The sequence below is a fragment of the Arthrobacter sp. Leaf337 genome, from assembly GCF_001423745.1.
In the GTDB taxonomy this organism is placed as follows: domain Bacteria; phylum Actinomycetota; class Actinomycetes; order Actinomycetales; family Micrococcaceae; genus Arthrobacter.
The window spans coordinates 1-57671 of record NZ_LMPC01000010.1 but is presented as its reverse complement, the minus strand read 5'-3'; the positions used below and the strand labels follow the sequence as shown (position 1 = coordinate 57671).

Annotated in this window: 47 protein-coding genes and 3 pseudogenes (1 of these 50 running past the window's edge); 21 read left to right on the top strand and 29 right to left on the bottom strand. The window is 64.5% G+C overall.

What is annotated here, in order from left to right:
- From ASF98_RS08810 to ASF98_RS08800, 3 genes are all read left to right on the top strand, one after another.
- Positions 1–257 carry the 3' portion of a hypothetical protein gene (locus ASF98_RS08810; protein WP_055800402.1) on the top strand. The gene continues 1825 nt to the left of window position 1, outside the view, so only the last 257 of its 2082 coding nucleotides appear in the window; its start codon lies off the left edge, out of view; it ends in the stop codon at positions 255–257.
- Between the two features lie 419 nt (positions 258–676).
- A complete protein-coding gene (locus tag ASF98_RS08805; RefSeq protein WP_156372352.1) occupies positions 677–1288 on the top strand; it encodes a hypothetical protein in 612 nt (203 codons plus the stop codon).
- 769 nt (positions 1289–2057) lie between these two features.
- Positions 2058–3938 (top strand): alpha-amylase family glycosyl hydrolase, encoded by a 1881-nt coding sequence (locus tag ASF98_RS08800; RefSeq protein WP_055800397.1) that lies wholly within the window; start codon positions 2058–2060, stop codon positions 3936–3938.
- A 231-nt stretch (positions 3939–4169) separates the two neighbouring features.
- Here ASF98_RS08800 and ASF98_RS08795 read toward each other — a convergent pair whose 3' ends face one another.
- The 18 genes and pseudogenes from ASF98_RS08795 to ASF98_RS08715 all read right to left on the bottom strand — a co-directional run bounded on the left by ASF98_RS08795 (position 4170) and on the right by ASF98_RS08715 (position 23813).
- Positions 4170–5216 carry a hypothetical protein gene (locus ASF98_RS08795; RefSeq protein ID WP_156372351.1) on the bottom strand — a complete coding sequence of 349 codons (1047 nt, stop codon included), beginning with the start codon at positions 5214–5216 and terminating at the stop codon, positions 4170–4172.
- Between the two features lie 59 nt (positions 5217–5275).
- Complete coding sequence (locus ASF98_RS08790) at positions 5276–5890, bottom strand: hypothetical protein (RefSeq protein WP_055800390.1); 615 nt, start codon at positions 5888–5890, stop codon at positions 5276–5278.
- Positions 5890–10032: a LamG-like jellyroll fold domain-containing protein gene (locus tag ASF98_RS08785; protein WP_055800387.1), complete on the bottom strand. Its 4143-nt coding sequence runs from the start codon at positions 10030–10032 to the stop codon at positions 5890–5892. Before ASF98_RS08785 ends, ASF98_RS08790 begins: the two co-directional genes overlap by 1 nt.
- Positions 10029–11348, bottom strand: a complete 1320-nt coding sequence (locus ASF98_RS08780; protein ID WP_055800384.1) for a baseplate J/gp47 family protein — start codon at positions 11346–11348, stop codon at positions 10029–10031. Before ASF98_RS08780 ends, ASF98_RS08785 begins: the two co-directional genes overlap by 4 nt.
- Entirely contained in the window at positions 11341–11823 is a 483-nt protein-coding gene (locus ASF98_RS08775) for a helix-hairpin-helix domain-containing protein (RefSeq protein WP_055800380.1), read from the bottom strand. Before ASF98_RS08775 ends, ASF98_RS08780 begins: the two co-directional genes overlap by 8 nt.
- Positions 11820–12176, bottom strand: coding sequence for a hypothetical protein (locus ASF98_RS08770; RefSeq protein WP_156372350.1), 357 nt, complete (start codon positions 12174–12176; stop codon positions 11820–11822). Before ASF98_RS08770 ends, ASF98_RS08775 begins: the two co-directional genes overlap by 4 nt.
- A complete protein-coding gene (locus tag ASF98_RS08765; RefSeq protein ID WP_055800374.1) occupies positions 12173–13939 on the bottom strand; it encodes a hypothetical protein in 1767 nt (588 codons plus the stop codon). The genes ASF98_RS08770 and ASF98_RS08765 overlap by 4 nt, the downstream gene beginning before the upstream one ends.
- Positions 13930–14325 (bottom strand): hypothetical protein, encoded by a 396-nt coding sequence (locus ASF98_RS08760; RefSeq protein WP_055800371.1) that lies wholly within the window; start codon positions 14323–14325, stop codon positions 13930–13932. Before ASF98_RS08760 ends, ASF98_RS08765 begins: the two co-directional genes overlap by 10 nt.
- Positions 14322–14813 carry a hypothetical protein gene (locus ASF98_RS08755; protein WP_200939332.1) on the bottom strand — a complete coding sequence of 164 codons (492 nt, stop codon included), beginning with the start codon at positions 14811–14813 and terminating at the stop codon, positions 14322–14324. Before ASF98_RS08755 ends, ASF98_RS08760 begins: the two co-directional genes overlap by 4 nt.
- A gap of 45 nt (positions 14814–14858) precedes the next feature.
- Entirely contained in the window at positions 14859–17741 is a 2883-nt protein-coding gene (locus ASF98_RS08750; protein WP_055800365.1) for a hypothetical protein, read from the bottom strand.
- The gene (locus ASF98_RS08745) at positions 17738–19045 is read right to left on the bottom strand and encodes a hypothetical protein (protein WP_055800362.1); all 1308 of its coding nucleotides are present in this window, start codon (positions 19043–19045) and stop codon (positions 17738–17740) included. Before ASF98_RS08745 ends, ASF98_RS08750 begins: the two co-directional genes overlap by 4 nt.
- 3 nt (positions 19046–19048) lie before the next feature.
- A complete protein-coding gene (locus ASF98_RS08740) occupies positions 19049–19279 on the bottom strand; it encodes a hypothetical protein (RefSeq protein WP_055800359.1) in 231 nt (76 codons plus the stop codon).
- Positions 19276–19689, bottom strand: coding sequence for a hypothetical protein (locus ASF98_RS08735; RefSeq protein WP_055800356.1), 414 nt, complete (start codon positions 19687–19689; stop codon positions 19276–19278). Before ASF98_RS08735 ends, ASF98_RS08740 begins: the two co-directional genes overlap by 4 nt.
- 52 nt (positions 19690–19741) lie before the next feature.
- A complete protein-coding gene (locus tag ASF98_RS08730; protein ID WP_200939331.1) occupies positions 19742–21049 on the bottom strand; it encodes a hypothetical protein in 1308 nt (435 codons plus the stop codon).
- A gap of 2 nt (positions 21050–21051) precedes the next feature.
- Entirely contained in the window at positions 21052–21327 is a 276-nt protein-coding gene (locus ASF98_RS08725) for a hypothetical protein (protein WP_055800350.1), read from the bottom strand.
- A gap of 28 nt (positions 21328–21355) precedes the next feature.
- Positions 21356–22096: a hypothetical protein gene (locus ASF98_RS08720; RefSeq protein WP_055800348.1), complete on the bottom strand. Its 741-nt coding sequence runs from the start codon at positions 22094–22096 to the stop codon at positions 21356–21358.
- 314 nt (positions 22097–22410) lie between these two features.
- A pseudogene (locus ASF98_RS24740) lies at positions 22411–22521 on the bottom strand (IS5/IS1182 family transposase); the annotation flags it as partial.
- A gap of 557 nt (positions 22522–23078) precedes the next feature.
- Positions 23079–23813 carry an AfsR/SARP family transcriptional regulator gene (locus ASF98_RS08715; protein ID WP_055800345.1) on the bottom strand — a complete coding sequence of 245 codons (735 nt, stop codon included), beginning with the start codon at positions 23811–23813 and terminating at the stop codon, positions 23079–23081.
- 316 nt (positions 23814–24129) lie between these two features.
- On the opposite strand from ASF98_RS08715, the gene ASF98_RS25160 reads away from it, so the two are divergent.
- The gene (locus ASF98_RS25160) at positions 24130–24321 is read left to right on the top strand and encodes a transposase (RefSeq protein WP_200939330.1); all 192 of its coding nucleotides are present in this window, start codon (positions 24130–24132) and stop codon (positions 24319–24321) included.
- A gap of 378 nt (positions 24322–24699) precedes the next feature.
- Here ASF98_RS25160 and ASF98_RS23675 read toward each other — a convergent pair whose 3' ends face one another.
- Together ASF98_RS23675 and ASF98_RS08705 are read right to left on the bottom strand one after the other, a co-directional pair.
- Positions 24700–25458, bottom strand: coding sequence for an AfsR/SARP family transcriptional regulator (locus ASF98_RS23675; protein WP_200939329.1), 759 nt, complete (start codon positions 25456–25458; stop codon positions 24700–24702).
- Positions 25459–25494: 36 nt separating this feature from the next.
- Complete coding sequence (locus tag ASF98_RS08705; RefSeq protein ID WP_156372348.1) at positions 25495–25686, bottom strand: hypothetical protein; 192 nt, start codon at positions 25684–25686, stop codon at positions 25495–25497.
- A gap of 602 nt (positions 25687–26288) precedes the next feature.
- Here ASF98_RS08705 and ASF98_RS24735 point away from each other — a divergent pair.
- The 4 genes from ASF98_RS24735 to ASF98_RS08685 all read left to right on the top strand — a co-directional run bounded on the left by ASF98_RS24735 (position 26289) and on the right by ASF98_RS08685 (position 31042).
- Positions 26289–28148, top strand: coding sequence for a DNA/RNA non-specific endonuclease (locus tag ASF98_RS24735; RefSeq protein ID WP_055800338.1), 1860 nt, complete (start codon positions 26289–26291; stop codon positions 28146–28148).
- Between the two features lie 127 nt (positions 28149–28275).
- Positions 28276–29499 carry a SixA phosphatase family protein gene (locus ASF98_RS08695; RefSeq protein WP_055800335.1) on the top strand — a complete coding sequence of 408 codons (1224 nt, stop codon included), beginning with the start codon at positions 28276–28278 and terminating at the stop codon, positions 29497–29499.
- Between the two features lie 341 nt (positions 29500–29840).
- Positions 29841–30068, top strand: coding sequence for a hypothetical protein (locus ASF98_RS08690; RefSeq protein WP_055800332.1), 228 nt, complete (start codon positions 29841–29843; stop codon positions 30066–30068).
- 65 nt (positions 30069–30133) lie between these two features.
- A complete protein-coding gene (locus ASF98_RS08685; RefSeq protein WP_055800329.1) occupies positions 30134–31042 on the top strand; it encodes a matrixin family metalloprotease in 909 nt (302 codons plus the stop codon).
- A gap of 234 nt (positions 31043–31276) precedes the next feature.
- Here the strand turns inward: ASF98_RS08685 and ASF98_RS08680 are convergent, their stop codons facing one another.
- The 4 genes from ASF98_RS08680 to ASF98_RS08665 all read right to left on the bottom strand — a co-directional run bounded on the left by ASF98_RS08680 (position 31277) and on the right by ASF98_RS08665 (position 37042).
- Positions 31277–32227, bottom strand: a complete 951-nt coding sequence (locus ASF98_RS08680) for a hypothetical protein (RefSeq protein ID WP_156372347.1) — start codon at positions 32225–32227, stop codon at positions 31277–31279.
- Between the two features lie 102 nt (positions 32228–32329).
- A complete protein-coding gene (locus ASF98_RS08675) occupies positions 32330–34237 on the bottom strand; it encodes a LodA/GoxA family CTQ-dependent oxidase (RefSeq protein ID WP_055800323.1) in 1908 nt (635 codons plus the stop codon).
- A gap of 7 nt (positions 34238–34244) precedes the next feature.
- Positions 34245–35543, bottom strand: coding sequence for a radical SAM/SPASM domain-containing protein (locus ASF98_RS08670; protein WP_200939328.1), 1299 nt, complete (start codon positions 35541–35543; stop codon positions 34245–34247).
- Between the two features lie 80 nt (positions 35544–35623).
- On the bottom strand, positions 35624–37042 hold the full coding sequence (locus ASF98_RS08665) for a hypothetical protein (RefSeq protein ID WP_055800317.1): 1419 nt from the start codon (positions 37040–37042) through the stop codon (positions 35624–35626).
- A 350-nt stretch (positions 37043–37392) separates the two neighbouring features.
- On the opposite strand from ASF98_RS08665, the gene ASF98_RS08660 reads away from it, so the two are divergent.
- Together ASF98_RS08660 and ASF98_RS08655 are read left to right on the top strand one after the other, a co-directional pair.
- Positions 37393–39060, top strand: coding sequence for a hypothetical protein (locus tag ASF98_RS08660; RefSeq protein WP_156372346.1), 1668 nt, complete (start codon positions 37393–37395; stop codon positions 39058–39060).
- Between the two features lie 21 nt (positions 39061–39081).
- Positions 39082–40191, top strand: coding sequence for a hypothetical protein (locus tag ASF98_RS08655; RefSeq protein WP_055800311.1), 1110 nt, complete (start codon positions 39082–39084; stop codon positions 40189–40191).
- 217 nt (positions 40192–40408) lie between these two features.
- On the opposite strand, the gene ASF98_RS08650 is transcribed toward ASF98_RS08655, so the two are convergent.
- Entirely contained in the window at positions 40409–40939 is a 531-nt protein-coding gene (locus ASF98_RS08650) for an AfsR/SARP family transcriptional regulator (protein ID WP_235505734.1), read from the bottom strand.
- Between the two features lie 513 nt (positions 40940–41452).
- On the opposite strand from ASF98_RS08650, the gene ASF98_RS08645 reads away from it, so the two are divergent.
- The 7 genes from ASF98_RS08645 (at position 41453) to ASF98_RS08620 (ending at position 50361) form a co-directional block, all read left to right on the top strand.
- A complete protein-coding gene (locus tag ASF98_RS08645; RefSeq protein ID WP_156372345.1) occupies positions 41453–43822 on the top strand; it encodes a hypothetical protein in 2370 nt (789 codons plus the stop codon).
- Positions 43822–45102, top strand: a complete 1281-nt coding sequence (locus ASF98_RS08640; RefSeq protein ID WP_055800305.1) for a hypothetical protein — start codon at positions 43822–43824, stop codon at positions 45100–45102. Before ASF98_RS08645 ends, ASF98_RS08640 begins: the two co-directional genes overlap by 1 nt.
- Complete coding sequence (locus tag ASF98_RS24110) at positions 45102–45506, top strand: hypothetical protein (RefSeq protein ID WP_156372344.1); 405 nt, start codon at positions 45102–45104, stop codon at positions 45504–45506. The genes ASF98_RS08640 and ASF98_RS24110 overlap by 1 nt, the downstream gene beginning before the upstream one ends.
- Positions 45503–46672, top strand: a complete 1170-nt coding sequence (locus ASF98_RS08635; RefSeq protein ID WP_055800302.1) for a hypothetical protein — start codon at positions 45503–45505, stop codon at positions 46670–46672. The genes ASF98_RS24110 and ASF98_RS08635 overlap by 4 nt, the downstream gene beginning before the upstream one ends.
- Before the next feature lie 29 nt (positions 46673–46701).
- Positions 46702–47958, top strand: coding sequence for a YcbK family protein (locus tag ASF98_RS08630; RefSeq protein ID WP_055800299.1), 1257 nt, complete (start codon positions 46702–46704; stop codon positions 47956–47958).
- On the top strand, positions 47847–49004 hold the full coding sequence (locus ASF98_RS25065) for a DUF4056 domain-containing protein (protein WP_082506768.1): 1158 nt from the start codon (positions 47847–47849) through the stop codon (positions 49002–49004). Before ASF98_RS08630 ends, ASF98_RS25065 begins: the two co-directional genes overlap by 112 nt.
- Before the next feature lie 343 nt (positions 49005–49347).
- Complete coding sequence (locus ASF98_RS08620; protein ID WP_055800294.1) at positions 49348–50361, top strand: DUF932 domain-containing protein; 1014 nt, start codon at positions 49348–49350, stop codon at positions 50359–50361.
- A gap of 248 nt (positions 50362–50609) precedes the next feature.
- Here ASF98_RS08620 and ASF98_RS08615 read toward each other — a convergent pair whose 3' ends face one another.
- Positions 50610–52277 carry an SIR2 family protein gene (locus ASF98_RS08615; protein WP_235505730.1) on the bottom strand — a complete coding sequence of 556 codons (1668 nt, stop codon included), beginning with the start codon at positions 52275–52277 and terminating at the stop codon, positions 50610–50612.
- Positions 52278–52639: 362 nt separating this feature from the next.
- Between ASF98_RS08615 and ASF98_RS24105 the strand changes: the two genes are divergently transcribed.
- The 4 genes from ASF98_RS24105 (at position 52640) to ASF98_RS08595 (ending at position 54697) form a co-directional block, all read left to right on the top strand.
- On the top strand, positions 52640–52792 hold the full coding sequence (locus ASF98_RS24105; RefSeq protein ID WP_156372343.1) for a hypothetical protein: 153 nt from the start codon (positions 52640–52642) through the stop codon (positions 52790–52792).
- Between the two features lie 25 nt (positions 52793–52817).
- Entirely contained in the window at positions 52818–53090 is a 273-nt protein-coding gene (locus tag ASF98_RS08610) for a hypothetical protein (protein WP_055800290.1), read from the top strand.
- Positions 53091–53154: 64 nt separating this feature from the next.
- Positions 53155–53589: a hypothetical protein gene (locus tag ASF98_RS08605; RefSeq protein WP_055800287.1), complete on the top strand. Its 435-nt coding sequence runs from the start codon at positions 53155–53157 to the stop codon at positions 53587–53589.
- A gap of 385 nt (positions 53590–53974) precedes the next feature.
- Complete coding sequence (locus ASF98_RS08595) at positions 53975–54697, top strand: hypothetical protein (protein ID WP_055800282.1); 723 nt, start codon at positions 53975–53977, stop codon at positions 54695–54697.
- A 910-nt stretch (positions 54698–55607) separates the two neighbouring features.
- Here ASF98_RS08595 and ASF98_RS08585 read toward each other — a convergent pair.
- The 3 genes and pseudogenes from ASF98_RS08585 to ASF98_RS25150 form a co-directional block, all read right to left on the bottom strand.
- Positions 55608–57296, bottom strand: a complete 1689-nt coding sequence (locus ASF98_RS08585) for a WD40 repeat domain-containing protein (protein ID WP_268760424.1) — start codon at positions 57294–57296, stop codon at positions 55608–55610.
- A 72-nt stretch (positions 57297–57368) separates the two neighbouring features.
- A pseudogene (locus ASF98_RS25155) lies at positions 57369–57536 on the bottom strand (hypothetical protein); the annotation flags it as partial.
- Positions 57537–57562: 26 nt separating this feature from the next.
- Positions 57563–57671: pseudogene (locus ASF98_RS25150) on the bottom strand (biotin/lipoyl-containing protein); the annotation flags it as partial.

Genomic DNA, 57671 nt, shown 5'->3' with positions numbered 1-57671 from the left:
ACGACGCGCTGCGCCTCGGCACGTCCGGCGACCGGGACCACCCTGGCCGCCTCGCCGCGGCGAGCTGGCTCGACCCGGCCCGGCCGGCTGCGCCCGCCGAATCCGTGATCGGGCCGGGCCAAGTTGCGACGTTCGTGTTCGAGATCCGCGCCCCTGCTGCACCGGGGCCATTTCATGAGGTGTACGAGCCGCTGCTCGGCGACAACGGCTGGATCGGAGGCCCACAGCTGGAGCTGCGCGGAAGCGTGACGGCGTAGCGCCGTCCGAGGGGGCAGGGAGGAAGATTATCAAGTTTTCTGTATAAGTAGGACTACTTTTGGGTGTGTCGGTATCAGTTCATATGGCCGTCGAGGCGCTCCGGGTCAGCGATGGCGAAGGCACCGAGAGCGACTTTCAGCCCTGCATGATTTCAGGGGCGCCCGGGTGACCAGGTTTGTGCTGAGGCCAGGCACCCTACTCGTCCTCATCGTCAAGACTTAAATTTCACTTGCTTCTTCCGCTCTGTTCGGGTCTTGAAACGAATGACCTGAGCATTGGACGTGGACAAGTTCAAACAGGAGTGTCAGATATGCAAAGCAGTAAAGAAAGTGAGGCAAGGACCCGAGCTCGTCTGGCCATAGTTATAGTGTCCTTGGGCCTGGTCGGGATGGCGATGGTCTCAGCCACAGCGTTATGGTTGGCCACTGATCAGACCCGACCGGAGATGGCACGTCTGGTCTTCGCCTCCATTCTCCCGCTCCTGGGCACCTGGGTGGGAACCGTCCTGGCGTTCTATTTCGCGCGGGAGAATATGAGCGCGGCAACGGAAAACACTGCACGGCTTCTCGGACTTCAATCCAGCACACCGGTCACAGCGATAATGGTGCCCAAGGCGCGCATGATCACACACAATTTGGCAGCCGGGGCAGACGTACTAACCGTACAACTCGTCGATCTCTATAAAAGGATGCTGGCGGCAGGCATTGCTCGCATCCCCATCCTCGATGCCTCCGGCACCGTACTGTATACAGTGCACAAGGCGATGCTTACCGCGTTCGCCGCTTCCTTTGCACCACCAAAGGACCCAGCAGCGCTAACAGAACAAATGCACCACCTATTGGCTGACCCAGACCGCAAGCGATTGGTAGAGGCCATGGGGTTCGTCGGGCCTAGCGCCCTCATCGAGGACGCCCGGAACAGGATGCGCTCAATACCCGACTGTAACGACGTGTTTGTAACCAGTAGCGGAAAGAAAACAGATCCGGTTATTGGCTGGCTCACCAACACCGACCTGGCAGGGGCGGAGTAGGAAAATTCGGCTAATCCACACGCTCACAGGCACACCGTAGTCAGGGCCGGATCCGGAACACCCCTCCAGTCTCGTCCCTGCCCTCGGGCGGCGGGAAGACTGTCTTGCCGAACACAAAGCGGCGGCAACGCGCCTATTTCGCCTTCCCCTGAGGGACACGGTAGCGGCCATGAAAAGCTAGTCCGAAATGGAGGTGACCTGACCGGGGCGGGGGCGCGCTGGTGCGCCCGTCGTGGTCCAACGGGCTGGGACTGCGGTATGAAGACGTGGGGTTGTCAGGCCGCCGGGGTGAGGTGACTGTGTGGTCGAAGGCTTCGAACTGGCGGATGTGGGCGCGTTTTTGTTGTTCGGTTTGATGTGGCGGTTGAAGTGGGTCGGCGCCGAGGTCACGGACCCCTGCGTCCGTGTCCTGTAAGCGGTGCCAGATGATGGCGAGGACGGGGCTCTTGATGAGGAAATACGAGAGGGCGGCCTGTCCATTTTGCCGGCTCAGCGGAGTGGGCATGGAATTCCCCCATCAATCCTGCATGGATACTTCCCAACACCCACTTCCACCTTTCCGCTGACTTCGCCATACTTGGCTGGTCATGCGTTCGGTGTTGGCTTGGAATCTACAGGTTGCTCGGATGTGCGATAGCGCGCGGTGCTTTGCGCGCCTGGCCGTAATTCCAGTAGGACCCTTCCGAAGTGGCATGGGCAGTCCGTCGGGAAGCAGGGCGAGCCTGCTTCCTCCCTGCAAAATCCCGCAACTCAGATAGCGAGGGCAACGATGCTTTCGATCAAAGACATCCCGTGGGCACAACTCCTGCAACAGAACAACTACCATCCGTCGCCCGCCGACTGGTCGGATCAGGTGATCTACTTCCTCATGATCGACCGGTTCTCGGACGGCCAGGAAGATGGCTACCACGATGTAGCCGGTCAGATCGTTCAAGGCACCACCCAGCTGTTCTCGCCGGCCGACGCCGGCAACGCAGTCCGGTCGCAGGCTGCCATCCAGGACTGGCAGTCCGCCGGTGCCACATGGCTCGGAGGGACACTCAAAGGGATCACCTCCAAAATCGGCTACCTCAAGAGGATGGGCGTAACGGCGCTCTGGATCAGCCCGGTGCTCCGGCAACGAAAGGGCATGGATGATTACCACGGCTATGGCACGCAGAACTTCCTCGAAGTCGACCCCCACTTCGGAACAGACCAAGACTTCAAGGACCTGGTGGCCTCAGCTCACAACGCCGGACTCTACGTCATCCTCGACGTGATCCTGAACCACTCCGCCGACGTCTTCCAGTACAACACCGTGGATACGAACGGCAACTTTTACACCCCCGGTTGGAGCGGCGCTGCCTATCCCGTGCTCGGCTGGCGGGATCCCAACGGCGTCCCCACGCTCCCCTTCCCTGCACCGGTCAATCGGGCCGACACGGACAGTGCCGTCTGGCCGGAGGAGCTCCAAGCCGCGGACGCCTTCACCCGCAAAGGGAACATTGCCAACTGGGATGCCAGACCGGAAACAACGGAAGGCGACTTTGCCGGATTGAAGGACATTCACCAGGGAACCGGCCCGTTGTCTGACTACCAGCCATCGGAAACGCTCCGAACTGTCGCGGAGGCTTACCAGTACTGGATCGCCTACGCAGACGTGGACGGGTTCCGCGTCGACACTGTGAAGCACATGGACCTCGGGGCAACGCGCTTCTTCACCTCCGCCATCCATGAATTCGCTCAGACTGTCGGCAAAGATTCCTTCTTCCTGGTCGGCGAAATCACCGGCCCGCGGGGAGAAGCCATCAGGACTCGCGATGAAACTGGGCTTGATGCGGCACTGGGGCTTCGGGACGTTCAGCAATACATGGTGGACGCAGTTAAGGGCTGGGGGAACCCGGCCGACTACTTCGAAATCTTCCGAAACTCTGCCGAGGTCAATAAGCCTTCTCACACGTGGTTCCGCAGCCATGTGGTCACTGCCTTCGACGACCACGACCTCGTCAGGCTGGACAAGGAATGGAAGGCGCGGTTCGCAGCCGATCAAGATGGGCGTGAACTTGAGCTCGCCATTCTGGCCATGAATGCCACCACCTTGGGAATCCCGTGCATCTACTACGGAAGCGAGCAACGTTTCGACGGCAAGTTTCCGTCCGACCTCAATCCCACTCCTGACAAGGAGGACCGGCCGGATCGTTATATCCGGGAAACGATGTTCGGGGCCGGCTTCGGTTCGTTCAGGAGCCGGGACCGGCACTTCTTCGACGAGAGGGCGGCGACATACATCGAGTTCGCAAAGATTCTAGCCATTCGAAAGAGCGACCTCGCCCTGCGCCGCGGCCGGCAGTATCTGCGGTCCATCTCCGATGACGGATCCTCCTTCTGGTACCCGAACCGGATCGGCGAGGGCCGGATGACATCCATTGTGGCTTGGAGCCGTATCATGTCGAACCGGGAAGTGGTGTGTGCCATCAACACCGACCTGACAGCGACCAGGACAGCATGGGTGACCATTGACGCCCGCCTGCATACGGTTGGTGCCAAATTCAAATGCACCTATTCAACGGACCCGACCCACGTCGGGTCGCCGACGTCGGTCGAGGGGCGGAATGGTTTGGCAATCAGCGTCAGCGTTCCGCCCGCTGGCTTCATCATCATGACGCCTTAAGAAAGCAGGGGATCAGCCAATTGCCCGTTTTCCAGCCAGGTATGCCGGAGCCCCGCGTCGAGTCCATAGGCACAATCCTTCAAACTTTGTCTCACATCAGCAGTACCTCGGCCGGCGCTTGGGGCGTAGCGGCCACCGAGATCTCCGGCGCCCGCCCGCGCGCCGTTGCAGACGGACTATGCGGACCGCGGCCGGCGGTGTGGGCCCGTCGAGCGTCGTCGGGGCCAAGCGTCACCGGACGACGGTCGCGAGCATGCGTGCGCCGGAAAGGACTTCGCCGTTGCTGTCACGCTGGACCACGTCGAAAATGAACACCTCGCCGGGCTGTGTCTTGGGGTCGAATCGGCCCAGAACCCGCATCGGCATGACATCGTCCGGGCGCAGCGCGAACTTCACCTCACTCCCGGAGCCCAGATCGCCATCCAAGCCGAGGTCGAGCATCGGCCTATCCGTGCCGGAAACGATGACCTGCTGGTCCGGGGGCAGGTCGGCGTCACCGCCAAGGACCAGACGAGTGCACTTCGGGTCCTGGTCCGGGTGTGTCCACTCGACGTGGCCGCCCGACAGGAGGTGCTCCCGCTCGGTGGGGCCGAAGCCGCCCTGCTGGACCTGGGTGACTGTGAGGATACCCTCGAGGTCGTTCACCGTCGGGTTCCCTACTAGGAGGGGGAACACGAACTCCCCCTCGCCCTGGGCTATTAGCATCCCGGAGGCGACCTTCGCGTTGATGTTGCGCCACCCGTGGTGGGAGTCGCAGCAGATGAAGATGACGTCTTTCGTGAACGGTGGCGTCACCGAGATCTCCAGTCCGTTGTCATCCGGGGCTGTCCCGTAGGCGTTGGCGATGATGCAGTGGTGCCCGTCGGGGTTACGGATCGCGTCGTCGTGGGTCACCCGCCACCGCAGCTTCGCCGATGCTGAGGCCCCGGAAGCGATGTCGCCCAGTAGCCGCGGTCCCAGGCCCGCCGGGCCTCCGGCCGACGGGATGCCACCCTTGGGACCGATGCCGACTCCGTAGTCGCATACCCACACCTGAACTTCGACGTTCTCGATGGTCTTCGTGCCCGCATTCCGCACCGTCACCTGTATGTAGTTGTCGATTGTCGTCCCGGCCGTGGACGGCGCTTTGGCTGTGCCGGCGTCGATCCCGCCCTGTATCTCGATGTCCGGGCACCTCCAGAAGTCTGTACATGGCTCGATCGGCCTTTTCTCGTTCTCGCCCACCAGGCGGCGCAGGTAGATCGGACCGGACTTCACTGTTCCTTCGTTGCAGGTCATTGGGGGTTCCCTTCGGTTGGAGCTGATCAGGGATCAGGCGGGTGGGTGGATGATGCGGATCAGGCAGGGACGTACTCGATTTGGAAGCCGGAGAAGAGCGCGGTCTGGTCAACGTCGTTGCGCCAGTTCCATCGCAGGAGCACCTGGTACTTGAACTGCGTGACGTCGACAGTGGCCAGCGCCCCGGGAGCGATGTCGTCCTGTTTGGTGAAGGTGCCGGCGGTGCCGTCGACGCTGGCGATGCGTTCCCCGTTCGGGGTCCCGGCCAGCAGTTGGCGTTGCAGTTGCGCGTTGGCGAGGCTGTCTCCGGTGGCCTCGCCGTAGGCCGTGAAGCGCACCAGCCGGGCCCCGTCCGGCAGGTCCACCGGCATGAACCCTGACGCCTTGTCAGCGTTCACGGGACTCTTGACCACCCCGTTGCCCTGCTCCCATGGGAAGGCCGTGAAGCTGATCGCCAGGGGCGTTAGCGTGAGCGTCACCGGCTGCACCGGCGGCCCGATGCTGAGGCTGTCGAGGGTGTTTCCGATCACCTTCACCATTCTCGAGAGCGTCAGGAACTCGGCCGAGATCGCTTGGAAGCGGGCGTTGAAACCGTTCTCCCCGCCCGCGCTGACGCGGTCGAGTTGGTCGATCCAGTCCTTGGGCGCGAACTGCGGCGTGTAGTTGAGCGGCATTAGCGATCTCCTTCTCGAGGGGCGCGGGCGGGGCCGCGGCGGCGGAAAACCGGGAATGTATAGCCCGGCATCAGGTCGTCCGGGGTAACGAGTTCGACGACGCGGGCGCGGAGCAAATCGGTGCGCACTTCGACGCCGATCGGGCAGAACCGGGTCAGCGCGTTCATCACGAGGTCGTATTGGTCCTTGCGCAGCCGCACGTCGGGTTTGGCCTCCAGCGCGGGGTTGAGCCGCACCGCGAACTGGTAGGGTCGGGCGCCGTCGGCAGGCAGGTATTGTGCTCGGACCAGTACCCTCCCGGGCCGTACCCCACGGACCGAGGAGGAGGGTGCGGCCACCGTCTCGGGCTCGGCCGCGGCGGGCCCGAGCGACACCACGGACCACGCGGCCTCCTCGCCGTTCCCGCGGCCAAGAGTGGCCACGCCGGCCTGCTCGGGGTCGTGCGGAGGCGTTGCCGCCAACGGCCCGAGGTCTGCGGTCAGCAGCGTACCTGTACCGGGCGAGAGCACGGCCAGTCCAAGTCGGTAGGGCGCGGCGGACGGTGTTGCTGCCAGTGCCGCGGCCGCTCCCCCCACACGCAGGGCGGCGTCCAGCAGGGATGACGTCGCGACGTCCAGCACCCGGACCTCGCCCCGGCCCTCGTCCGGGCCCCCCGGGACCCCTGCGGTGGAGACGAACACCCGTGTGCCGTCGTCCGCGGCCGCGAGGCGGTGCGGAGGGATCCCGGGTGCGAATCCGGACACCACTGCGACCTGGCTGTGGTCGCTGACACGGTGCACCCAGATCGTTCCGGTGGCGGCCGCGGCGTCGTCCGCCTCGCAGGCGACGTAGAGTTTGCCGGCGGTCACGACTGCGTCGACCGCGCCGGCGCCGGTGGCCACCGGCGGCCCAGCGAGCGTAAGCGTCGCCGCGTCGACCCGAAGGAACCGGTCGTCGGCCAGAACGACGTACACGCCGGTGCCGTCCGGAGTGGCGGCTAGCGCCCTGGGTACGGCAGGCAGAACCAACTGGCCCGCGACGGGGGCGCCTGTGGTTGCATCGTAGGCGCGCATCGTCGGTGTTCCGCCGCCGGCGGAGGCGACGAACACCCTGGTGCCCGCGTGTGCGAGTGCCACCGGCTGCGGCGCCGTCCCGGTATCAGCGACGGGCGTGAGGTCGGCCGTGGTCAATACCGAGATGCGGTTCAGCAGCGGGTGGACGGCGAACAGGCGGTCGGTGGTGATGACGAGCCCGTCGGGGGCCGGCAACACGGCGACCGAACGCTCGAAGACTGGTCGTGGCGGGCCTCCGGGGGTCAACGGGGCTAGGGTGTAGACGGCGATGCGGGAGTCCGCGCGGTCGGTGACGTAGGCCCTTCGGCCGTCGGGCGAGATCTGGACCGCGCGGGCATCAGCCCGGGGCTCGACCTTTACCGGTGCCGGGTCGCCGGGTGCGCCGAGTTCTCCGGTGACGATCCGGGCGGGTGCCAGAACGGTGAGCGGTTCCCCGTCCCCGGTGGTCACCCGGAGCGGGCCCGGCGGTGTGGCCGTGAGGTCTAGATGGGCGAACCCTGCCGTGAAGGCCCGCGCGGCCAGTGCAGGGCCGTCGAAGGCGGTGTGGGTCAACTCGAGGACGCGTCCCTGCGCGACTAGGGGGTCCGTGCTGGCCTCGAAGGCCCGCTTGACTTGTAGCTTACCGCCGTCGGCGGCGAGGATCTCGAGCAGGCGATCCAGACGCCGCCCGGCTTCGGGGTGCACACGCCGGGCGTCGAGGCTGGTGTACTGGATGGCGGCGCCGGTCAGGTCATCTGTCCTGGTCACCAGGGATGTTTCGGGAAGGTCGATCTCCGGCAGCCCCACGATGGCCCGTCCGATGCCGCGGCGCCCGTCCGCCGCGATCGTCTGCCCCGCGCCGAGGGAGGTGTCGTTCAGCCCGATGCGGATCCGCCGGGCCCCGTGGGCGGTGAGGTGCCGCCGCGTGATCTCGATCTGGACGACGACGTCCCCCGCGGCATCGGCATGCAGCACCACGTCGGGGGAGAGGCCCGTCACCTCCAGCCGCGCCGCCCCGGCCCCCGCCCGCAGCACGGACCAGCGGACCTCTCCCCCGGCGATCGCGGCGGGCGAAGGGTCTACCCGCAGGGCCAGGGTGCCGCCCTCGGCGACCTCCGGGGCGCCAGGCACCGCGGGGGCGAACCCGGGCAGCAGGACCCGCAGCACATTCCCCTGCGGCACGCTCGCAACTACCGTGCCGTCGGGCCGGTGCCACACCCAGGCAAACCCGGCCGCGTGCGCCGCGACCGCGAGCTTCCCGGCATCCATGCCGTCATGCCGCAGGAGCAGCCGCCGCCCGGCCGCGGCTACAGGATCGGCCCCTACCTCCGGACCATCACCCCCTGACCCAGCACTAGTACCGGAACCAGCCCCAGAACCGGCACCGCCAGCAGTCCCTTGGCGCGCCGCCGTGAGGGTCCCCCCGACACCGACCAGTTCGGCCAGCAGCGCTTCCAGGCTCTCGCGCGCGGCCCAGTGCATCCACCGGTCCGCCTCCGCGACGAAGACTAGGCCTGGGGCGTCGGGGCAGCGAGTTAGCCATGCAGGGTCGGAGCCGACATCGTCCGCGCCCGCGACCTGTGCCTCGGCGACCCCGCCGTCGCCGGCGACGGTGATCGAGCGCCCCACCGGCAGGGGAGGCGGCAGAACGCGGACGCTCGCCGACCCTGCCGGGGTCCACGGGAGGCTCTCCTCGACGACGAACGGATCATCCTCCCCCGCCACCCGTCCGACCAGCTCGTTCAGGGCAAGGGCCACGCCCTCCGGTGTGGGCAGCCGCCAGCGCTGGAATACCTCGAGCCGCGACCGATAGTCCGTATCGCCCTCGCCCAGAACAGGGGTGAAGTCGGTACGAGCGACGGAGGAAAGCCGCAACTCGTCCAGCAGCCCGTCGTAGGGAAGTGTGGTCGTCACGGCCCCGTCAACACGCCGCCCGTCGCCGAGGACCACAGGTTCGGGGGTTGCGACCGCGCCGAGTTGCGGGACCGGCGTGTAGTCGACCTCGACGCCGTCCAGCAGCAGCCGCAACAACGGTGGGGTGAGCGATCCATCGAGGGTCGCGGCCACGTGGTGGAACCGACCGTCGCGCAGGTCCTTGTCGCCGTGCACGGCACCGGTGTGCACGCCGTCCGAGATTGTGAACCGGCAGTTGCCGTCTACGCCCAGAAAGCTGCCGACCGCCAACGACCACCCGGCGCCCACGTTCACCGCAGTCCCCTTCCCGAGAGCGACACCACCGGCACCGCCCACCGTCGGGGCGAGCAGCGCCTCGGCAGTGAACGACGCCCCTGCGGGGAGATCGAATGCCCCGTGGTGCGCCACGGTGATCCGGCTCCCGCCGGAGAATCCGAAAGCCCCGCCGAACCGCCCTAACCGCCCGGAGACCCCCGCGGGCGAGCCGTTCTGCCCAGGGTGGCCCACGGCCGCATACCTGGCGCTCTCCTCGGCGACATTCGTCACCTCGGGCTGCCCTGCGGGCGGGCGGTCGTCCAGGTGCCACAACGCGATGGTATCCAGATCCCAGGAGTGGGGGCGGGGCGGGAACCGGAGTACACCGAGGTCCTGGCCGAACAGGTCCAAAGCCGCGCCCCGGGCGGTCTTGACGTCAGTCTGCGCGGCGATGTCCAAGGCCTGTGCCCGCAGTTCCTCTCGGTCGGCGGCGACCACCCACAGCAGCTTGGCCAGGTTTCCCAGCAGGGCGATGAGGGTCCACTCCGCAGCCGCCGTCGGCAGCCTCACCCCGGTCACCCGCAGGGCTGGAGTGGTCGCGGCCGCAGCCCCAGGGAGTGGGACGGCCAGCGGCCGGCCAGCCGCCCACCCGGGCGGGACCTCGAGGCTCAGGCTCTGTTCAAGCCCCCCCGTTTGGGACACGTACCGGACCTCAACCGTGGCGCCCGCCGCTTGCGCTAGGTGTGGGATCAGCAGGTAGGCCGGGCGGTCCGGGATTCGACCGCCGTGCCGGCCCGAATACCCGGCGAAGTCATAGGAGTGCACGGTCGTGACGCCCCCGGCGGTGGTCCCCCACTCCAGCGCCAGCCGTTCCATCCCCCGCGCGTACCGCGGGGTCAGGGCGTCGGCCATGATCTTCAACGACGCGACGTCAAGGTTCACCGGCCCACCACCTCGATGTCGTTCAGCGGCGAGTCGTACCCGAACAGCGCGATCTCGTCCGGCGCCAGCTCAATGTTCTCCCCGCCCGCCAACTCAGCAGCCTCGCCAAAGCGGCCGCCGTCGAAATTGATCCCGCCGAGGGCCGCGGGGCCCCGACGCAAGTGCAGGCGCTGCACGTCGACGACGCCCGGGACCTCTCGGGCCAGCACCAGCACGTCTGAGAACAGGACCCCGCGGCCCAGCCGCAGGTTCTCGACTTGGGCAGCCAAGAGGTCCAGGAAGGCCCCGCGCACGGCGTCCCGGTCATGCCCGGCCTCGGCGACCAGCCGCGCCCGCACACCGACGTCCACCGAGTTGGCGTGCACGAGGTTGGGGAACACCGAGACCGGCCGCTGGTCGCGCACGACCTCGAGCACCGCCTCGCGTACGCCACGCAGGCCGCTGCCGGGGGCGGCCACCCAGTCATAGCCTGCGCGTGTCGCGACCACCACGTCGAAGTAGTAGGGCGATCCCGACTGCCGCTGTCGGGAGAACGCGCGCTGGCCGAAGGCGAAGACGCCGAAGTAACTCTGCGAGACATCGACGCCGCCGAGAGGGTCGAAGACATCGGCGTCGCGTACACCGTCCACATCCAGGACGGCGCTGAGCACTGCATCCCGAGTCCAGAGCGTCCGCGGGATGCCGAGCAGCCGGGAGCGATAGACGTCATCCGCCTCCACCAGGTCCCCGCCACGCACCGCGGCCGGGTTCGTGACGGTAAGCGTGGCACCGTCCAGGCGCAGGTTAGCGGCCAGCCACGCGGGGACGACCCGCAGGTTACTGCCGACCGGCACCTCGCCTTCGGGCCCGCGGACGACCGCCTCGACGTCCACCTCGGCCGTGACCGACCCCGCGTCGAGAACCGCGTGCCGCACCGTCCGCAGGGCGACCACGGTTGCGTCCATGTCGATGGGGGTCCCCTCCGGGAGCACGTAGCGGCGGCCGGCCGCGATCGTGCCGCCGAGCGTCACAGTCACCGTGCCCCGGGCGAACAACTGCCGCCGCTCCAGCCCGAGGTTCGTGCCGAGAAGGTTAAGCGAAGCGCCCTGGGCGGTGGTGACGAAACAGGCGTAATGCTGGCTCTCCAGCGCCCGCCAGAGGTCATGGACGTCCCACACGTTCGCGTCCAGCACCTTGCGCAGTGCACTGCCGGAGCTCAGGTCGACGTCGTCGCCGAACATCGTGCGCGCGCGGGATTGCGCCCCGGCCAGGATCTCATCGATCCCTTTGATCACGAAGCCGTCCGGGGTCACACCGAACGCGGGCCCCTCAGACACCAGTACCTCCCAGCGGCAGGTCCAGCACGTCGCCCGCGACCGTCTCAAGCACAACGTGGACCGTGTGCTCCCGGCTGCGGCGGGCGGCCTCAGCGATCCGTTCCGCGGTCTCCGCGTCCACCCCGGCTAGCGCCGCGAAGCGGGCCTCATCCTCAAAGACGACGTCGCGCACGTCCCGCACCCTGCTGTCGGCGCTCATCGTGCGCACCAACTGCATCTTCACGTAGACCCGGCGGGAGTCGACACCGTGCGCGAAGGCCCCGATGGCCAGCCGGTCGAATCCGAAGCCCACGTTAAGCCGGTCGCTGCCGAGCTGAGTCTCGATGGCACCCTCCAGCGCCTGGGCTAGGGTGTCGACCCCCCTGACGGTCGCCAAGTCGCGAGCCCCGGCGTCCAGCACGAGGTCGCCGTCCTCGAGGCGGAGGCCGACCCCCAAGCTCGGGCGCCCCGGGTCCTCGGGGCTCGGGACGCTCACGACGCCTCCAGTGTGGTCTGCCCGGCGTCCGCGACCTTCCATGTGCCCGGCTGGCCGCCCTTGCTCGTCGTCAGGCCATTGGCCGTGGCCAGCAGCACCGGCCTACCACCGACTGCGAGATTCTTGGCCGCCCCGCCCGGCAAAGCTGCGCCCGTGGTGCAGGGCGCCGGCTTGGGCCCGGGGGCCGTGTTCGTGCAGGGGGGGGAGGCGCTCGCGAAGCTCAGTCCCGCCTCCGCCCCCGCCGGCACGGCGCCGCGGCCGTCGACGGTCAGCCGCGCATCCCCCGAGCCCACAGTGATCCGCCCGCCGTGCGAGCACTCCAGGACCGCGCCTGCGACCACGACCATGCTCATGAGATCGACACCTTCCCGTCGGCGAGGGTGACGGTGACGCCGCCGCCCTTGAGCACCAGTTGCTGAGACCCGGCGTCCACGGTGACAGCGCCATGGTCATCGATCTGCACCTCCGTGCCGCTGCTGTGGGTGATGAGGAAGCTGTTTGCCTTCCCCTCCGATGGCCGCACCCCTACCGTCGTGCATGCACTCTTACCAACCCTGATCGCGAGGCCCACAGCCTCGATGACCCGGCGACCATCGGCAGCCGTGAGATCGTTGGCCCCCACGCCGCTGGGCAGCGCCGGACTGCCGGAGAGTTCGGTCGGCAGGCACAGCCACCAGTCGCCCGCCTTCGACTCCGGCGGCGTCACCATCGGATCCTGAGACCACAGGAAGCCCGTGACGACGCTGTCGTCACGGGAGTCGCGAACCTGGTTGAGCAGCGCGCGCATGCCGTCGTAGACCGGCACCGAGAGCCCCACCTTGTGCCACGCGAAGGGAGACGCCATCGGCTTGTCGGGGAGTTTCGGGCCGTCCTGCGGTATGTCCCGCTGGACGCTCGGAGAGATTACCTGCGTGGTGCGGTCCGCGCGGTAGACGAGCGAGGCCGTCCGGGCCGTCGGGGTCGACGCCATGATCCGCCCGGCCTCGACGGACGGCGTCGCGCTGCCGGCGTCCTTCACGATGCCCTTAATGCGGTCGGCTACCGCCGCGGCTGAAGCCTTGCGACCTTTCTCGCTGCCGTTTCGGTTGTCATGGGCCTTCCCGTTGGGGTCGAAGAACGCGGCCCGGCCGGTGCACACGTACCCGTCCTTCGGGGAGAAGGAGTGGGTCAGGTCCAGGATCCGGAAGGCCCTGTCGGGGTCGCTGTAGCCCTCGACCCCGGCGACCACGAGCTGCCCGGCGCGTAGCTGGGGCTCCCCGAGGACCGTGAAGTCGAACGCCTCGACGTTCTCCTTATTCGGGCGGTCGTCCACGACCCGGCGGCCCTTGCCGCCAAAACTCATCGGCGTGAACTGCGCCAGCCGGGCCGACAATTTCCCCTCGGCGGTGACCAACGTGTCCTCAGTGAGGATGTAGGCAAGGACCCGCGGCAGGGAAGTGAAATTGGGCTTCGGGCTGCCTGCGGGCAGCCGCACCGCGGTGCCGAACTGGACGCCCTCGGGCTGCAGCAGCAACTCCGCGCCGAAGTACTCAGCCATGCTCTGGAGCAGGGCGAAGGCGTGGCCGCCGTCCCGGGCGAAGGCCTTCCGCTTGCCCTCGGCCTCGGGCCCGACTGTGCCGACCACATGCGTCCCTGCGGACCCGGTGACAGCCCTCACCATATCGGCCAGCGACGTCTCCTCGGCCTCTGCGATCGTCGCCCGCGTCGCGTCCTTTCCGCCGTTGCCGTCGATCAGCTTCTTCGCGATCAGCAGGCGGGCACTGGTCGTATCGTGGCCGCTGACCTTCACCCCCACTGGCGGGAAGCCGCGGGCGGCGGTGATCTCGTCCACGTAGCCGTCCAGCAAGACGTCACGGTTGCCGGGCTCGTCGAGGTAGCCGAGCGTGATCCGGATCCGGACGCCGAGCCCCTCACCCGCCTTCTGGTGCGCGGCCAACACCGTGCTCAGCACGTCCGAGGGGAGGTCGGCGAAGGTGACGTCGAATGTCGTGAGTTTGTCGACGCCCGAAACCACCTTGACGGTGGCGTCGGCCAGCCGCTTGCCGCTGTAGACGTCGCTGGAGAGGGTGACCTGCTGGTCCGGGAACTCGACCTGGTACCAGAGCACTACGCCCATCGCTCGGCCACCCCCAGCCGGATCACGCTGCCGAACCGGCCGGCGCCGTTGAGGTTGCCGTGCGCGATCCGCGCCTCGTGGAGGGTCAGCGCGAGCGGGCCGGCCAGGTGGACCAGCGCGGGCTCCGGCACCAGCTTGCGCAGCAGGAGGATCCGCGGCCCTGCGCTCACTCGGACCACCAAGTGACCGCGCGGAATCCCGATCCGCCCGGCGACTGGTCCGGGCCAGGCCAGGTCGTAGACCGTGTCCAGCGGGTCCTCGGCGGGGACGTTGAGACTGGCGTAGACAGCGAAGTCGTAGGTCCCGGCGCCGACCGGACAGGAGACCGCCTGGGGTAAGCCATCGTCCGGGGTGAACGGCACCCGGAAGAACTGCAGCCCGGTCACATCCGCTCCCCGAGCTGCTTGCCCAGCGGCTTGATGCCGCCCACCGAGGGCAAGGCGGCCGTGGTGATCGCGAGTGCCAGGTCCAGCGCCTCCCCGATCAGCGCGACCACGCTGGAACGAGGTACGTGCTCGAGGGTGATGCTCACGTCGACCGCGTCGCGCTTGGCGTTGGACTGCGTGAACTTCAGGCTGGTGATCTGCATCTCCAACGAGATCGTCATACCCGAGACCACCGGCAGCCCGGTCTTGCTCAGCCCCGGCGCGACCCCCGCTGCCGAAGCCCGCGAGACCAGCGCCATCGACTCCAGTGCCTTCTTCATCAGCAGCCGCGAGGAGCCCAGCAGCATCGCCTCGACCTGGATGGTCCGCTTGGTTGGGCTGACCAGCTGGGCCAGCCGGCTGCCGCTGATCCGGGCCACTTCGTAGCCCTCGTTGAGGGTGAGACTGGTGACGGTGAACAGCGGCACCGCCCCGACCAGCACTGGCACGTTCCGTCCTGCGACCATCCCCGGACCTCCCCTTTCCCTCGTGCGTCACGGCGTCATCCACCGCCTCAGGTCGCCGACCGTCCGGAAGGCCTGCCGGAGGCGCTTGGCGTCGTAGTAAACGACTTTGGGCATCCACTTTCGGCCGTTACCTAGCGGCCGCTCAACATTGAGCCAGTCCGCGTAAAGCTGGGCCTGCCGCTGCCCGGCCCCGCGCCCGTAAGGCGTGTCAGGCTTGATCTCATAAACCCAGCCACCCTCGGGGTCCAGGCGGTCGAGCCGGCGGATGCTACCGTCCTTGAGTCGGATCTCGTACTCTTTGATCAGGCCGCGGGGCAGCTCGGACTCCGGGATCAGCAGTTCGGCGTTGTCGTGCGCGAAATTGCCGAGCTCGAACTTCTCGACCGGTTTACCGACGATCCGGTCGCGCGGGCCGAACCCGAGTTCGGTTAGCACCTGCTGATCGGCGCTTACCCCGGTGATCCTCTGTTGGACAGCCGCCAGATCGGCCTCGATCTGGGTGCGCAGGCCGCCGGAGGCTACCTCCTGGGCGTCGTCGACGACCCGCCAGGCACCTTCTTCGCCGCGCCGCAGCCGCTGGGCCAGGCGCTCGAAGTCGGCCTGACGGCGTTCGGCGGCGAACCGGGCCTGGAGTCTCCGGAGCGTCTCCAGGGTCCGGTCGATCTGCCCCACCTCTCCCCCTGCGTCGCGGACGACGGCGCGGAACAGGTCGGTGCCGAATTCGCCGAGGGCGTTCATACGGGTGGGGCTGGCGGCCACGAACTCCAGCAACTCGGTCCGGGCCAGCGCGTTGGTGCCGCGCATCGGCGTCCGCTCCAGCATTGCCAGGAAGCGCGCGCCCTCGCCCTCCGGCAGGGCCTTGACGATGCGGGCCGCGGCCGGGATCTCGACGCCTTGGCGGCCGACAAGGCTCGCGAACCCGCGGGCGACGTCGTCCCCCAGTCCGCCGGCCTTCCGTGCCAGCTCTTTGAGCACCTCCGCGCGAGCCATGACGTCCTGGACGGCGCCGTGCAGTTCGGTGCTGCGGGCGCCGATCTCGGCGAGGGTTTCCCCCTCGCGGACGTCGACCCGGCCGACCAGCCGGACCAGGTCCTGGACGTCGCCCTTGGGCAGGTGGGCGATGAGCTGGGTGATCTCTTCGGCCGAGCCGAATACCGCCCGCTCGGCGCGCATGATCTCCGCGAGGCGGGTCATCCGCAGGATGGTCCGCTCGGCCGCGGCGCCCTCTACCGCGCGTCCCAGCAGTCTGAGGATCTGCAGCACCCCGGCCAGCTTCCCGCCGACCGCACCAACCGCCCCCGCAACCGCCTTGACCTCCCCCGCGCCGAGGACCATGCTCGCAACCTCGAGCCCGATCCTCCAGCGCAACTGGCGGACCACCTGCTCCCCCGCGCCCAGGCGCTCGGCGCCCCGCACACCGTCCAGCACGGAGCTTGCGATGGCGGCGAGGAGGTCGCGGACCTGGCGGACCGCCGGCGGGTACCCGTACTGCGCGAGGGTCACGGTCACCGCGAGCTGGGCCAGACCGGCCAGGCCCTTGAGGGTATTGAGCGGCTCGGTGACGATGGTCTCCAAGGTCTCGAGCAGGCCGACGACGAAGGACTCCACCGCCTCGACCGCCGCTTCGGCCTCGGCCAGCAGCGCATCAGGCGTGAACTGCAGCTCCCCGCCCGGGCCGATCCGTACCAACGCGGCGAGCGAGGGCCGCATCACACCGAGATCCGTGAGCAACACTACCAATTCCGAGAAAGTCAGGCCGCCCAACCGGCGTCCGAAGCGGCGCCCGACCAAGGTGAGCAACTCATACCGGCGGTGTGTTAGCTCGCCGAGCATCCGCTCCAGGAAGCCCCCCTCCCGCAGCAGCCCGGCCACAGCGTCCAACTCGGTGGGGGTGGTCAGCGAGGCAAGAATCTCCACAACGGCGTGCTCCTGGGCGTCCCACGTGGCGGCCAGAAGCAGCACCCGCACGTAGCGGATCTTGGTCTCCCAGTCGACGAGGGCAAATGCCTCCCGCCCGAGCAACGCGAGCAGCACGGCTGCCCGCTCGGCGGCCTCGTCGTTCCCGGTCTCGGCGACTTCCACCAGCGCGTCTATCTCATCGAAGATGGCGACCCGGGCCTCCTCGGGGTCGATGTCGGTGATCCCGCGTTCCGCTTCGGCCGAGAGCTGGGAGAACCACAGCGCGGCGATGGCGGCGTTGCGCCAGTGCTGCACGCCGTCCTTGGTGACCAGCGCCCGGATCAGGTACTCGCCACCGTCCTGGCCGGGGAGGGTGCCCAGGATCTGTTCGCCCCTGACCCCTTTGACCTTCCCTTGGAGGTCGGGGTCCAGGGGTTCGGCGGGTTCGGCCGGGTCGCCGAGGTCGGAGTCGGAGACAACAGGGTCCGTGGCGAGCGCCAGGTAACGCTGGTGCTTCGTGCCGACCGGGCCCTGGACCACGCCGAAGGAGGCGTTGGGGAACAGGGTGCGCCCCAGTATCAGCGCCTCGGTGAGGGTGCCGGCCGAGACATACCGCTGGGCGCGGAGGTTAATGTAGCGCGTGGCGTGCCCGGCCTCGAGCAGGGCGATCAGCCCGCCCTCGACCGGGGACCTTTCGGTGTACACCGCGATCCCGCGCGGGGTCGCGGGCACCAGCCGACGCAGCAGCTCGGCCCCGGAGAGCCGGCCCTCGTCATCGTAGCTGGGCAGCAGGTAGACGCCCTCGTCCTCGTCCGCCCGCGCGGGGTCGAACCGCTCGACCGCAGGGGGCCGGGACGTGGGCGGCGGCACCTTGGCCGGACCGTCGATCCCGACGCGCTCCAGCGCCCGGGCCACCCCCGCGGCGATCGCGGCCTGGAGACGCTCGCGCATTTCCCCGGGAAGGTCCCCGGTGATCCGCGCAGGTCCGACGTCGTGCACGAGCGGGCTCACTGTGTTTGTCCTCCTGTCCGGAGCACGGGACGTAGCAGGTACTCGGGGACGCGCTCGGACGCCGCACCCCCAAACAGTTCGACCGCGGCCCTGTTTGCAGGGACCACTTCGACTTGCCGGTAGTGGCCGCGGCCGCCGAAAAGGGCACCGCTGCGCTCCCCCGTGGTCAGCACGTAGACCTTGTCCGTCTCGGTGACCTCGCGTTCGGCGACGGAGGTGATCAACAGGTCGACCTCGTGCCACGGGCCGACCACTTGATAAAGCCGCCCTGCAAGTTCGGGTAGCTGTGAAGGATTAATGTCCAATTCTCGCAACAACGCGGTCGTGGCACTGCCCTCCACCTTGCCGAGGTACAGGTGCCCCGCTGCCGCCTGCGGCCAACGCTCGGTCGGCACTTGGCGGTACCAGATGTTGAAGCCGAGGTCGAGCAGCACCTGGTCGGGCTCACGCCACGTCGACTCGTCGTCCACGTCAACGTCGTAGATGATGTCGAATGGGATGGACGGGCCCTCGCCGCCGCCGCTCATCAGCACGTCCTTGAGCGACCATATCAGCAGCGCCCTGTTGAGGTCACGGGCCAGGAAGTTGACCGCGCGGTTGGACTTCGCCGCACTCTGGAACCACCGCCCGAACTCGCCCGGCGCCCGGGCCATTAAGGCTTGGGCGGCCGGATCCCGCGCGTATAGCAAACGGTTGAACAGCCACGCCGTGAGAGTGGAGCCGCCCACCTTCGCCGCTGCGACGTCCCACTCGCCCTCCGCGATGTTATCCTGCGCCCATACCACCCCCAGCACGAGTGCGGAGATCACGCTCGCCGTCCGGAATGTGGCCTTGACGGCGTTGCGCCGTACGTAGGTTTCCAGGAACATCACGCGGATCTGGGGCTCGGCGTAGGTGCGGGTGAGGAACGCCGTCAACTCGGCCTGCGACATCGCCCGCCAGCCCGGTCCGATCACGCCCGCGACCTGTTTGATGTACCCGTCGCGGATCAGCGCTGTCGAGAGCATCGAGAGCTCACTGAGCCCGGGGCTGTCATCCTCGGCCTCGGACCACGGGGGCGCCTCCAGGGCGGGGCCGGCAGGCGGGACGGGCGGGCCCGGCGTCCCGGGTGGCGCCGAGACAGGTGCAGACGGGGAAGCAATGACCTGCACCAACGTGGACCGGGTGGCCAGCTCGGCCTCCGCCTCACGCAGGCGGACCACCAGGGCCTCCTCGACCGCGCGCCCGACGGCCTCCGGGTCGATCGTCGCCGGATCGCCCGAAATCTCGACGGTCACGGGAAATTCGCAGGTCAGTTCGGCCACGAGTCAGCCCAGCGCTCGGTAAAGCTTGTCCAGGAGGTCCTCTTGGATCGCGGTGCTGGCCTGATCATCGAGGCCGCCGACGACCACTACGTGCACCGGGAAGGAGTAGTGGATGTCGGACGCGGGCGGTGGGCCAAAACGGGCGCTCGCCCCTTCGGCGGGCACGATTTGCTCGCCCTCGTGGACGACCGCGATGCCACTGCTGAGGACACGCACGCCCGGTCCGTCGCTCACTTCCCGCCTCCTGCCGCGGTGGTGAGCACCTCGAGGCAGATGCAGGTGAAAGTCGTCGTCGGCACGCCGTCGATGACCACGGTGTTGGCTATCGAGGTGATGTAGCAGTCGTTGAAGGCGACCTTGGCGTAGGTCCAGTCGTTACCACGCTCAGGTGAGAGCGAAAGGGCGAATGCCTCGCTGCGGCGGGCGATGTCGGTCAACTGCGCGACTGCCGGCCCCACCGCCTTCACAGCCATCGTGAAGGTAAAGGTTTGTGGCTGGACGACATAACCGACGTTGTCCGCCTCCAGGGAGTGGAACGGCTGGGTCGGGGTCGAGAAAGTCGGGTTAAAGGAGTCGACCGGTGAGATCGGCTCGGTCCCGCGCATAATCGTCAGGCGGGTGTCCCACTTCAGGGGGTCGGGCATCGGTGCTCCTGCGGGATGAGGGCCGGGACGGTGAGGACCGGCCGAAGGGCGGCTACGTGAAGACCAAGTCGATGTGGAGGCGGTGGATCGCACCCGCGTAGTCAACGGTCACAGTCATGTCGACGTTGCGGTTGGCCTGGGCGGCTTGGATCTGGGCGAGCTCGGCCGCCGAAAGCGAGGCCGGGTCCTTCTCGAGCAGCACAAGCAGCGGGATGGTGATGCCGTAGTCCTCGATCACGTGCTGGGAGACCAGCGGGGAGAGCACGGACTCGACGATCGTCTCGACGGCGCGAAGACCTGACCGGCTGATCCGCAGGTTGCCGATCGAACGGATCAGCCCAGCCTTGATGCGGAAGTTTGTATCGTCGAGCGTACGTACTACATCCACGTACTTCTTGTTCCCCTGCGACGGGTTGGCGGTGTACGCCTCGCCGAGGTACGTGCCCCGCCCTGGCAGCAGTACCGGGCTGGTCACCCAGTTGACGAATCCCTGGTCGAATGCGTCAATTTCGGTGTCGGTGAAGGCCGTGGTTTGGTTCAGCCGGATCGGTTTGAGCAGCAGCGATATGTGCGGCTCGTAGCCGGCCACCACGCCTGCCAGCGCCGCCGCGGCGTCCTCGTCGGACTTGTGCGCGATAAGGACCATGCGCTCGTCGCTGAGCGGCCCGGTGTTCAGAGCCGCAGCCGCGACGGCTGAGAGCTTCGTGTCGAGCATGGCGACGCCGATCCGCTCCTTCCCATCGCTCCCGGTGTTCGAGACTGTGTTCACGTGCGCTGCGAGCTTGCGCAGCGTGTCCTTGTTGGCGTCGTTCAGCGGTGTGTTCGCCAGTAGCACGATCTGCGCGTCTAGGGTGGATACCGCGGTTAGGGCGTCGTCCCATCCCGGGGTGGCGGCGTCGACTTGGACGCCCCAGATCGTCGTCGGTGGCGGTGACTGTCGGAACGCGATCGCGATCGCCGCCTCAAGGTCCGAGGGGGGTGTGCGGCCCAGGGTGATACTCACCTCGTTCGCGGTGGCCGTGGCCGCCTTGCTCAGAACCACGGTGGTGCCGTCGGTGATACTCACGATTTCCGTTTTATCCGCGACGCCCCGGCCGCTGACCGTCCGCCCGACATCGGCCGCGACGAAGGCGGCTTTAGCCGAGGTGAGCGTCGTGGTGGAGTTCAGCACGCCGTCGTCCACTGTGCGGCCTGGCAGGGAATATTCCTTGACGGCGTCCGCTGGGTCGGTGAAGGCGCGCGGCTCGGAGACCGGACTGCCTGTGCGGCCCCTCCCCACGATCGCGATCGTCCCGAAGGCCCGCGTCGCAGCGACGAACATGTCGCTGCGCGCGTTGACGTCGATGTACTTGACCGGCACCGTCATCGCCTCCCACGGGACTTCATGACCAGCCGGGCCCGGAGCCGCTCCAGCTCGGCCAGCTCCGCCGACGTGCGCGTCGGCTCGCCGCCCTCTGCCGTCCTGGCCTCCGTCGTACCGGCCGTCGCGGGACTCGGACGCCGACGCTTCGGGGCGGGGGTCGGTTGTGCCTCCGGTTCGGCCCCGTCGGTCTTCGTGCTCCGCCGCGTCGCGCGGCTGGGTTGCGCTGCGGGTTCGACCCCGGCGGCCTTGCCGCCGGGCTTGTCTGTGTCGGGCATGGAGGCTCCTTCTTCGGTCATGGACGTCTCAAGTGGTCTCGAAGGCAGCGACGATCCCCTCCGCGGCCAGCAGCCGCGTGACGTCGTCGTGGGTTGGCGCAGGCGCCGGGCCCTGGAAGGCGGCGTCGTCGAAGACCGCGATCCAGGCAGCGGCCGAACGAACGGCACCGCCCTCGTAGCTGTCCCGGAAGTTCTGGGCCGCGTCCACCTCCCGGCGGGCGGCGGCCACCCGGCGCAGGGCCGACAGAAGATCGGAGCCGTCTAGGAATAGGGCGCACACCCGCAGCGGGTAGGTGCGCCGCACGGCCGGGTCGGTGGGCACATAGACCGCGGGCTCGGCATAATGCAGTCGGTAGCCGAGGGCGGGGTCGGCTCCCGCCGGCGTCGCCACCTTCTGAGATGCCACCGATTCCAGCAGCGGCCCGCGGTCGCTGACCCGCACCGCGACTGCGACTTCCAGGCTGAGGTCGATCCAGTCGCTGGGCGCGGCGGCGGGTGCGTCGAGGGTGAGCAGCGTGTGTTCGGGCGAGGGCGTGATCCGCTCCCAAGTCCCCCGGCTGGTCCGCCCAGCCGCGATCGGCACCTGGTGTGAAAGACCCTGCACAGTGACCTGATCGACTGCCTCAAAGCCCAGCGACTCCGCCTCGTACACGCTGGTAAGCAGCGCCCGGGCACGCGCGAGGGCCGTGTCCCCCACCGGCACCAGCAGGTGCTGCACCGCAACGGGGTCGAGGTAGCGCACCATGAGGCGGTCGACGAGTCCGGACATAGCTCGACCCTAAGCTCGTGCCGTCACCCAATCGTCAAAGCTCCGTCACTGACCCGTCACACGCCCCCGTCGCGCCAACGCCCGGCCTGCCTAGGGTTCCGGTGGCGCGGACGAGCGCCCGGTCTGCTACCAGTCGGGGTCGAGCGCGAGCACTGCGCAGCACCCCGACATCCAAATTTTCCCCGATCAACTTACAAGCCGCTGAGCGACTAAAAACCCCATACGGGAGCCCCTAGCACACTGCTCGAACGCGTCTTCGAAGCATCCATTGACCCGGGAGACGTGGTTCCAGACTCAGCTAGGGTGTGTCTCCCTTATTGGCGTGGCCAGATAACGACGGCATGGAGGACAACGCCGGACAGTGTGAGTTTGTCGTAGCGGGTGGCGATGCCACGCCACTGTTTGAAGAGACTGAAGGATTTCTGACGGCATTGATGCCTACCATGCCGGACTACTTCGGCATATCCTTTCCGTCGGCAAAATGCGGCCTAGCGCCGGTCCTGGTCATTTTGCTTTCGGCGATCTTGAGCGAACTTTTGGCAAACACAGGTTGATTCCTGATTCTTGTGCAGCAGGATCAAGGCATCCGGGGTCCCCGTTCCCCGGGTAGTTGCCAGGGAGAACGTTCACCAAGCTCTCGGCTGACAACCTAGACGGACTCGCTGAGCGCCAAGATTGCGATCGATCAGGATGTGGGTCGTCGATGATTGAGAGTAAAAGGTGAAATGCCATGACCAACGATGATCGTCCGTCAGGAATCTCCGATGAAGACGAGTCGGACTCGTCAATGCCGTCCATGGGCACGCTAGTTATCCGCACATGGCACGAATCAAACCAGGAGCCAAGTTTTCGCGCCAGGGTTACTTATAGCCAAGTCCCGGGCGATGAGCCGGGCACCGCCTACAGTGCCAATCCGAACGAGGTCCTTAGCGTTGTGCGCCAGTGGCTCTTTGCCCAGTCTGCCCCTCCTAGCGAGGTCTAGCTATCTCTCCTTAGTTTGCAGTGTGGCTCCGACGATGATGTCCGCCACAAGGCGCCGAATGGCCTCCGAAGGCACCAGTCCCATATCCTCCTTCAGTTTCGCTTGATACTTGTCGAAAGCCCGAAGTGCGGCCGCATTGTTGCCCTGCTTCCGCTCAGTCTGGATGAGAAGTCCAACTGCACTTTCATAGAGCGGTTCAAGTTCCAATGCTGCCTCCGAGGCCTCCAAGGCAGACTCATAGTCACAGCGCGTCAGCGACTCCCGAGCAATGATCTGAAGTGCGTGGAGCCGGGCCTGCCGCAACCTGCTCTGTTCAAACAGCACCCAGTCGTCATACCAGCCCGGGAGCAAGTCGGCGTCCCGCAACTGGTGCAGACATGAGGCCACGTTTCCATTAAGTCCAGTTCGGCGCAGTTCCCGGATCTGCGCGCGGACCCGGTGCAGGTCGACATCGACCATTTCGCTGAGTGACAGCACCGTCCCACCGTTGATGAGCAGGCCGGGGACCTGCCGCGAGACGAGGTGGATGCTGACTCGCAAGCTTTCGAGTGCCCTAGACTCGCGACACTCGGGCCACAACAAACCAACCAGATAACCTCGTGGGCGGGGACCATTGATCGCCAACGCAGTAATGAGCCGCTGTTGCCGAGCTGCAACGTGCACGACCTTGGTGCCGCGGCAAAGTTGCCACGTTTGAAGCAGACTCAATTGAAAGCCACAGCCATCATTGCCCATGGGCACCCCCAAAAATCCAGCGCGGATCTGAAAAGCTGGAACAGTTAGCAACGACTTTCCGCAGCCAGGGCCGGGCTGTCAATGATCTGCGTCATCTGGCAGTTTTCCGAAGAACAATATGGGTGATCTCCAGCATCTTTGGGTTTCAGGAGCAACACCTGTCACGCGCGTGTCGGAAACAGAGAGTCCACTCCGGTCTCTGGCAGGCGTCTCACCTTCCCGCCCAGGAGCCATCTTCGCGCGTCTCCTGAAATCGGGGGTTTGCTGTCGGGAATGCTTGAGGATGTCGCCGAACTTCTGCTTTGAGTGATGATCAGTGGTCGAGCGGTTGCTGCCCGAGTTCGGACGGTCGACACGGGCAGCCGTTCCGGGTCACCGCCAGGTCGTTGAAGGGATCATTTGCCGGTACCGATGCGGCATTGCCTGGCGGGACATTCCCCGGAGTTTGGACCGTGGCAGACTGTTTGGAAGCGGCGGCACTGCCGTTACGCGCCCGACGAGATGTTGAAACCGGATCCGCGGGAGGCTTCTGGCCGCCGGCCTGATCGACTGGACGGTTTCGGTGGACTCGACCATCAACAGGGCCCACCGACACGGGGCGAACCTTCCCCGCACCACAGGGGAACTCCCGAATTACAAGGAACTGTTTGCTGAACCCTCCGACCACGCATTCGGCCGCTCCATGGGCGGACTGGGCACCAAGATCCATCCCGCCTGCGACGGCAAGGTCCGGCCATTGGCGATGATTCTTGGCCCCGGACGGCGACTCGCCCGTTCCAGTCGGCGTGGAACAAGTACGATCCTTCAGCCTCTTCAAAGGGTGGCGTGGCATCGCCACCCGCTACGAGAAACTCGCACTCATCTGGCTGCGCTTAGGCGAGACACCCTAGGCCGGTGTGATCGCGGCCTCGACTCCCGTGAGCAGTCTCCTCGCCGCCTGTGTTATCGCAGCCGAACCGTGGGCACGCGCGGCGGAAGCCGCCAGTGCCTCCCCTGGCTGGAGGCCGAGCTCTGCGGCGAGGAGCGCCCTGCACTGGTCGAACTGCCGCAGCGCGGCGACACGGTTGCCCATGCTGAAGTGGGCATCGATCAGTACGCGGTGGGCGGACTCCCGCAACGGCTCGGCCGCCACGACCGCCAGCGCCGCCTCGACGGCCAGGTGGGCTTGGCCATCTTCCAGCAGCGTTTGGGCCATCTGCTCCATTCCCTCCAGGCACAGCTGCCTCAGGCGCTCACGTTCTACTAGAACCCAGTCTTCATACCACCCCGGCAGTAGTTCACCTGTAAGCATGGCGGGGTCGACTGGAGGACCGCCTGCGAGTTGGGCGCGCGCGGCAGTTGCGGCGTCGCGTGCGTCTACTGAAACGTTCCCGTGCAATACGATTCGCGATCGGCTGGCATCGATCACCGGCGCCGCGTGGCCGGAATTGGTCCGCCAGATCGTGGATCGCAGGCAACCGGCGGCACGGCCGTCATCACGATCACCCCACAGCAAGCCTGCGACGTGTGATCGTAGGGCTGGCCGCAGCTGTAGTGCCAGGAACGCAACGAGCCGCTCGGCCGACGGCGGCAGTTCCAGTGGCTGCCCGTCAATGGTCAGTTCGAAACCTTCAAGCAGTCGCAACCGCACTTCAGGGGATGGCATACCACACAGAGTGCCCACCCTCGCGTTACACCAGCGTTATTGTGGCGTATCGGCCACCTCACGCAGCCACTCGTGCATCCTCTCCTCGATCTGAGAGAAACCAACGGTGATCTGGGCGCTATGATCGGCCTCGCCGGACAGGGATGACTGTAACCGGGCGACCACCTGCCCGTCATGCACCCACGCCCGCACGAGCATCACCCCCGACCGGTTGCTCTCAGTGCTCACATTCAAGACACTAGGGCATCCTCGTCAACACTGCGTGACGCCTGCGTCACGGTGTATTCCGTGGTGTCGGCTTTCCGCGCGGTCCAAACCAGCCAGCTGCTGAGCTACACATCGCGCCTGCTCACCGTTGCTGCTGGTTGGGGCTGACCATTGAGCGGTCGCGGTTCGTTGGCAGCGGAGACCGGCATCTGCGTTCCAATCCGGTGCCCGCCGCCTGAATCTGCCTGTCGTTCGCCAGCTGGCGCCCGATCTCAGCTCGCAGCCGGTGACGACCACTGGCGGGTCCGAGGGGCCCGCCTCTTCGCCTAGCCTGTCGGGGGCCGCGCCAACCGGACCGGTCGGTCGGGTCGGTGAGGTCGTCCGAGCCACTCTTGATGCAGTTGACTTTCCCAACTGCCGATGCAGGCTTCCACCGAGATACTCAAGCAGGTTCGCGGGCAGCATGCTTGGGTCTTGTCGGGTTGTTGACTGGCGTCTTACGACGGGTGCACACTCTTGAGTTGAGACCATCGGTGGAAATTACTACCCGGATCTGGGGCATCTCAAGACCTCCCGCCAGGGAGCCTAAAGGATTTCACCGACACAGCAAAAGGGGGACTTCAATGACCACCAGAAAGCGTTCATCGGGGGAATCAACGGCAGGTGACGAGGAGTTGCTGGCATCCTTACGGCAGTTCATCAGGACGAAGGGCGCCGACTATCTAGACGATCCGAACATTTCCTCGGTCGGTGTCGGCTACAAAGTCACCGAAGGCAAAGCGACGCGAGAGATCTCGCTGCAATTCACCGTCGACGAGAAGGTGGGACTGGAGGATCTGGAATCCCTGGACACGGTGGCGATACCAGAAACGATCGTGGTGGATGGCGTCGCGGTGCCCACTGATGTGATCGAACGCAGCTATGAGCCCGCGTTCCGGGTAGTGGCCGAAGCCGTCCCCCCGCAGTCCAAGCTCCGGGTCGACCCGATCGTGCCCGGCGTCAGCGTCGGGCACGTCAGGGTCAGCGCTGGCACTATCGGGTGCATCGTATATGACAAGAACGACGGCACACCGCTGATACTCAGTAACTGGCATGTACTGCACGGCCCCGCCGGCATTCTCGGCGACGTCGTCGTCCAGCCCGGCCCACATGACGACAACCGCATCGACGGCAACCGGCTCGGCCGGCTGAAACGCTCTCACCTGGGCGTGGCCGGCGACTGCGCGGTCTCCACAATCGAGGACCGTCGCTTCGAAGCGGCGATCCTTGACCTTGGTGTCGCGCCCGAACAGCTGGGCGAGCCCGAACTCGGCGACAAGGTGGTCAAAAGCGGCCGTACCACGGGCGTGACCCACGGGGTCGTGCGCCGTGTCGACACCATCGCCAAGATCAGCTACGGGTCCGCCGGGCAGCACGCCATCGGCTGCTTCGAGATCGGCCCCGACCCGGATAACTTGCCAGCGGACGGCGAGATCAGCAAAGGCGGCGATTCGGGTGCGGCGTGGATGTTCAAGGCTGCCAACGGCAAGCCTTCCAAGGTGCTCGCTGGCCTTCACTTCGGCGGGGAAACGGGCAGCAGTACGGACGAGCACGCCCTCGCGTGCCTGCCCCAGTCTGTGTTCGAAAAACTGGAAATCACCCTGCTGCCGCCCGCACCCGGGGAGGCGACCGAGGCGGCGCCCGGCGGGTACGCGCCCGGATTCCTCGGCGCCCGGATCGCACCGCCGGCGCTCATCGAGTCCCTGCAGGAGGACGCTGTCCAGTTCGAGGGGTCCGAGATCATCCCGTACACGCATTTCTCGCTCGCGCTGAGCAAATCGAGGCGGTTCGCCCGATGGGTCGCATGGAACATCGACGGCGGCACCCTGAAAAAAATCAACCGGAACGGCATCCCCTTCGTCAAGGACCCCCGGATCCCCGCCGAGTTCCAGAGCGGAAATGAGCTTTACAGCGGCAACCGAATCGACCGCGGGCACCTCGCGCGCAGGGCCGACCTGCTGTGGGGGGGCATGCCCGAAGCCCAACGCGCCAACAAGGACTCGTTCTTCTTCACCAACATCACCCCGCAGATGGACGATTTTAACCAAAGCAGCAAAAACGGGGTGTGGGGACGGATCGAGGACGCGGTGTTCGCCGATGTCGATGTCACCGATCTCAAGGTCAGCGTGTTCGGCGGGCCGGTCTTCCAGGACGATGACCGTGTGTACCGGGGAACACCGCTCCCACGCGAGTACTGGAAAATCCTCGCCTTCATCGAACAAGGGCAGCTGAAGAGCCGAGCGTTCCTGCTGACCCAGAACCTGAATCAGCTCGAGGCGCTTGAACTCGACGAATTCCGAGTGTTCCAGGTCTCCGTCACCGAAATCGAGGCACGCACACGCCTGCGATTCGCCGACGAACTGCGAACCGCGGACACTTTCGTGGCCCCCGAAGCGATCGGGGACCGGCAACCGCTCGACGATCTCTCCGACATCCAATGGTGACCGGCGCCGTCTCGCTTTCATCCGGGCGAACGGGAACAATTTCGTCCCAGGCAGCGTCCACGAACAGCGGAACAGTGGACCAGGGCTGGCCCTCACCGGCAGCCCGATCCAGGATCAGGGACGGATCATGAACGGCCAGGAGCGGGCGCGGCGCCTTGACGCCGTGGAGATCAAGGTCACTGTCAGGGGCGACGGCATCCCGGCGGCCGCGGAGGCCTTTGAACTTGAGCACGCCGAAAAGCAGCGCCGGACGATCTACTTCTGCGAAGATCTTGCCGGTCCGGACGGGCCCGCGGGACTCCCCCTGCTCAATCACGGGATTATTCTCCGGCTGCGCAGGAACAAGGGCCGCCGGGACGATGTCACTGCCAAGCTGCGGCCTTGCAAGGATTCCCAGCTCACACACCGGTGGATCAATGCCCGCAAGGATGAGGACTGGGACTTCCGTGTCGAGGGAGACTGGGCCGGTCAGCGCCACGTCGTCGCCGCGTCACTGGAAGCCAAGATTGAGGACGGCGTCTTCGACGCCGTAGTGGCAGAAGGCCGCGGGGTTCCTCTGGTGTCGGCCCAGCGCACCTTTCTGGAGGACTGTGCCCGGGTACCTGCAGATCTGTCCCAGCTGACCCCCCTGGGCCCCATTGACGGCACGAAATGGGAATTTGCCCGGAACGGGCAGAAAATATTCGCAGAGCAGTGGGTGGTTGGCGACGGGCTGCGTTTCCTTGAGTTATCCACCCGGGTCGGACCCGAGGAAGCTCCTGCCGCCCAGCAGGCCTTCGAAAACCTGTTCCGGGAACACGGCATCGATCTGGACCCGGCCCAGGAAACCAAGACACGCACGGTCCTGGAATACCTGGCAGCAAGGGCTGGGGCACCGAGGAGACTGCCCCCGAGGCTCTGGCCAACCGTAGTCCTGATCCGGCACGCGGACGTGACGTCCGGTGCCGGCACCGATCCTCCGCTTAACGCCACCGGCACCGCACGTGCCCAGGAACTCAGACACGTGCTCGGCGGTTCCGGGATCACGGCGATCTTCGTGACCTCGCTGCAGCGGACACAAGCGACCGCAAAACCGCTTGCCGAGGATCTCGGCCTGCAGCCGACCGTTCTGGACGACCCGGCACAGGTGGTCGAAGCGATCCGCAGCCTGACGGGATCCACGACGGTGCTCATCGTCGGGCACAGCAATACCGTTCCTGACTTGGTCGTACGGCTCGGCGGCCCAACGATCACGCCTATCGCAGCTAATGAATTCGAGCGGCTCCTTATCGTCACAAACGGCAGAATCTGCAACCTTCGGTACGGACAGGAGGCCGCCATGACGGGCTGGCAGCCGAAGCAACCTCCCTAGACACCAGGAACGCCGACGCCAGAGAAGCACCTCCGAGCTATGCGGCCCAACGATCACCCATATGAGAAGCTGTCCCGGGTTACCAGGGATTGGCGGCGGGGTTCATGGGGCCTCTTCCCCGATGTGCAGCTGCTGGTTGTACGCGCTGAGACACGTCATCTGAAGGAGTCTCCTTTCTGGCCATGAGGCCGTTGCAGACTTCCAGGCCAATATGGGTCAGCAGTTTCTACCCGGCCCCTTTGATGAACTCCCATCATTCCGTTTTTCACCGACCTGCCAACGGTACTGATGGTGTTTGTCGCCGTGAGGTTTGGTTCCTTGACACGCAATGGACGGACTCAATGGATGAAGGCGACCAGAGTATGGAAAACCAGTTGCTGGACCGGCATCCCGGAGTCCGGGAGCTTGTCTCCGCGTTGCCGGAGTTCATCCGGTGGCGGGGGCGGCTCGCGCCTGTTGTCGTTGATAACGAAACGTTCTATGTGGTCGGCGGGGACATGCTGAAGGACGACGATCAGGTGATTGTCGAATGGACGAGGCGTTTCAGGCCAGACCTATTGAGTGATTAGGCAAGCTTCCCGGAAATAAACGCGTGAAAATCCGGGAACAAACTCTGAATAAAGGAGAAGAACCCATGGCCAAGATCCAGCGTAACGAGCCGGCCGCATCGGGCGGGAAAGGGACCCTTTCAGTCGACAAATCCTTATCACGGACCCAACGCAGTGGAGTGTCAGGGACCGCGCCGGAGGACCGGCTGCCCAAAGTCACCATTGATGGCGAGGAGTTTTGGCGCGTGGAGGGCGACTACCTGCTCGACGTTGACCAACTGTTTATCTACACTCAACAACAAGCGGCCCTCCGCGAAGCCGTCCGGCTAGGGGAAAACGCCGCAGGCACTGCGGAGGTTGCACTATCCGATTCCTTTGTAGGCGTGAGCAGCGAACTGGTGGGGATTCTGCAAGGTTCTAAAATAGTCCGCTGGTCCCCGGGCACGACCCTGACATACTGCGTTCTCAGAAAAACATTCAATGACCAAGCACAGTATGAAGAGATAGCCGCGAACATGCAGACAGCGACAAGAGCATGGGAAGAAACATGCGGCATTAAGTTCGAGTACCGGAACGACCTGGACGGTAGCGATTCGCTGCGGCCACCGGTGGTGTTCCCCGTTCGCCTGGTAGATGCCTCTGGAGCATTCATCGCTGCGGCCTTCTTTCCGAACGACATCGTTAACCGGCGGCGGCTGCTGATCGACCCTTCATACTTCACCACCGGCTTCGATCATGTCGGAGTCCTCCGGCACGAGTTGGGGCACACCCTGGGCTTCAGGCATGAGCATATTCGTTCGCTCGCCCCGAGGGTTTGCCCGGATGAAGATTCCACGGACACTATCGACTTGAGCGCCTATGATCCGAAGTCGGTTATGCACTACTTCTGCGGCGGCGTTGGGTCCCGCGATCTGGCGATCACGGACGTTGACCGGGCCGGCTCACAGAAAGTCTACGGGCCCCCGTTTACGAGTTTCGAGCTAATCGACGCATAAGCGACTAAGACAGGCGTCAAGAGCGGCCCGGCCGTCCGGGAGCATCCGCACCCAGTTGCGCACTGGGCCCTCGTTGACGCCCCCGGCTGGGCGACTGGACGGCCCAGTCTAATCGCCCACTCAACGGACGTCGTCCTTGACGGCGCAACCAGACACACGGTGGATCACCGGCCCGCGGGGACCGGCTGCTCCACAATGCCTAGAAGCCGGAAAACCCATTGTCCTTCCTGGCAATCAGGCGGGGGTGGTGGCCACAAGTGGTACCAGGGAGCGGCCAGCCAGACCGTATGCAGCTGGTCGCCTCTGCGGTATGCGGGCGAGACTCGCGCGCATGGCGCCCAGCTCTGCGCGCCAGGCGGCACTGTTGAAGGCCTGCTGGTACAGCGCGATGCAGGTGCGCAGATGCGCTGCATACGCCGTGTGCAGCCGGTTCTCATAATGGGCAAGCACCGCGTCCTCCGGTGCACCCTCTTCGACAGCCGCAGCGCAGGCACAGGCCAGCAAAGCCGCACGAACAGCGTTTCCGGTCCCGTCTCCGCACAACGGGTCCACTGCCACGCCCCGGTCGCCGACCCGCAGCCGACCCGGCTCCGCTAACCGTGGTGCTAGTCCTGGGGCAGCCGGGAAGACCACGGGCCCAGAGGGGAACAGCCCGGGTACGGCGAGAAGCGGGCGCAGCGGAAGCGCCGTCGCCGCGAGGATATGGGTGAGTGTCGCTGCCGGGTCGGCGGGTGCTTCGGCGACCATGGCCTGTACCAGCATCCGGCCATTGGAGGCCGGCAGGGCGAACACCCATCCCTCCCGGACGGACGCAATCACTGCCGTATCACCCCCTGCCTCGGGGGCAGCATCGATCTCGGCTGCGATGATGCAGCGATGGCCCGCCGGACGGTTCCCTTCGTGCTCGCCGCGGGGACGACCACGGGCGTCCAGCACCCAACTGTGTTCCAGTGCGATCATGGGGCGGCCCGCAACGCGAGCCGTGAACTCGTGCTCGAGCCGGTCCAGCAGGGCTGCACCACCGACGCTCATCCCCGGGTCCGGCACGTCGACGGCCGCGGCGTCCCCCCACGCGACCCGACGTCGCCGAAGGGGTATGGCGTCGGAGAGCAGGTCGGACTGGCCCCACACTTGAGTCAGCAACGTGCAGGTGATCGGGTTGAGCAGCACGGCGGGCGGCATCACCGGCCGATCCCCACACAGCTCAACCGCCCAGCCTCGCTCCAAGAGCAGCGCAGCACAGGTGAGCCCAGCGATGCCGCGACCCAGGATGACCGCAGCCGGCACCTAGGCCTCCTGAATGATCCGCTGCGTTGCGGCGAACAGCTCTTCGAGCACCGGCCGCTGCCGCTCGACTAAGGCAATCTCGTCAGGCGCCTCCGTCCCCTGCAGCGCCTCCTCCAGCGAGGCGAAGCTCTCCTCGCTGAGCTGCAGGAGCCGATCCGACGCCGCCTTCCGCGCCCCTGCGTCCGGTTGCCCACCCGTCCACGGTTCGACCGGTGGCCGGTCCGGCGGCAAGGTGAACGGTGGCGCGATGCCCCGCGCCGCCAGGAAATGGTTGGTCTCGTGGAGGTTGTGCATAGCCCGGCGCGCCTGCTCGATCATCAGTCCGGCGGCAAGGTCACCTAGCGCGAACGTCTCCTGCAGCAACCCGATCAGGATCGCGTAGTTCTGGTCGCTCAGCTGCGCCAGCCTCGCCTCGGAAGTCCCGGGGCTGGCGGCAGCCAGCGGATGCAAGTATTCGTCAACCTGCATCGGCGCCAGATGGCGCTTCACCGCCTTGAACCGTTCGTAGTGCTCTTCGCCTTCGTCGATGATCAGCTTGATCAGCGGCACCAGTCGTTCCTGTTCGGGGAACAGCTCGGGCTGACGCACGATGCTTACGTGCAGTTGCACGTACATCCCGTCGAGGCCTTCATTGATGGACTGGCTGGGCGCCTCCACATCGATGTACCAGTCGAGCTGCGCAGGCGTCAGCCGCTCCAGCTTGAACGGCTGGTCCAACTGCCGCCCAAGCTTGGACGCACGGCCGACTGACGGGGGAGCCTGCAACAGCGCGAGTGCCTCATTGGCCCACCGCATGTGGTGCATCTCGTCGATCGCGACCCTGAACACCTCGTATGCGGCGGCGAAGCGGGCCCGTTCCCCTGCGTCGGCGGCCGAGTCCAGCGTCATCGGCGCCTTGACCGAATAGTGCGAATATAAGTACTCGACACAGAGAGCGTGCTCAACAGTCGCCAGATAGGTCAGCTCACGCACGACGCGGTCACGGTCCCACAGCTCATCGACTTTGGGCGCGGGCGGAGGGACGAAGGTCTCGCTCTCACGGTCGTTAAGCACAATCGGCAACTCGTTCCACGCCCCTGCGATGAGCTCGGAGTATCCGAGCTCCTGCTGCCGTCGAACCTGAGCCCAGCTCTCGAAGTCAGCTGGGGGCACGTCGGCCGGCGGGCTGGTGGTGCGGTCGCTTCGTTGGAAGTTGAGGTACTTATGCTTGCCATCGACGCTTGTCACCACGTCAGGTTTGCTTGCTGCCCAGTAGAAGCAGCCGCAGTCATTGAAGTCGTACTGCCAGGGCGCACAGAGCGTGCTCGTCAGCTCTCCGGGTTCGAACACCTCCTCGAGGACACCACCTTCGTCAAGGTAGGCGGCGCGCTCGCCGACCAGAGCCACGGAGAGGACTAAACCGTCTGATCCTCGTCGAACACGGGGCTGCCCATCATCGAACGTTGCCACGAGGTCATCGAACGCAGCTCGGGACGCTTCGGCGGAGAACCCAGGCTCAGGGCCGAGAATGACCGCGATCCGCCCGGGCAGCAGATCGTGAACGCGCCGCCACACATCGAGGCCTCCGAGGCCGTTGCATCCGATCACCGGAGGCGACTGCTGCTCGGCCGTGGTGAACCCAACCACCGTCCACAACCACAGCGGCAGGTCCTTGTCACTGAGATCGCCGAAACCGGCTTCGCAAGCCTCGAGCAGCGCCCCGTCGCCGCGGTGGAAGGCAAAGCGCAACCCCGGGAAGAAACGTCGGTCCAGGTTCCGCTGGTCGATTTCCAGGCCTGGATAGCAGTTGTCCACCCCGCTCTCCGGCCGTGTCGAGGCGGAGTTGCCGCGCACGATCTGGTCGGCGCGCGCCGTCAGGTTCCGCGGGTAGACCTTGTTGGCGAAAGGGTCCGGTACGGAGTCGGCCATGATTCTCCTAGTCGAAGGTCGTAGCAGTGCTGAGGGGTGTGAGCTGCTCCGGTCGGCCGTTCACGAAGTACTCCGGCCGGCTGTCGAGCAGCTCGACGTAGGCGCGCAGGCAGAACTGCAACCAGCCTCGAATGTAGTCGCAGCCCGGCCGGCCACGGCTGACGACCTCGTGATGGCAACCTCCACCGCAGAGGTAGCGGGCCCAGCACTGCCGGCACGGGTCCATCCGGTCGACATGGCGTTCCGCCAGCATCAACGCCCGCGCACCGTGGTCCGGGCCCGTGCGTACGTCGCCCATGGCGAACTTCGGGTCGTCGACGAAGCGATGGCAGGCGAAGAGGCCGCCGTCGGAGCTTGCGCTGAGGTATCCGGCTGCTGCGCCGCAGGGATACGGCCTGTGACTTCCGCGATGCAGCTCTCCGAGTGCGGTCTCGAAGTTGCCGAACGGGTAGCTACGTCCCGCCTTCAACTCTGCCAGGGCGGTTTCACCACAGTTGACCATTGCGTTCAACAGCCGGGGAAAGTCCTCACCCCCAAGGGCGAGCCGCGGGTCGGGAGAGCTCAGCACGGCGGCGAACCCGACCTCGTCGAAGCCGAGGCCAATGCCGTGCTCGAGCACGTCGCCCAGCTTGTCGATCAGGGGTGGAGTGACCGTGACGCGCGCGGCAAGGTGTTGGGGCCGGCCGTGGCGCTCGAACAACCGCATGCCGGCAATCAGCCGGTCGTAGGAGCTGCCGCCGCCGAGCAACGGCCGCGTCGCATCATGCATCGCGCGGTCGCCATCGAGACTGACTGCCACCGTGAAGGGTAGCTCCGAGAACAGCTTCACGTCCTCTTCCTTGAGTACTGTGCCGTTCGTCGTGATCGTGAACCGAACGGCATGACCGGACGCCGCGGCGGCCTGCACTGCATACCGCGCGGTGGCGTGGACCACGCGGCGGTTGAGCAGGGGCTCGCCACCCATAAAACCGACGACGACCGTAGCGCCCGGCGCTGCTTCAGCCAGCAGCCTGTCAACGGTGGCTCGGGCCGTTTCCTCGCACATCATGCGACGAGCCCCACCGAAGCGTCCCTCGTCGGCATAGCAGTAGCCGCATCCCATGTTGCAGCTCTGGGCGACGGTCAGCGAGATCGCATGCAAGGGGGGCGGGGCCAACGGCGTGCCGTCAATGCGCCGCTTCGTCGAGTCCAGAGCGAAGATCCGGTTGAGTTCGGTTGCGTCGCCCTGCCCGTCAAGTGCGCGGGTGAGCGCCGCGGCGGTGGTCTCGTCCAAGTCGTAGATGCGGCTGCCATCCACAACCAGCACGTGCTCTCCTGCGGAGCTACTGAACGGCCTCAGCTCGGTCCTCAGATTCACGTTTATGCCTTCTTCCTCGGTCCTCGGATTCACGTGAAGGTTCCTTCCTCTGAGTCACGCCGCAACCGGGCAGCCCAGGCGCGCAACAGATCGTACTGGCGTCGGGTCAGGTGCATGGGGTGGCGGTCGGACCCCCGAAAGAGCGCGGGCATCCGGCGGTCGTAGTAGTTGTCGGACGTACCGGGGGGACGGATCACGCGATCGATGAGATCCGGTCGCTCGCGGAGCATGTCTTCGAAGACTTCGAGGGATAGCAAGCGATGGTGCTGCAGCCGACCGATTTCCGTGAGCGGAAGAGGGCGTTCAGCGATCGCATCCGGGCGCTTGAACGCTTTGTCGGCCGCTGCTTCCGGGGGTAGGCCCATGGACGCAGCCACGCCCCTGTTCTCGGCCCGGGCACGTTCGTTCTGAAAGTCCACATTCACCAGAGCCATGGTCTCCCAGACCCGTTCCATCAGGTCCCGGACCTCGTGCGTTGTCGACTCGAAGTCCTCTACAAAAGCAGGGTCGGAGACGTCCAGCCTTTTCACTCGATCCGTGAAGCCGTCGGCGAGCGAGACAATGGGTCGGCGATCCGGAGCATACCTCGGAGGACCGACGGCCACACGCGCGCGCGCTGGCGGAAGCCCGGGCACTGCACAGCGCACCAGCCCGTCGCAGACGTCGTCGATGAAACCCAGGCTTCGGCCTTGGTCGTCGGTGGCGAAAAGCCCGCCCGGGTTCGTTCTCGGGTCCTCGACCAGGCTGAACCCTGCCCACTGCGCTGCCGGGTTGAGTATCCGGTGCTCCCCGGGGATCGGATACTCCATGCTCCGTTCGTCAAGGTCGGTCGGAGCGTACACATGTCCGGCTGCGGGGGTAAATAGGAGTCGCAGCTCGGGGAAATCGGCAGTTGTCTTGGTCACCTGCACGCTGCCGAGCGGCAGTGGGACATCATCATGGACCAACGGTTGCGGGGCATCTGGTGGTGAATGACCCATGAGCGGGCGGCGAGTGGTCTCGTCACCACGGAGCTCCAGATGAGCTGCGATCTTGTCACCGTCGACGAGGGTCATGTGGTATGCCTTCATGTTGGCTACATCGACGGTCCACGTGACGTCGCCGATCGAGATACCCGCCTGGTTAAGCAGCGAAACGGTGATCGGACCGGTCGCCTCCTGGCCACCCTCGGTCCAGCGGCCATGCAACTCGAAGAATGTGCAAACGGGGCGGATACCCACTTCATCGCGAAAAGAGACCGCCTCCGGCACCCCTGCGGTGATAGTTCCGTCTTGTGCGACGTGCAGCGTCTCTGCCGGGAGAATTGTCGTCTTGCCGGTTCCCCGAGGGCCCACATCATTGGGCCCCCACTGGAAGTTCGGGCAGGGAATCGGCGACGGGCCGAGCCGCGCAATGCCAAGCGGTGGTAGCAGCCAAACCTCCGCCAACATGACCTGGTCTCCGGCCACTGCGCCCTCCTAGGATCTGGTGCAGTAGAGGCTCTCACGGTTGCCGCGGAGGGTCAAGGCTTCCGCCCAGGGGTCAACTTTCCCCGGGGTTTCCCCGATGCTCCTACTGACGGTGTAGCCGCGCGGGTCACGGGTGCAAAGAGGAATTTGGTCGTCACTGAAGCTTCCCTTCCGGTATCGGTGGAATCTGCAAACGACTTTGCGGCAGCCCGTTGTCCTCGGAAGTCTTGAGGCACGCCCGATCCGGGCAATAACTCCACCGAATTGAGCTTGCGGCGCAGCTCACGGCCCTGCCCCGTTGCGGTGCACGGTCAATATGCTTCCCGGATCGGCTGTTGGAGCCTACACTGTTGGCTGAGCGCGCGATTTATTTGAGCCTTAAGCATCAGTCGATTGCGGGGAATCGGGCTATGAACGCTGCACACGGATACGTCCAGCGGAGGAAGGCAACGGCTTGGGCGCCGCCAGAGAAACCGCCTGGACCGGCCGACCTGGCAGCGGCGCGGGAGATCCTTGCTCCTGCGACCCTTTACCGGTTTGTGCAGGGAGTTGACGCCGGGCCTGAGGTGATGAAACCTGAGCAGCGCAGCGGGCTGAATGATCCCATGGCTGCCACGTTCTTCAACAAGGGCCTCTTCCCGCTAACACTCGGCGACGTCATGGCCGGTTTGGATGACGCCGGCGCCGTTCCGGGCGTGAAGTCGTATCTGGTAGGCGAGACGGGACAGATCCCGCCGGATGAGGCGCCGCAGCTGGAACGTGATTTTCGCTTCGCGATTGTTCGCGGAGGCGATTCGAAGGCTGATCTCATGATCAGCACGAGTGCCGCAGACGCGTCGGAAGCGGCCTTTCTGCAGATAGCGTCATGGGATGATTCCGCCGGCGTGTTCAACTACTACATGCGGCTCGACGCGACCTGGGTGTGGTCCGGTAATTCCTATACCGCGCTGGCCCCGGAATCCCGCGGACAGGCCTGCTTCGACAGCCATGCCAACGGCAGCGTCGTCATGAAGGAACTGACGGCGCCGTGGATGCACTGGCAGTCGCAGAATTCGACCATCCTGCTCGCCTCGGACAGCCCTGTCCGGTCCAGCCCGTATTACCAGTCGCCGCCGCTCACCGGAGCCGAGGATCTGGAGACGACGGTGCGGGCTGCCGTCGACCGCTGGACCGTCGCCCGACTGAGATCGGCGACCGCGAGCGAAACGATAGAACACCCCGACTGGCTGTTACGTCAACTGTGCACCAGCACGACCGTCAATCTGGCCACCAGCCCTGTCGAGTTCAAAACGCTAAGCGCGGACGCAGCCTTCTCGCCGCCGCTGGGCTTGTGGTTCAACAGCGAGGCGCTGTTGAACACCTTGGCCATCCCTGCGGACATATCCCTTCCCGCTATGAACGGAGGGGACTATCTGCACGGCGTCTCGAAATACGAATTTGCCCTCGAAGCCGAGGGATTCACCCGGAAAGGGGACAGCTTCTTCGCTTTCGCCGTTCCCGTTCCGGCTTTCGAGGACTTGAACGTGATAGACCACCTGGTCGCCTCCGGGACTATCAGTGCCAAGTTTGCCGCATGCGTGCTGATGGTTGACTTCTGCAACCCCCTTTTCAGCGCCCGCAGAACCGCACTCATGAGGTACTGTCCCACAGGATCCACCGCCCCGGACGTCCTGACATCCACGATTGCGGACGCCATTGTCACCGCGGCCGGCCACCTGACCAAGACGTCGCCGGAGTTCGAATTCGCCGCCTACTGGATGCTGACTGACGAAGCATGGCCTAAGGAATTTGCCCAAAAAATCGAACACTACATGACCTCCGTGAACCGTCGAATCGCCACCCCAGCGGGCGTTGATGACTATATCCGTCTGTCCGAATCCCGTCGCCGCGAATTCAAGGCCATGAAAATCAATGAGTTCACCCTGACTCTCCCCGTCACCAATATTCCCGCCAACGCCCCTCTGCTGGACACACGACCCGACGGCACCGTTGGCCCCAGAACCCCTGACCTGAAGTGACACACTGAAAGGAAAACTCATATGCCTCACCTTGCCAGCTTCGACCCTCCCGGAAACCTGACAGATCTGGACGCCGCAGGGCGTCAGGCGTGGAACGACTACATCTCCCAAACCACGGACCGTTCCATCCAGGGCCGCCCGGATCACACAAACGACAGCCCCCGGGCCCAGTACTACAACCTGACCAAGGCCGATACGGACGCAGACGCCGTGGACCACGACGTCAGCTGGATCGCCTTCCCCCGCCAGGTCAAGATCCGGGCCACGTCCGACAGACAAAGGTGGGAGAGCGCGGACGCCTCCAGGGACGTCCAGGACGAATACTGCGAATGGAGCGTCACACGCAATGCCGACGGAAAGATCACCAGAGTCGACTTCACCTGTGAAGGCCCGGAGTACTGGGAGGTTTTGTCCCGGACCAGTCCGGACACCGTCGTCGCCCTGTACCGGGAATTCGTCAAAGACAGCGTCACGAAGGAGGACCTGTTCGATGGATCCGGCCAATACATCCACCGCAACCGATGGAACACGGACACGGTCAACGGGGCAATGCACCTCGTCCAGGCAGCCAATACCCTTGGCGCGGAGATCGAACTGGTCGCGGGAGCCACTATTGTCAGGGAACAAAACGGGCGCCTCCTTACGGGTGAGCAGGAACTCATCGCCTGCGGCCAGTACGGCGCTCGCCAGCGCAACAGCGATCCCCATATCGGCGGTGTGGTGAATTCCGTCGCTCGCATGAAAGCGGACCTGTCGCTGGCCAATCCGGTAGGCCTGTACTTCAACGACCTCTCCGTTGCCGGGTGGCAAACGCCGGACGGATCCGACCCCAAGGCCAACTGGAAGTATGTGCGCGGAGACAAAACCCACCCCGTGCGGGCGGTCTACGAGGTATCCGAGAGCAGTGGCTTCACCGTCTCGGACATCAAGATCCTCGGAAAACCCATCGCCTACGCTGCACAAATTGCGGACTTCATCTCGATCAAGGCGACCGTCTTGGCCTGCCGTTTCGGTCGGAGCATCGTTCAGCCTATGACGGCATGCGTCGACCAGGCCGACGCCGCTTTCGCCGGCTTCAGCATGGAGTCCGTGGGCAAGCTGGACGTCCCCGTAGCGCTCCGCATGCTTTGATCCGGAGAAAGCTGTTGAAGCACTATTGGTCCTGGCGGCCCGGGCGGTGTTCCGCCGCAGGGACGGACCCCCGGACACGCCTCACTATCAGATCCATCTGCACATACGCGCTTTCGGAGCACAAAAGACACGAGTTCTAACCAGGTCCACGTGGGGATCGAATCCGTCATTCTCACCGAGGACACAAGCGCATTGCAAGATCCAATATTGGCTCCCCCTATCGGCCCGGCAGCCTGGAATCCCTTACTGTCTCGCCACGGAGGTGCTCGATCTCGGCTGTCTGGGACATCGGGATTTCTCCCCCGTTTTGCTCGGCTTTGGAACTAGCTATGGCATCAAATCGCTCAGAAAGGGCGGGATCCGGGCGGACGCCGAGTTCATCTTTTAGGTGCCGGGCAAACTCCTGGTAGCAGCGAAGAGCCTCGTATCTGTTGCCCTGCAGTAAATGGGCGCAAATCAGGGCGTCGGCGGCGGATTCCCGCAAGGGCTCGGCTGCGAGTGCGGCGAGTCCGGCTTGGGCGGCAAGGTCATGGTGCCCAGCGGCTGCCATCGACCGACAGGCAGCCTCTAGAGCTTGCACCCGGAGTAGCCTAAAGGCGTCCTGAGCACGGGTTGCCCACTCCTCGTGCCAGCCCGGCAGGACGTCTTCGGACAGCGTTCCGATCTCCTCGAGGGTTAGCTCATGTCCTTCAAGTGATTTTGCGGCCGTGAGTCGCACTCCGGGGAGGTCTACTTCCGCTTGGAGCATCAGTTCCTCCCCCAGGGAGTCGATCCACCCTTCCGGCACCTGCCACAGTGCTCTGCGGACATTGGCGCGTGCGTGCTGCTCGGGCTGGTCCGGCCACAGTTGGCCCGCTGCCCTTCCACGTGTCACTGCATCCGGGTGCAGAGCGAGATAGGCCAGAATCCGTCGTCCAGGCAAGGACAATCGGATCATTGGATGCAATCCAAGTCTGCCTATGACCGAAACCCGTCGGCCATTTGTGGAGATCCCCATGGCACGGGCGCCCCTTCAGAACGCTAGTGGAATTCATCCCAATATGGCCACCTCTAAATTCCCCTGTCAAGACGTCGTTGACCGGACACAATACAGACGAAGCACGGACTTCATACGGGCGATCCCGCAGTCCCATAGGAACGGTCGGTGCGCGACCAGCCGACGCGTGGGGCATATTGCTGGACGTTGAGACGATACGGAAAATAACGGGTCGGGGCGTGCACTTAAGGCAGGCATATTTTCCGCTCGTGTAGGGAGTATCTGATGTCGATTGCCCAGGAATCTGCCTCCGTCCCGGTATCGGTGGGAACCGATGATGCAAATCCTTTTGCTGACGTTCCACCGGCTGTCAGGCCCACGACGATGGAACAGGGCTTCACCTCGTGGACGGACAATGAATCACCGTTCAGGGAGGAGGATTACGCGGTTGGGGAGTCTGAGTTCAGTACCGCTTTGTCCACCGCATTCTACGAGTTGCGTGATGAGGGCTTTGATGCCGCCGTCGCGCACCTGGTTGCCGAAACTGAACAGCTGGTGGAAGACAGGTTCCAAGCGGAGGGCGCCATCTACGGCACGGAAAAGCAGCGGCTGGCGGAAGCACATTTGTCTCCTGTGGGTCTTGCAGCCGAACAGTATGTGGACGCGCTAAGCGAGGGCCTCGCCGACCTGGATATTTCCTCGCTTGGCGGTTCAGGCCTCTCCGAGGTACTGGACGGCTTCGATCCTGTCCTGAGCGGTCAGTCCCCTGCCGGCGAAGATTTTCTAGGCAGTTTAGTCAAGAAGGCCAAGAGTGCTGTCAGCACCGCGGTCAGCGCAGCCAAGAAAGTAGGCAGGAAGCTGGCGAGCGCGGTCGTTACAGCAGCGTTGCGGAAGCTTCGGGCGTTGGTACGTCCTCTGCTCAGGCGGGTCCTCGCTTTCGCCATCGACAAGCTGCCGGTGCCTTTGCGGGGACCGGCGAGGTCTTTAGCGCAGCGCATCAAGCTCGAATCTGAGGAGGGTGCCGTGGACGGCGACCTTTACGCGCCAGCGATGGGCCTGGATCTGCTGTCATTGGCTGAGTCCTTTGACGCTGCCCTGGCCGGTGCTCTTTTCGAGGTTCAGTCCTCGGTGGGCGAACCGTCTTCGTTCGCCGAGCAGGAAACCGGCGCCGAGGAAGGCTTAGGCGGATCCGAATTGGAAGCTCTGGCAGCGGCACGCCAGGAACTTGTCGAGCACATAACGCAGGCGGAGGACGGCGAGGACCTAACGCCGGCGATCGAACAGTTCGTCCCGGTTCTATTGAGTGCCCTTCGAGTCGGCATCAAACTTGCCGGCAGGAAGAGGGTGGTGAACTTTCTTGCCCACTACGTAGCCCGGATTATCGGCCGATGGGTCGGTCCTCAGCTATCCCGCCCACTCTCCACCGCCATTGTGGACACCGGATTGCGGCTGGCGACACTTGAGCAACCTAATTTCGGCAGGCCGCCGACAGATCTGGGACCTGCGCTGCTCGGTGCCACGATCGAAGATACTGTCCGACAGTTGGCGATGACCGAAGATTACATGCTTGAGGACGAGGACTTGATGCAACTGGCCGTCTCTGAGGCCTTTGACTCCGCCGTTGCCACCAACTTTCCTGCCGGCCTTATCCGGCCGGGCCTGCAACAGGCGCCGACGCTCGGGGGATCTTTCCTGCCGATGCTCATCAGCTCGGCGCATCCGTATCGCCGTTACACCAGATCCCCACAGATTGAGCTGACACCGCAGTTGGCCAACGCCGTCATGACCTTCGGAGCCGTTCCCCTGGGCACACTGCTGCGCGCGGCAGGCACCGCGCTCCCGCAACGGTTCCGGATCCACATCTTCGAGGCCATGCCCGGAACGTCGCTCTCCCGGCTCGCGCGCAACGAAGGACACTCCCCATGGCTGGGGTTCAATATGGCTGTCGACGAAATCCACCCACTGACCAGCATGGTCTCGGGGCTGCTACTTCAAGAACCCGGCTTGGGTACTGACGTCCCGGATGGCTATTTAGGCTCGCGTCACCGGATCGCAGTCGGACAGCGATTCTTCTTCCTCGAACCCCTGGAGGGCATGGCACGATTCGAAGCAGAGGCCGGACGGATGGCCGCTCCTACCCCCTCACGCCGCCGCATCAGCGTGAACCTTGCCCACGCAAGAGTCATGGGGAAGTTCTACCTCTCGGAATCAGAATCCCAGCAGATCGCCGCTGCGATCAAGAAGGGGCATGGCGTCCCAGCCTTGCTGAAGGCACTCGTTGCCGGTACCACGCTGGCCCCACGCGGGGAAACCGAGGAAATCGAAGAAGAAGAGAGCGGATTCACGGCCGGTTTGCTCCGCAGCCTCGCACCCAACATCCTCCGAGTCCTTCGACGTCGCATCCGCGCATGGTGCGCCACCGCCATCGCTGACTGGGCGCGACAGCGCAGCGGGGAATTTGTACGGGCAGCCTCCGATCCCGCCGAAGGAGTCACCGTCCGCGTCGAACTTACGGCCGTACCAGGGCTGAATCTGGTACGCGACGCCCGGGCCGGACGGCTGGGACCGGATGCGCTACGCGGGGTATTTAGCGGGACTGCCTTCAGGGGCACCCCGAACCCCGTCGTCACCGTGACAGCGGGGCGTATCCGCTGATGGAGACTCTCACACCACCTCGGGAATTGCTCGTGGCCGAGGATCTGCAGCGCCAGACCGCCCATTGGCTTGCCGCGGCCACAACATTCCTTGACGCAGAGGAATTCGCCGCCGAACCAGCTTGGCGATCCTTGGAGCAGCACATCGGGCTGCCACTCCGCAGCCAACTGGCTACTATCGTGCGAGAACTGATTACCTTCGGACAGCACAGCCAAAGACTGGCTGGCCGAGCCGCTCACGACCCTGAGCTGCTCTCAGAGGCTCAGCGTAGCGTCCAGCAGTTCCGCCAGCGCTACACCCAGGTGGAGCTGACCCTGGACTTCTTCGGAGACGCAGTCAATTCCCGCACCAGCGGACCGCTAAGGGCCGCACTAAGGACTTTGGACATGCTGGCCACCGCCAGCATGGACGAAGTCCTAGCCGCCGCTCGGCTTCCGGTGCCGCCCGCACTCTGCTATTTGGACCACGGCACAGGCGCTTCCATCCTCCGTGCGGGCATCAGACTGTGGACGCCAGGGATGCTCAACCCCGTCGCAGCCATCAAAATAGTCCGCCACAACCTCTATCGGCCCACCTCGTTGTTCCATGAATCCGGGCACCAAGTCAGCCACTTAACAGGCTGGGCTCCCTCCCTGGGCACCGCAATACAGAACGCCCTGTCCGATGACCCGCGACTGCAGCGGATGTGGCAGCCGTGGAGCTCGGAGATCGCCGCCGACGTCTACGCCTTCCTGCACACCGGCTTCGCCTCCGTCGCTGCCCTCTACGACGTGGTCGGAGATACTCGAACGCTGACCCGATGGCCGATCGGTGATCCCCACCCCATTGGCTGGCTAAGGACGCTCCTGGGCTGCGCCCTGTGCCGCGCCGTCTTCGGAAACGGGCCGTGGGACCGACTGGAAGAGGCCATGCTGGCGAACTATCCGTCCCACCGGGCCGACCTGGCAGTCGCACCGTTACTCACGTCCTCCGCCGCCCTAATTCCCAGAATTGCGAACGCATGCCTTACCGCGCCGGTCCCCGCTCTGCGTGGGGAGCCGATGGCTCGAATTCTGGATCCCGAACGAGTCTCGCCGTCTGCCCTGGCAGAACTGGAACGCAGCTCGGGCGCCGCGTTGTGGCGATCCCCGCACTATAGGCGCACAGAAGGAATCCGCATTGTCGCGCTCGCCGGGCTGCGGGAGGCAGAGAACCCGGCCGCTGCCGCCTTCTGGATTGACCGAGCCAGAAACTGGATGACCGATTGGCACGCCGTCAAAGATGGATCCTGGAGGAAGTAATGGCCACTGCAAACAAAAACCAACCCAGCTCGGCTTCGGATAATAAGCAACAGCCTGGTCCGGACCTGGCAGGGGAAATTCACGAACTAAAGGCACAGCTGGCCGATCTGCGGGCACAGTACGGCACGGCAATGGGCCTGAATTCCATCTCTGGAGGCTTGGCCGAAATCGCCGAGCTCATAGCTCCTTTGCGGCGCCTCGTACCGCCAGTCCCCGGCCAAGAGTTAGATCGCTGTACAGGCTTGGCCTTGGCCTCGCTCCAAATGGCGCTAGCCCGTCCAAGTTGGATCGGCATCGATTCGCTGGGCAGGTGCGAACCGCCCTTGGGATTTATCGGCGAACCGAAGTGCGCCGACAGTATAGAAACACCGGGAAACGTCACTGAATTAGGTGAAACAGCATGATCCAGCAACTTGTGCAAAGACTAGTAGGCCTAGGAGCCGGAACCATTACGACCGAAGAGGCCGCAGCCCAGGTGCTTCTGGCTGACCCCATGGACCTAGTGCTCCATATGGAACAGATCTGGCAAGCCGCTGCACCTTGGGGCCCGAGCACCGCCGCACCACCTGTCACCACCGGTCCCGGCACCGTCAAAACGACGGGCATCCGCGAAAGCCTCTGGAAACTGGGCGCCTTCTCCGACTCGGCACCGCGGGTAGTGCCGGCGCCCCCGTGGGACCACCTCATCTATGCGTTCGCCTTGGAGAACACCCGCGCTTACCAGATCCTGCGCAAGGTGGTGAAGGAATTCCGCACCGGGGAATCCTTGGGCATCCCCTCGGTCTCCACCCAGCGCTGGCTGGATGCCACCGAAGGCCTCCTCCTCAACGCATCCAACATGTTCCCGGCCTGGCTGTCCACCTCAGAGGTACGCCGGACCAGCGAACAAGTTCGGCGCAATCTGTACTGGAGGGTGCTGGGCATGGATCTGGCCTTCGGCGACGAAGACAACAAACCGTTCACCTATGACAAAGCCAGCGTCGCAAACAGCACCTTCGTAAAGCTCTTCGAAGAGCTACTCTTCGAGATCTGGCAGGCCATGACAAACACCCGAAACACCTCCGGAGCGAACGTGGCCGACAACGACCGGATCTACAGGCTGGCCGAACAGCTTACGTTCATACTCCGGGCCCGAAGGCAGAACCAGTTGCTGGCCCGCGAGGAACTAGCCGCCACCACCGTTCTGGGCTGGGCAGAGCTCACCCTGAGCACAAACACGCCGTTAGTGCTCGATCTGCGCGCCCAAGCCACCAGCGCCGCGGACCGACTGCGGATCATCGGCGAGCGCGTAGGCATATCCCCGCATTCCCGTTCGGCGTCGTTCTTTGCCATGGCCTCGGATCTCTCGCTCTTCCTACGTACGTTGGAGGCCGGTTTCGTGACCGGGCCCCAGTTTGCGTGGCTCTTCTACGCCGAAACCGCGCCGGCGCCCCTGCCCGCCGGGGCCACGCTATTGACCGGCAGCGCTCGCCGGATCATTACAGAATGGTCGGCCGCTACGGGCCGGGACCTTAAGCAGCGCGTCCTCGATGTACGTGTCGCGCCGCAACTTCCCGTGCTGACACGCTGACAGTCGATCGGCACCGAAGGGAGAATCTGATGGCATCCAACAATGTGGGGCCGTTTCCGACTTCCGGTCTCGATGAATGGGGCTTCGAGTCCCCTTTCGCCCAGGCTCAAGACTTTGTGCGCGCGTCCAGCGGCCAGGAACGTGGCAACGCCCCCTGGGATGATCTGGAACAGGACGCGTTGGCGTGGGACTGTCCGGCTTGGGAGAACCAGCCCTCGCTCGATTTGGACGGAACCGCGGCAGGCATCTCCGATGAGACTGTGATGACCGAGGAATCGGAGGCGGAGGTCACGGAGTCGGAGGAATTAGCAGGCGCGGACGGCGACGAAGCATTCTCTGAAGGGGAAAGCTTCGTCGCCGAAGCCTTCCCCTCCGGCGCTGTACTGCAAGCCGTTTCCGGTCCCACCGGAAAGGGCCAGGAGCACTGGGATCCGAACGGCTCGGAGGAGCCGCTGTACAGTACTGGACCATCCACCCACGGTATTAGGCTCTCAGCTAATTTCACAGTCAAAGAGCTCGTCACCAGCGGGGGCCAGAGCGCCGTACTGGCTCGTATTTCCCCTGCACTCGTTCGTTTGCTGCAGGCCATCCGCGATCGTGCCGGTAAATCGGTGAAGATCACCTCCGGTTACCGCTCATGGGCGCGCAACAAAGCGGTGTACGCAAGACGCAGCGCCAAGCCCACCCTTAGCCGACACTGTTCGGGGCAGGCTGCCGACATCAAGGTTGCAGGGCTCACGGGGCTGCAACTAGCGCAGCTTGCCATCGACGCAGGGGGACCCGACCTTGCCATCGGCATTGGTGCCGGCTATATCCACATCGATGTTCGCGGCAGCTGGACTGCCTGGACGTACTTCGGAAAGGGCAGCGCCAAAGACCGGGCCACACTCACCCAGATCCGCGCCTACCGGGAAGCACGCGGGCGCATCCCGATGGATCAGAAAGCCTACGCCACCGGCGAAACCTGCCCGAAGCCGCTAGAGGGTGGGGAATCAGAAGATGGAGGCGGGCTGGGCGAAGACGATCCCCAGGCGGGCGGTGCGCCCCAGGACTATGGCTCCGAAGACGGCCCCAGGACTATGGCTCCGAAGACGGAGGCGGGCTGGGCGAAGGCGATCCCCAGGCGGGCGGTGCGCCCCAGGACTATGGCTCCGAAGACGGAGGCGGATACGAGGTGCATTTCGCGCCTGCCCTACAACTGTTCGAGCTTCAGGCCGCGGAGGATTCGTCCGGCGTGCTTGGTCGGCTGCGCGGAAGCCTGGCTTTCGTTTTCGGACCGCCGCTGAAGCGTGGAAGCCGGGGGGACGCCGTCGTCGCGCTGCAGACCGCACTGACCCGGCTCTCGTTCCGGGTGGGCGTCAACGCCGATTTCGGGGCGGACACGGACAAAGCGCTCAAGGCGTTCCAAGCCAGTGCGGGTCTGCAGCCGACGGGAATCACTGACGGCTTCACCCGTCAGGCTATCCTCTCAGCACTGGCCGCCATACCGGCGTCCCGCCCGTTCGTGCCTCCTGCGCCCCCGACCCCAGCGCTAACCCAACCCAGGTCACTATTCAGGCCTTGTTGCCTACTCAGAACGAAGTCGCTTAAAGGAGTGGCTACACGGGGCGGCCATGCCTCCGACGATCCTGGGATCGTGTACACGGGCAAGGCAGGATTCGTCGACCTTGGTCATCTCTGGGACCTCGCAGACATCACCGCCTTCGCTTACCAGCAGATTCACGCAGCCAACGGCGCAACCGGCACAAAAGTCCAAACCGCGGAAGGTACGGCAACGCTGACCAGCACCGCACCCGCGAAGGAATGGCTGCGTCTTGCCCAAAGCATTGCTTTTGATGACGCCCTAGGACATGAGATCGCTTCGTACGACTTGGTATGGATGGTGGGCATGCACAACTCCGCCTTCTCGCCCGAAGACCTGTGCTCCAACTATCTCGGCACACTCGTCGCGGCTCGCGCCCTCACCGCAGGGGGGTCCTTCGCCACCGAAGTCGAAAACCAGCTCAAGGTGCTTCTGTCTGACCTGAATGCCCAATCGGAAGCTGAAACGCAAAAGGCATTTAATCGAATCTCCCGGCGGTGGGTAGATGTCAGCCTCAGTTGGGACGACTCCGCATACCTGGTGCGACGCAACTTCACTCGTTTCCCGTGGAAAACCGGGCATTCCAGTGACGCGCCCACGCCCGCGTTCGTCGTGGCCCCGTTCAGGCTTTCGAGTACCTACGATTACCGTCACAAGGGCGGATTCAGCCAAACCGACTTCTCCACAAAGATCTCCGCTATCAAGGTAGATGCAGCCTCTAGGTACGGATCCACTTTCGACCGCCCTTGAGGCATACGCTGCCTCCGCGCATGCAACAGAAGAACGTCGCGGCGGGTGCTTGGACCTGCCTGCACTCTTCGCACTGCACGAACACCCGCGTTGCCCGATGGGCCCTGGACCGGACCAGTTCAGCCGTACGGCTACAAGGTCTGGTGCGGTGGTTTGCGTGGCTGACTCTTCTGAGGGGGTGGGGCTGGCTGCTGAACTAGGCCCCCCAAAAGTGAGGGCTGCTCCCGGGCCGGGTTCAGCCATTACTTTTCTCCAACTTATGTATCACAACAGTATTGACACCCGCGCTTATCTCTGCCTAATATGTTTATGTCAGATCAACAAATAAGCAAGGGGAAACGCCATGGCTCACAACATCGAAACCTTCCAGAACGGCAAGGCCGCTTTCGTTTCCGCCCGTCAGGACGTATGGCACCGGCTCGGTACGGTCACCGAAGACGCCATGACCGCTCAGCAGGCGCTGGAGCTCGCGCTGCTCACCAACTGGAATGTCCGCAAGGTGGCCCTCCGCACCGAACCGATGCTCTCCGAGGAAGGCGTCACCACCCTGAACATCCCAGACCAGTTCGCCACTGTCCGCACCAACCCGGTCAGCGGAACCCCGGATGTGCTCGGCGTCGTCGGCAAGAAGTACCAGCCGATCCAGAACGAGGAGCACACGGATCTACTCAACGCACTCGTGGACGAATCAGGAGCCCACTTCGAAACCGCCGGCTCCCTGAAGGGTGGACGGGAAGTCTTCGTCACCATGAAGATGCCGCAGCACATGAACATCGGTGGAATCGACGCAGTCGACCTGTACCTCGCGGCCCTCAACAGCCACGACGGCAGCTCCGCCTTCCGCTTCCTCGTCACCCCGGTCCGCATCGTCTGCGCCAACACGCAGGCAGCGGCCCTCAAGTCGGCCCGATCGACCTTCTCAGTCCGCCACACCAGCGGGGCCTCCGCATCGCTCGCACAGGCGCGACAGGCTCTGGGGCTGACCTTCAAGTACCAGGAAGCCTTCGAGGTGGAGGCCGAACGCATGATCCAGCAGACGCTTACCGATACCGCGTTCATGGGCATCATGGACCGCCTGTTCCCGGCACCGGCCGCGGACGCTCCGGCTTCCACCCGCCGCCGCCACACTGACCAGATCAACGAACTGGGACGGCTCTTCGCTGACGCCAGCACCAACGAAACCATCCGTGGAACCCAGTGGGCAGGCTACCAAGCAGTCACAGAGTACATCGACCACTTCGCCCCCGCCCAGCGGACCAAGTGGACCAGCAGCACCGGAACGGCCCGGGCCATGCGGTCCCTCAGCACCCCGGTCCTAAACCTCAAGTCCCGAGCCTTCGAACTCCTGAAGGCCTAGGCCCCATCAGCTGGGGCTGGCTACTAGGCCAGCCCCAGTATCGCCTTCAGAAGACAACACACATAGCAGGACACCGAGAATTCATGTACGAGTCCCACCTCTCAGTGACAGCACGGCCAAGGAAGTAGCCGCCGAATCCTGGGACGCCATCATCGACGGCGCCCTGGGCTGAACATGACGTCGAAACAAAAACGGCTGCACGTTCAGACTGGCCACGCGTAGCCCCGGCACTCCACAAGATCTAACCGCTATCGCCAGCGGTCGTACTCGGCCAAGGCCTCTGCCAGCACCACGAGCTTCTCCTCGAAGGGATCTCGCTCGCCCTCCTGGGCGGGCTCCCAGCCCCATGCCTGCCGATCGCGGGAGTTCCGGAAGTCCGTCTCCCAGATGAGCTTCCTGTCTGCCCAGTTGTAATCGCCGATGTAGCGGCCCGGTGAGGGTCGGCTCCGCCCGTCGTAAAGGAATTGATGAGCCAGCGCCATCCGATATTCTGCCTTTGCGCTCGCCGCTTTGAACTCGGCAGGATCCCCAATAAGGTCGGCAACCAATGAAGCCGTGTCGGCAGCTATCAGTTCACTGATTGGAAAGATCCAGCTTGTACTGTTCCAGCGGGGCATTGCCTTGGCCAGATCATGACTGACAACGACGTGATCCTGGAGGGCGAGAAACGCAGGAACTTGGGAATCGGAGAACTGGCCCTTCCATGTGGGTTCCGATGCGGCCCGGATAAAGACGTCCTCTCTGCCGTGGGTGACAGCCATCAGCGCTATTGCCCGCAACACCAACAAGGCTGGATAGTGGGCCAGCCCTATCCAGGCCTCCTGGTGGAGCCCCGAGACTTCGGTTCGTGCTTTTAAGAGGCGCTGGAGTGCCCACACCCAGAGTTCGGTATGAACGCGGTCTCGGTCGAGCATGACGCCTGTTGAGACGAGCCGGACCAGGATCCGGCTCACGCGGCACAACTGCAAGCAGGAATCTTCATACGCCGCAGCGAACTCTGCGTTCGTTGTTACACCGTCAGGGAAGGTCTGCCCCCTCACCCGCACTGCTTCGGCGATCTTGTCGATCTCGTCTTCCAGCAGATCCCTGATCTCGACGTATGATTCGCGGTGCGGCAGCAGCTTCTTCAGCCGGGAGATGGCCATTTCCTCAGTCAGGGGCGGCGCTGCGAGTGAGTCGAGGGCCTCGAGCCGGTGCAACAGATCAGGGAAGAATTGATCTGCTGTCACTCCCCTGACAATTCCGGATCCCTGCTGTTCAGCCAGGTTCCCCGCGGCTGCCCCCAGAGGGTGGAGGGTCGACCAGTGCATGGGGTAGCGGCGTGATCGCCGGCCTTTGATTGCACGAACAAGAGCATGGTCCCAATCCGCAGACCAGCCGTTGATGACCAGTCCATAGTTTTCGAAGACCTCTTGAAGAAGCTCCTGCATTGCTGGGCTGTAATCACTGAGCTCTTCGACCGTGTTCTTCTGGACGAGCGAGCGATAGTCACCATGAATTTTTACAACTGTGCACCCTGCGTGGGCCAGTGGCATTCTGGCCTCTACATCGCTGTCGCCCGCGATCACCTGGTGCGGCACGCTGGCCGCTTCAAGCGCCTGCTCAATCAGTCCGTCGAAGTTTGTGGTGACGATGACTCGAATGTCCCCGCGCCGCACCAGTGCAGCAATCGCGTGATGTGCCTTACCAGGGACTTTGAGACCTTCGGCCCGTTCATCCTCGGTGGGCTCAAAATACTGATTCAACAAGGCGCTGCGCCCGGCCGGCGTCGGTCCAAGGTTCTCCAGAAGGTTGGAATATCCGAGCGTCTCCCCGTCTCCGTGTTTACCCCACCAAGCCTCGACCTCGTCGTCAGTCGGCGGCTCGCTCAACGCGCTTCCTTCGGCGGCCGCCGCCTTGGAGACGAGATCCTTCATGACGCCCCACCCTGTTGGCATCCCTACGCCAGTGGACGTCCCCGATCCGACCAGCAGCGCGTATACGCCGGGCTGAGCGTGCATGGACACGGCAAGGCTAATTCGAGGGTCAATGCTTCGGGACGTAGGCGTAGTCATAGGGCCAGACTACGACGTCGGGGCTTCGACTCCACGGAACAAATGTTCCAGCGCCCAGCGGGCCGACAGGGAAGGGCTCTGCAAGTCCGATTGCAGAAAGACTGCCGCTGCCGCCTACACAGCTATGGAGACACAGAGAATTTCACTAATCGCAACTGTATTGACACCATGCCCCAAGCCTGCCTAATATGTTTATGTCAGATCAACAAACTGATAGGTTGCAATTGAACAAGACTCTGGACATCGAGGAACTCAAGATCCTCCTCGGCCACGCTCAGGACGACGTCACCGCTATGGAAGCCATCAACGCCACCAGCGCAGCCGCCGCGTACTACGCCATCGAGAGCACCATCCAGCGCTTTATCGACGCAGCCTAACCAAAGCAGAGCCAAGGAGACCCCTGTGCAGTACATCCCCGGACGCTTCGACATCGAAGTCAACGCCACCAAACTCGCCCACGCCGACAGCGTCCTCATCATCGTCACCGCCGAGCCCAACACCTTGCCCTCCAACTTCACCACCAAATGGAAAGAGATCACCCCCGGCTACATCGAGGAACTCAACGGCGAAATCCCGGAAGTACTCATCCCACATATCGCGGCCGCACTCCCCCGCGTAACCACGCAGGAAACCCTAGGCCTCCGGGCCGACGGAACCCGCTACCTCACAGTCTGATTACACCCCCGGCGAGCGCCTCGCGCGCTCGCCGGGGACGGATCCGCCAAGGAAAGGCGTAATCATGAGCAGCATCTGGTACATCAAAGCACGCAGCCACCCCCTCGTGGCTGCAACCAGGTACACCGTTCCTGGTACCGACGAGATCCTCGTCGACACCGTCGTCAGGGAGGACGGGAGCCCCGTAGTTCTCATAGAAACCGCGGGCAACCCCGAGTTCAGCATCTGCGTCAACAACGCCTCGGTGTGGGATCCGCGCACCGATCCCGAAATGATCACCAATCCGGCCGACCTTGAGTTCCTCCCGCACGGTTCCCTGCTGGTCAAGGAAGATCATCCATTCCTCCTCGTCCGGCCAGGGGAACACGACGTCTCCATGCTGCGAAGCCTTGACTTCGATGCATACCCACCCGTGGAGCAGTGCCTCCCCGCCCGGCTCCTATTCCGGCCCGGCGACAGCCAGCTGCGCCGTGCGCTCCCCGAAGGAACCCTCCCATGAGCTCTTACGGAGCTCCACCGAATCACTTTCGCGTGACCGACTACCCCCGCGCCTGCGAGCGCAAGGACGGAAGAAGACCCACCACGGTGCCAACCATCCACCCACCGCCCCCGAAGCCGGACACCTGATCGAGGACGCAATCGTGATCTACCTCGTCAGAGACCAGGAACGATGGGCGATCGATCCCAGCACCATCGAACGGAGACCCCCTCGAAAGCGCGCTCCTGGACAATGCCAAGATCACCGCTGACTGCACCTGCGGCCATCCGGAAGAGCACTTCCTGATCGAGCAATGCCGCAGTCATCCCGAGATGAAACTGCCCACAGGCGAGCTCCTCTTCGCGCTCGCCGACGCGTTGGGTTACATGCTCAGAAAGGACACCTAATGGCATCCAGCAGCAGCCCTTCCCAGTGGCTCCGTGGCGAAACTGAAGCTACGAGGGCCCGTGCGCACATCACTGAGCTGGTGCGCTCCCAGAAGGCGTCCTTGCGGTCGATCAGCCGCGCGGCGGGCGTCTCGTCCGCTGTCGTGCAGCAGATCCATTCCGGGCGCCAGGGAAAGGTTTCCCGGCACTGTGAAAGGCTCATTCTCGATGTGACTCCGGAGCGCATTCTCCAGACGGCCGGCGGGCGCAACTTCGTGCCCAAGACCGGAACACTCAGGCGTCTGGAGGCCCTGCAGGCAATTGGATGGCCCTTGGCGTGCATCAGCGAGATCGCTGGCGTCAATACCGAAGATATTCGACGCAGCCGGGGCCCATGGGTGCAGGCGGCGCAGGCTGCTGCCATCGGGGTCACGTACGTGCGCCTCTCAGATCGCCGGGGGCCCTCCAGCCGAACGTCCATCCGCGCGGCCAAGTTGGGCTATCTGGGCCCAATCCACTGGGATGACGACACGATTGACAATGCCACGGTCTCTCCCCTGGAGATGCTGCCCCAGCCTAGGAACGCTGAGGCCCTCGTCGAAGACGTCGACTTCCTGATCCGTACCGGCCGCTCACTGCACGAGATCTCAGAACGGCTCGGCCGGCCATGGCCAACAATCGCACGTCGACTCTACCGATACGGCCGCCATGAACTCATCGCCAAAGCCGTACAAGCCAGTTGAATAGGCACCCCCAAAGGCGCCTACACATTACGCACCCAGACGATGCCCCGTGGAAAGGAAGCTATGTGACCGGAAAACCGACGTCGTGCCAGCTGTTCATCCTTTCGGGCTCGCAAACTCTGGAGCTCAGCTGGATTTACTCCTCGTCTAAATCCGGGCAAGTCTCCGTTGCCCGCGCCACATCAACGGGATTCGGGGTCAGGCAAGACAACGTCTGCACAGACTTGGAATCCGTCGCCGAACAGGCGCACGAGGCCTGGAAACTGCTACACGCAGAACCGATCTCTCCCACTGGGCGACACCTCGGCTCCAACCACCCAGTTACCGCCCCCATCGAACCTCTGCCCACCTACAAAGGAACCAACCATATCGAAACAGCCTTTAACACAAAGCGCGCCCCGACACCGTCTGTCACAACTCCGACGAGCCGAACCCGGAACGAACTCCGCGCCGCCATCCTCGACTCCTTACGCCACGTCGACACAAGCGCGCCGCTGTACCTTACCGCAGACATCCTCAACGACGCCCTCCTGCCCCGCTTCCGCTCCTGAACCCAAGGACCGAGGATGCTTATTATGCGGTCGCGGGTCACTGAAGTGGGGGGACGACCGGTGATCGTCTTCGGCAATGGAGGCACGATTCGGCCATGGGACCTCGGGACCGGGCAGCCGCTATTTGCTCTGCCCCTGGGAGCTTCTATCAGGGCCGTTTGATTTCCCTAGGTGGCGGAAGGGCTAATCGTCTTAGAACTTGATCCTGAAATGATTCTACGAGCGTAGGGAGCTTCCTCAACAAACGATTCTTTATCTAGACGGGAACGGCCGATCCGACGCTACCTGCGCCACCATCACCACCGCCGGTCAGAGGATCTTTCCTGGTATGTCACAGTCTCCACAAACATTTTCTGACGTTAATAGGCTGAAAATACGGTGACAGCACCTGATTGTTCTCCAAGTACTACAGTAGTCTTCCCATTGTTCTGCACTGTCTGAAGACAAGTGGGTTGTGATTCCAATGCCGCCATCTGTAATTGCTCGCCGGTAGCCAGATCCCACATCCGAACGGTTACATCAGGCCCCTCACGGAGCCGGTCAAACTTGGTGTTCCATGTGGGTGTGGGTGTGGTTACATCCTGCCCCGTTGTGATCGCGCGGGTGCCATCGGGGGTGATGGCCACCGCGGCCACCCTGTAGGTGTGGCCGATGAGTGTGTGGAGTTGTCTTCCGGTGGACAGATCCCAGACCCGGGCGGTGTGGTCTTCGCCGGCGGTGACAACACGGGTGCCGTCGGGAGTGATGGCCACCGCATTCACCTCGCCTGTGTGGCCCGTCAGGGTGTGCAGTTGCCTCCCGGTCGACAGATCCCAGACCCGGGCGGTCTTTTCCATTCCGGCGGTGACAACACGGGTGCCGTCGGGAGTGATGGCCACCGCATACACCTCGCCTGTGTGGCCCGTCAGGGTGTGCAGTTGCCTCCCGGTCGACAGATCCCAGACCCGGGCGGTGTGGTCTTCGCCGGCGGTGACAACACGGGTGCCGTCGGGAGTGATGGCCACCGCATACACCTCGCCTGTGTGGCCCGTCAGGGTGCGCAGTTCTCTTCCGGCCCTGAGACCCCAAATCCTACCTTTCAGATCCCAGACCCGGGCCGTGCCGTATGGTTCCGCGGTGACTGCACAGGTGCCGTCGGGAGTAATGGCCACCGCATTCGCCCAGCCTGCGTAACGATCGAGGGCATAAAGTTCTCTTCCGGTGTCTAAGTCCCAGACTCGGACAGTGCCATTCGTTTCGACGGTGAGGGCGGAGCCACGCGGCGTGATGACGACCCCGCTCACTGTGTCCTCGTGGCCGGTGAGAGCGTGTAATTCGGCGCCGGTGTCAAGGTCCCAAATGCGGGCGGTCCCGTCGTAACCGCGGCCTCCCCCGGCGCTGATGGCGCGGGTGCCGTCGGGAGTGATGGCCACCGCGTACACCGGGTCCTCGTGGTCGATAAATTTGCGGCTATCGTTGCCGCCGCCGGCCTGCAGATCCCAGATGCGGGCGGTTCCATCCTGGCCTGCGGTGATCGCCCGGGTGCCATCGGGAGTGATAGCCACAACCATCACTGAACTGGTATGTCCTTTGAGAATGTAGACTTCTTTTCCGGTGTTCAGGTCCCAGATCCTACCGGTGCCGTCGTCACTGGTGGTGACGATGCGGGTGCCGTCGGGAGTGATGGTCACAGCGAACAACCACCGAGAGTGGCCGCTGAGGGTGTGCAGTTCCGCGCCGGTATCAAGGTCCCAGATCCGGGCGGTCTTGTCCATTCCGGCGGTGACGACACGGGCGCCGTCAGGAGTAATAGCTATTCCTCTTACATTTCCGGTATGGCCCTCAAGGATGTGCAGCACTGTGCCTGTGGCTAAATCCCAGATCTGCCCCGTATGATCCGGCCCATTAGTGACGGCGCGGGTGCCGTCGGGGGTGATAGCCACCACGCTGGGCTCGCCGGCGAGCGTGTGTAGTTCGGTGCCTGTGGCTAGATCCCAAATCCGCGCATTCTGGTCCGGTCCTGTGGTGACAACACGGGTACCTTCGGGGGTGACAGCCACGTCCCACATCCCGCCATACTCCCCACCTGCATTGCCAGCGAGAATGTGCAGTTCGGTGCCGCCCGCCAGATCCCAGATCCGAGCAGTGCCGTCTGCCCCTGCGGTGACGACACGGGTACCGTCCGGGGTGACGGCCACAGCGTTTACTCCACCTTCGTGGCCAGTGAGAGCGTGGAGTTCGGTGCCGCTGGCCAGATCCCAGATCCGGGCAGTGCCGTCTGCCCCTGCGGTGACGACACGGGTACYGTCCGGAGTGACGGCGACAGCGTTTACTCCACCTGCGTCGTGATGGAGGCCTCCATCTTCATGGCCTCGATGGTGGCAACGGTGTCGCCGGCATTCACGGCGTCGCCCGTGCTGCTGGATGAGGAGGCCGGCCAGCGG

Bases quoted from the DNA above. Each gene is read 5' to 3' on its own strand.
- ASF98_RS08620 (WP_055800294.1), top strand. From the start codon at position 49,348: ATGGCTCACAACATCGAAACCTTCCAGAACGGCAAGGCCGCTTTCGTT.
- ASF98_RS08650 (WP_235505734.1), bottom strand. From the start codon at position 40,939: ATGCTCCAAGCGGAAGTAGACCTCCCCGGAGTGCGACTCACGGCCGCA.
- ASF98_RS08800 (WP_055800397.1), top strand. From the start codon at position 2,058: ATGCTTTCGATCAAAGACATCCCGTGGGCACAACTCCTGCAACAGAAC.
- ASF98_RS24735 (WP_055800338.1), top strand. From the start codon at position 26,289: ATGACCACCAGAAAGCGTTCATCGGGGGAATCAACGGCAGGTGACGAG.
- ASF98_RS08685 (WP_055800329.1), top strand. From the start codon at position 30,134: ATGGCCAAGATCCAGCGTAACGAGCCGGCCGCATCGGGCGGGAAAGGG.
- ASF98_RS08725 (WP_055800350.1), bottom strand. From the start codon at position 21,327: ATGCCCGACACAGACAAGCCCGGCGGCAAGGCCGCCGGGGTCGAACCC.
- ASF98_RS08615 (WP_235505730.1), bottom strand. From the start codon at position 52,277: ATGAAGGATCTCGTCTCCAAGGCGGCGGCCGCCGAAGGAAGCGCGTTG.
- ASF98_RS08640 (WP_055800305.1), top strand. From the start codon at position 43,822: ATGGAGACTCTCACACCACCTCGGGAATTGCTCGTGGCCGAGGATCTG.
- ASF98_RS08790 (WP_055800390.1), bottom strand. From the start codon at position 5,890: ATGCCGCTCAACTACACGCCGCAGTTCGCGCCCAAGGACTGGATCGAC.
- ASF98_RS08645 (WP_156372345.1), top strand. From the start codon at position 41,453: ATGTCGATTGCCCAGGAATCTGCCTCCGTCCCGGTATCGGTGGGAACC.
- ASF98_RS08675 (WP_055800323.1), bottom strand. From the start codon at position 34,237: ATGGCCGACTCCGTACCGGACCCTTTCGCCAACAAGGTCTACCCGCGG.
- ASF98_RS24110 (WP_156372344.1), top strand. From the start codon at position 45,102: ATGGCCACTGCAAACAAAAACCAACCCAGCTCGGCTTCGGATAATAAG.
- ASF98_RS08655 (WP_055800311.1), top strand. From the start codon at position 39,082: ATGCCTCACCTTGCCAGCTTCGACCCTCCCGGAAACCTGACAGATCTG.
- ASF98_RS08735 (WP_055800356.1), bottom strand. From the start codon at position 19,689: ATGCCCGACCCCCTGAAGTGGGACACCCGCCTGACGATTATGCGCGGG.
- ASF98_RS08605 (WP_055800287.1), top strand. From the start codon at position 53,155: ATGAGCAGCATCTGGTACATCAAAGCACGCAGCCACCCCCTCGTGGCT.
- ASF98_RS08630 (WP_055800299.1), top strand. From the start codon at position 46,702: ATGGCATCCAACAATGTGGGGCCGTTTCCGACTTCCGGTCTCGATGAA.
- ASF98_RS08695 (WP_055800335.1), top strand. From the start codon at position 28,276: ATGAACGGCCAGGAGCGGGCGCGGCGCCTTGACGCCGTGGAGATCAAG.
- ASF98_RS08715 (WP_055800345.1), bottom strand. From the start codon at position 23,813: ATGGGCAATGATGGCTGTGGCTTTCAATTGAGTCTGCTTCAAACGTGG.
- ASF98_RS23675 (WP_200939329.1), bottom strand. From the start codon at position 25,458: ATGCCATCCCCTGAAGTGCGGTTGCGACTGCTTGAAGGTTTCGAACTG.
- ASF98_RS08595 (WP_055800282.1), top strand. From the start codon at position 53,975: ATGGCATCCAGCAGCAGCCCTTCCCAGTGGCTCCGTGGCGAAACTGAA.
- ASF98_RS08690 (WP_055800332.1), top strand. From the start codon at position 29,841: ATGGATGAAGGCGACCAGAGTATGGAAAACCAGTTGCTGGACCGGCAT.
- ASF98_RS08770 (WP_156372350.1), bottom strand. From the start codon at position 12,176: ATGAGCATGGTCGTGGTCGCAGGCGCGGTCCTGGAGTGCTCGCACGGC.
- ASF98_RS08635 (WP_055800302.1), top strand. From the start codon at position 45,503: ATGATCCAGCAACTTGTGCAAAGACTAGTAGGCCTAGGAGCCGGAACC.
- ASF98_RS08720 (WP_055800348.1), bottom strand. From the start codon at position 22,096: ATGTCCGGACTCGTCGACCGCCTCATGGTGCGCTACCTCGACCCCGTT.
- ASF98_RS08765 (WP_055800374.1), bottom strand. From the start codon at position 13,939: ATGGGCGTAGTGCTCTGGTACCAGGTCGAGTTCCCGGACCAGCAGGTC.
- ASF98_RS08585 (WP_268760424.1), bottom strand. From the start codon at position 57,296: ATGTGGGACGTGGCTGTCACCCCCGAAGGTACCCGTGTTGTCACCACA.
- ASF98_RS08795 (WP_156372351.1), bottom strand. From the start codon at position 5,216: ATGACCTGCAACGAAGGAACAGTGAAGTCCGGTCCGATCTACCTGCGC.